Annotated in this window: 14 protein-coding genes and 1 pseudogene (1 of these 15 running past the window's edge); 8 read left to right on the forward strand and 7 right to left on the reverse strand. The window is 71.4% G+C overall.

Annotated elements, in window-relative coordinates:
* Positions 1 to 313: hypothetical protein (locus ACFVYR_RS01070; protein WP_389611058.1), on the forward strand; the 313-nt coding region annotated here is incomplete at its 5' end.
* A 9-nt stretch (positions 314 to 322) separates the two neighbouring features.
* Here ACFVYR_RS01070 and ACFVYR_RS01075 read toward each other — a convergent pair.
* A complete protein-coding gene (locus ACFVYR_RS01075; protein ID WP_384247286.1) occupies positions 323 to 1,696 on the reverse strand; it encodes a phenylacetate--CoA ligase family protein in 1,374 nt (457 codons plus the stop codon).
* A gap of 951 nt (positions 1,697 to 2,647) precedes the next feature.
* Between ACFVYR_RS01075 and ACFVYR_RS01080 the strand changes: the two genes are divergently transcribed.
* Both ACFVYR_RS01080 and ACFVYR_RS01085 read left to right on the forward strand, forming a co-directional pair.
* Positions 2,648 to 3,427 (forward strand): thioesterase II family protein, encoded by a 780-nt coding sequence (locus tag ACFVYR_RS01080; protein ID WP_384247288.1) that lies wholly within the window; start codon positions 2,648 to 2,650, stop codon positions 3,425 to 3,427.
* Entirely contained in the window at positions 3,424 to 4,221 is a 798-nt protein-coding gene (locus ACFVYR_RS01085) for a BTAD domain-containing putative transcriptional regulator (protein WP_384247291.1), read from the forward strand. The genes ACFVYR_RS01080 and ACFVYR_RS01085 overlap by 4 nt, the downstream gene beginning before the upstream one ends.
* Positions 4,222 to 4,257: 36 nt before the next feature.
* Here ACFVYR_RS01085 and ACFVYR_RS01090 read toward each other — a convergent pair whose 3' ends face one another.
* Complete coding sequence (locus tag ACFVYR_RS01090; RefSeq protein WP_384247294.1) at positions 4,258 to 5,508, reverse strand: cytochrome P450; 1,251 nt, start codon at positions 5,506 to 5,508, stop codon at positions 4,258 to 4,260.
* Positions 5,509 to 5,891: 383 nt separating this feature from the next.
* On the opposite strand from ACFVYR_RS01090, the gene ACFVYR_RS01095 reads away from it, so the two are divergent.
* The 5 genes and pseudogenes from ACFVYR_RS01095 (at position 5,892) to ACFVYR_RS01115 (ending at position 24,346) form a co-directional block, all read left to right on the forward strand.
* Entirely contained in the window at positions 5,892 to 10,856 is a 4,965-nt protein-coding gene (locus tag ACFVYR_RS01095) for a type I polyketide synthase (protein ID WP_384247297.1), read from the forward strand.
* Positions 10,857 to 10,977: 121 nt separating this feature from the next.
* Positions 10,978 to 22,008: pseudogene (locus ACFVYR_RS01100) on the forward strand (type I polyketide synthase); the annotation flags it as partial.
* Positions 22,005 to 22,439 carry a nuclear transport factor 2 family protein gene (locus tag ACFVYR_RS01105; protein WP_384247300.1) on the forward strand — a complete coding sequence of 145 codons (435 nt, stop codon included), beginning with the start codon at positions 22,005 to 22,007 and terminating at the stop codon, positions 22,437 to 22,439. The pseudogene ACFVYR_RS01100 and the gene ACFVYR_RS01105, both read left to right, overlap by 4 nt.
* A gap of 36 nt (positions 22,440 to 22,475) precedes the next feature.
* Positions 22,476 to 22,889, forward strand: coding sequence for a nuclear transport factor 2 family protein (locus ACFVYR_RS01110; protein WP_384247303.1), 414 nt, complete (start codon positions 22,476 to 22,478; stop codon positions 22,887 to 22,889).
* On the forward strand, positions 22,886 to 24,346 hold the full coding sequence (locus tag ACFVYR_RS01115) for an NAD(P)/FAD-dependent oxidoreductase (RefSeq protein ID WP_384247306.1): 1,461 nt from the start codon (positions 22,886 to 22,888) through the stop codon (positions 24,344 to 24,346). The genes ACFVYR_RS01110 and ACFVYR_RS01115 overlap by 4 nt, the downstream gene beginning before the upstream one ends.
* Positions 24,347 to 24,602: 256 nt before the next feature.
* Here ACFVYR_RS01115 and ACFVYR_RS01120 read toward each other — a convergent pair whose 3' ends face one another.
* The 5 genes from ACFVYR_RS01120 to ACFVYR_RS01140 form a co-directional block, all read right to left on the reverse strand.
* Positions 24,603 to 24,854, reverse strand: a complete 252-nt coding sequence (locus tag ACFVYR_RS01120) for a DUF3253 domain-containing protein (protein ID WP_384247978.1) — start codon at positions 24,852 to 24,854, stop codon at positions 24,603 to 24,605.
* Positions 24,855 to 24,977: 123 nt separating this feature from the next.
* Positions 24,978 to 27,899 carry an AAA family ATPase gene (locus ACFVYR_RS01125; RefSeq protein WP_384247309.1) on the reverse strand — a complete coding sequence of 974 codons (2,922 nt, stop codon included), beginning with the start codon at positions 27,897 to 27,899 and terminating at the stop codon, positions 24,978 to 24,980.
* Positions 27,896 to 33,013: a beta-ketoacyl synthase N-terminal-like domain-containing protein gene (locus tag ACFVYR_RS01130; RefSeq protein ID WP_384247979.1), complete on the reverse strand. Its 5,118-nt coding sequence runs from the start codon at positions 33,011 to 33,013 to the stop codon at positions 27,896 to 27,898. Before ACFVYR_RS01130 ends, ACFVYR_RS01125 begins: the two co-directional genes overlap by 4 nt.
* A 77-nt stretch (positions 33,014 to 33,090) precedes the next feature.
* A complete protein-coding gene (locus ACFVYR_RS01135; RefSeq protein WP_389611063.1) occupies positions 33,091 to 45,462 on the reverse strand; it encodes an SDR family NAD(P)-dependent oxidoreductase in 12,372 nt (4,123 codons plus the stop codon).
* 49 nt (positions 45,463 to 45,511) lie between these two features.
* Positions 45,512 to 57,671: the 3' portion of an SDR family NAD(P)-dependent oxidoreductase gene (locus tag ACFVYR_RS01140; RefSeq protein WP_384247311.1), read on the reverse strand. The gene runs 38 nt beyond the window's last position; the window shows 12,160 of its 12,198 coding nt (coding positions 39-12,198); the start codon falls outside the window, past its right edge; the stop codon is at positions 45,512 to 45,514.

Genomic DNA, 57,671 nt, shown 5'->3' on the forward strand with positions numbered 1-57,671 from the left:
CCCGCCCCCTTCGCGGCGGGGCGCCCCCGGTTTGGGGGTACTGCACAGCGGCCGGGGGCGACCGGGGCCCACCAATATCGCCTTGGTCGACTACCTGTACTCCAACGACCTGGTCGACGACGCGATCGAGCACCCGGGCCCCGCCGACTCCGGCCGGATCGACCGGGCGCACTGCGCCGAGCCGATCATGCCGCTCAACAGTGCGGAAGCCGTCAACGCCCTGCCGGGTCTGCTCAATTACCCGGTCGAGCTGCTGATCCACAGCCAGCCATGGGCCGACGCGGAGCCGCCGTTGCGCGACTACGCCCGCTGACGCGGCCGGTCAGGCGGTGTACGGGATGATCGTCCGGTACTTGCCGCCGTCGCCCTGCCGCGGCGGCTCCTCGCCCCGTTCCACGGTGACGTTGTCGAGTTTGTTGTCGGCGAGCAGGCGGGTCAGCCCGTCGTGAGCGTTCCGCCACACGCGTTCGTCGTCGGCTCCGGGGGCCCGGACCAGGCGTACCCGCAGGGTCGAGGGCTGTGTCTGCTCGATCTGGAAGAGTTCCACTCCGGGCATGCGGTCGAAGAGGCTGCTGAAGGCGAGCGGGGCGAGCCGGACGTCGTCGCCGCGGCCCGAGGGGAACGTGAGGATGTCACCGGCCCGGCCCTGGACCCGGATCGCGGGTGACGAGGCGCCGCACGGGCAGGGGTCGGGCCGGAGCATGACGCTGTCGCCGAGGTCGTAGCGGAGGAACGGCTGTACGCGGTTGGCGAGGTTGCTGATGAGGACCGTGTGCGAGAACTCTCCCGGCGGTACGGGCTGGTGGTCGGCGTCGACGGGTTCGAGCACGGCCCAGTCGTCATTGACGTGGTACCAGCCCTCGACGCAGCCGTGGCTGAGGTACGTGCACTCCGTCGCGCTGTACATCGTGCGCACCTTGGCGCCGAAGGCCTTCGCGATGCGGTCGGTGTCGCTCTCGCTCATCGTCTCGCCCGCGGGCTCGATCAGCACCGGGTCGATGTGCAGGCGGCCCGCCTCCTGTTCGGCGGTGAGCAGCATGATCGTGCTGGTGTAGCCGATGACGAACGCCGGTCGGTAGTCGTTGAGCTCGGCCACCAGCTTCGACATCGGCTCATGCACGGAGAGCGCGCGGAGCAGCTTGCTGCGCCCGCCGCCCTCCATCGCCATCCGGGAGTATCCGGCGAAGCCGACGTAATGGCCGTCGGTGGCGACGAGTTGGGCGAAACGGCCGCCGTGGGCGAGGGCGCGGGCGATGCCGAGGGGGCCGAGCCAGGAAGCGAGCACCCGGGACGAGACGGCGGACGACACGGTCATGTACCGGTCGTCGAGGACGAACAGGCCGCGCCTGCCGCTGGTGCCCGATGTGATGGCCACGAGGTAGCGGCCGAGGAAGCGGCGTCCGATCAGGTCGGGATCGTCGGTGAACGCGCGCACCTTCTCGAAGGTGATGTCCCGGTCCGTCGCCCAGTCGTCGAAGTGGTCCATCAGCCGCTTCTTGTCGGTGACCGGCAACAGCGTGGGGTCGTCGACCCGTTCGGGCAGACCGCGGTAGAGATCCTGGTAGTACGGCGACGCGGAGCGGGCGTAGGCGACCAGGTCCGCCAGTCGGTCGCCCCGGCGCCGCGCGACCGCGGCCGCGCCCTGCTTGCGGGCCTTGCGGTTGTCCCGCATCAGCCACGACATGCTCTCGCTCATCGTCTTGCGCTCCTTCGGGTGGCAGCCCCGGCCCGGTGGCCGGCCTGCCGGAGTTCGGCGGGGACGTACGTCTGAACGTCTACCCCGCCGCTGTCGGGGGGTGATGGGCGCCGGAGGGCCGGCCCCGGGCGGGGGCGGCCCCCGGCCTGTCCCCTGCCCGCGGCTCCCGCACGTCATCCATGGCACGACGATCGCGGATGCGCGGTCGGACAAGGCCCCTTGAACGGCGCACAGTCACCCCAAAAGGTGACAGGCCCGTCCTGGAGGCGCCCGGACCGGTCGAGTGGCCGACTGCCACTGCTTCACACGGGGCCGGATCCGGCCACTCGGCACCCCAGGCCCGCACGCACGGCCGCTCCACGACCACACGTCCGGGGCGCGTGCGCTGCGGTTTCAGGGTGGCACGGGCAAACGCCACCGTCATAATCGAGACCCGTCACGCCCCGTCGGCACCGCAAGAAAACAACCGGCCAGAATCGGCCCGCAGGGTTATCCGACCGACCTTCACACACGCAATAGAGATCATTTACTTTCGACCACCGGGGACCGTGTAAATGTCGCAGGCCAACGGCGGATACAGATCATCAAACCAGCAGGCCGTAATATTCCCGCAAAATGGGAGCGCCCGCGCGAGTGGACCGAAAGTCGAGGCCGACTCCACCGGGCCTTCAGCGCTACCGGGCGATCACGCCTCACACCCCTCGCTTCACCAGAGGCAGTGTCAAGCATTCATATGGAACTTACCTTAAACTTGCCGCTCACATTTCGTTCACGTGAGAATGCGACTCCAAAGAAAAAGGGAGTGTCTCATTCCGATCCGTTGCCATCTTACCTACGTTGCTCTTTAAACTTTGAGCTGTGCATGATCAGGAGCGGCTATGCGGTGCGGCGACACCGTAGTCAGCGTTCCTGGCGAAGGGAAAGATCTTGTCTGCCTCCTCCCCACCCGATATGTCGGACCCCTGGATACGTCGTTTCCGGCCCCGTCCGGAAGCCGGCGTTCGCCTGGTCTGCTTCCCCCACGCGGGCGGCTCGGCCACCTACTACCAGCCACTGGCGCAGTCCCCCACGCTGCTGCCCGAGGCGGAAGTCCTCGCGGTGCAGTACCCCGGCCGGCAGGACCGGCGCAGAGAGCGGCTCGTGGACGAGATCCCCGTCCTCGCCGATCTGGTCACCAAGGCGCTCCTGCCCTTCGGCGACCGGCCGTTGGCCTTCTTCGGCCACAGTATGGGCGCCGTCCTCGCCTATGAAGTCGCGCAGCGGCTGGGCGAGCGCACGGGCAACGAGCCCTGCCATCTGTTCGTGTCGGGGCGCCGTGCGCCCTCCGTCTTCCGGCCGGGGACCGTACACCTCCTCAGCGACGCCGAGTTGGCGGCCGAGCTGCGCCGCGCCGGGGGCACGGACCCGATGTTCCTGAACGACGAGGAGTTGCTCGCGGAGATCCTCCCGATCGTCCGCAACGACTACCGGGCGATCGAGCTGTACCGGTGGAGCCCCTCGCCTCCGCTGGCCTGCCCCATCACCGCGCTGATCGGCGACCGGGACGCGCAGGCCACGCGGGACGAGGCGGCGGCCTGGCGGCAGCACACGGACGGGCCCTTCGACCTGAAGGTCTTCTCCGGGGGCCACTTCTACCTCAATACGCATCAGCAAGGCGTCTCGGAGATCATCTCCAAGGCCCTGACGGACCGCGCACAACAGCCGGCGACGACAAGGGGGACGGCCCAGTGAGGTACGAGATGTTGGGCCCGCTCCGCGTCAGGAACGGAAACAAATACTCCACCATCAATGCGCAGAAGGTCGAAGTCGTCCTCACCGTCCTGCTCGTCCGCGCGGACCAGCTCGTCTCCCTGGAGCAGCTGATGCGGGAGATCTGGGGCGAGGACCTGCCCCGGCGCGCCACCGCCGGGCTCCATGTGTACATCTCCCAGCTCCGCAAGTTCCTCAAGGTGCCCGGCACGGCGGGCAATCCCGTCGAGACCCGCGCGCCGGGTTACCTGCTGCGCAAGGGCGACGACCGGATAGACGCCCAGGTCTTCCCTGAACTCGTTGACGCCGGAAGGACATTGCTCAGAGAGAAGCGGTACGACGAGGCGGCTTCGCACTTCGGCCAGGCGCTCGCGCTGTGGCGCGGTCCGGTCCTCGGCCAGGGCGGGAACGGGACCGTCGCCAACGGTCCGATCATCGACGGGTTCTCGACCTGGCTGAACGAGATCCGCCTGGAGTGTCAGGAGATGCTTGTCGAGTGCCAGCTCCAACTGGGCCGCCATCGCGAGGCGGTGGGCATGCTGTACGCCCTCACCGCGGAGAACCCGATGTGTGAGGCGTTCCACCGCCAGCTCATGCTGGCGCTCTACCGGTCCGAGCGGCAGGCGGACGCGCTGAAGGTGTACCAGTCGGTGCGCAAGACGCTCAACGATGAACTGGGGCTCGAACCGGGGCGCCCGCTGCAGGAGTTGCAGCGGGCCATACTCTCCGGCGACACACACCTGATGGCGCCGCCTCTCGCTCTGTCCGGCCGCTGACCCCGGCAGAACGAGCCCGCCTTCACGAGGCTCGGCTCAGAACGCGCAGTGCAGGTGCTTGATGCCCTCGATGAAGCTGGAGTCCAGCCTCCGGGGCTGCCCCACGGCATGGATCCGGGGCAGCGCCGCGAGGAGCTCCCGATAGAGAGCGGTGATCTCCATCCGGGCGAGGTGGGCCCCGAGACAGACGTGCGGGCCCACCGCGCCGAACGTCACATGGGTGTTCGCCGCACGCGTGATGTCGAAACGGTAGGGGTCCGGGAAGACGCTCTCGTCCCGGTTGCCGGACCAGTAGAACAGGAAGATCCGGTCGCCCCTGCGGAACCGGTGGCCGTTCATGTCGCAGTCGCGGGTGGCGACCCGGCGCATCCAGTTGATGGGCGTGGAGACCCGCAGGATCTCCTCGACCGCGCCCTTCGCGTAGGTGTCGAAGTCCGACAGCAGCAGCTGCTTCTGCTCGGGGTGCTCGGTCAGCAGCACCAGGGCGTGCGAGATGGCGTTGCGGGTGGTCTCCATCCCGGCGATGACGAGCAGGATGAAGAACGAGACCAGTTCCTGGCGGGTCAACTGCTCACCGTCCGCCTGGACCTGCACCAGTTTGGTGATCAGGTCGTCGCCCGGGGCGGCGAGCCGTTCCTCGCGCAGCCGCGCGATGTAGTCGCCGAGCTCCTTCGACGCCTCGATCACCGCCCGTTCGGAGTCCGCGCGGTCGGGAACGTAGTCCGGATCGAGCGGACCCACGATCGTGTTGGACCGCTCGAAGAGGAACTCGTGGTCCGACTCGGGAATCCCCATCATGTCGCTGAGCACCGCGATCGGCATCTCCGCGGCGACGGGCCTGATGAAGTCGCCCGGCCCGCGTGCGACGAGGTCGCCGATGACGCGCCGGGCGGTACGGGTCGCCACGGCCTCGAACTCGGGAACCATGTTGCGGCCGAAGGAGCGCGAGACGATGCGGCGCAGCCGGGAGTGCTCGGGGTTGTCCATGTTGATCATCGAGCCGTAGTACTCGTCGAGTTCGGGAGGCAGACCGATGATGGTGGTCGCGCCGTTCGACGAGAAGTCCTGCGGCCTGCGGCTGACCTCCGCGATGTCCGCGTACTTGACCAGCGCGTGGTAGCCGAACGCCCAGGGTACCCCCGGCATGTTTTGCTGGATGAACGCCGGACGCGGCAGCGCGCGCAACTCCTCGAACAGCTTCACACGTTCCGCGTGCGGCCGCGCCCAGAACGACGGGTCGACCAGGTCGGGAAGTGTGGCGGCCGGCTTGCTTTCCGTGATGGGCACGATGCCTCGCTTCGCGTGATCAGAGCAGGACCACTCGCGTGATCAGAGCAGGACCACTCGCGTGGTCGGAGCATGACGACTCGCGTGATCAGAGCAGGACCACTCGCGTGGTCAGAGCATGACGACCTGACACCGGCTCACCTTTGCAGCCACCGCTTAAGCGCCCCTAAGAAGTCCCTCAGTCCCCCGCGCAAGGCTGCCACCAGGCCCGAAGGCGTCCGGTCCCGGCGTACGGAGCCGAGTATTAGGAGGGCTTTAGCGCCGTCGACGAGTCTGCGGTCCGGCGGGGCCCCGCCTGCCCGATGCGCACGCCGATCCCGTGGCCGTCCGGTCATCGGGTCAGGGGTCCGGCCGTTCTCGCGGAGAGGAGCGGTTGTCCCGGGATGGCGCACAACGAAGAGAAGCTTCTTGAGTACCTCAAGCGGGTCACTGCGGACCTGCGTCAGACGGAACGCCGGTTGCGGGACGTCGAATCGGCGGGCCACGAGCCGATCGCCGTCATCGGCATGGCCTGCCGGCTGCCGGGCGGCGTCCGGTCCCCCGAGGAGTTCTGGGAGCTGATCTCCGCGGGCGGTGACGCCGTCGCCCCGCTCCCCGGCAACCGCGGCTGGGACCTCGACTCCCTCTACGACCCCGACCCGGAGAGCACCGGCACCAGCTACGTCCGCGAGGGCGGGTTCGTCTACGACGCCGGTGACTTCGACGCCACCTTCTTCGGCATCGGCCCGAGCGAGGCACTGGCCATGGCACCGCAGCAGCGGCTCGCCCTGGAGACGGCGTGGGAGGCCGTCGAACGCGCCGGCATCGATCCGCTCGCCCTCCGCTCCAGCGACACCGGCACCTTCATCGGCTGCGACGGCCTCGACTACGCCCTCGGCGCCTCCGAGGTCCCCGAAGGCACCGCCGGATACTTCACCATCGGCAACTCCGGCAGCGTCACCTCGGGCCGCGTCGCCTACACCCTGGGGCTCGAAGGCCAGGCCGTCACGGTCGACACCGCCTGCTCCTCCTCGCTCGTCTCCCTCCACCTCGCGGCCCAGTCCCTGCGCACCCAGGAATGCTCACTGGCGCTGGCGGGCGGTACGTACGTCATGTCGTCACCCGCCCCGCTGATCGGCTTCAGCGAGCTGCGCGGCCTGGCCCCCGACGGCCGGTGCAAACCGTTCTCGGCGGGCAGCGACGGCATGGGCATGGCCGAAGGCACCGGGGTGGTGCTCCTGGAACGCCTCTCCGACGCCCGCCGCAACGGCCACAAGGTCCTCGCCGTGATCCGTGGCTCAGCGGTCAATCAGGACGGCGCCAGCAACGGTCTGACCGCGCCCAACGGCCCCGCCCAGGAACGCGTCATCCGCGCCGCCCTCGCCAACGCCCGCCTCTCCCCCGAGGACATCGACGCCGTGGAGGCGCACGGCACCGGTACCACGCTCGGCGACCCCATCGAGGCCGGCGCCCTCATCTCCGCCTACGGGCAGGAACGGCCTGAGGACCGCCCCCTGTGGGTGGGCGCCGTGAAGTCCAACATCGGTCACACGCAGATCGCCGCGGGCGTCGCCGGCGTCATCAAGATGGTCCTGGCCCTGCGGAACGAACTGCTGCCCGCCATCCTGCACGCCGACGCCCCCTCGCCCCACGTCGAGTGGGACGGGAGCGGGCTGCGCCTGCTCACCGAGCCGGTGAAGTGGTCCCGCGGCGGGCGTCCGCGCCGGGCGGGGGTGTCCTCTTTCGGCTTCTCGGGCACGAATGCGCACCTGATCCTGGAGGAGGCGCCGGAAGAGGCGCCGGAAAAGGTGCCGCAGATGGCACCGGAGGATGCCTCTCCGGATGTGTCACAGGATGTGCCCGGTGCCGTGGTGCCGTGGGTGGTGTCCGGGCGTGGCGGGGCCGCGCTGCGGGGACAGGCGCGGCGGCTGGGTGAGTTCCTCGGGGCGTCCGCGGAGGCGGATTCGTCGGCGGCGGAGGTCGGGTGGTCGCTGGCCACGACGCGGTCGGTGTTCGAGCACCGGGCTGTGGTGGTGGGCCGGGACCGTGAGGCGTTGACGGCGGGTCTTGGGGCGCTGGCGGCGGGCGAGGCGTCGCAGGATGTGGTGTCGGGGGTTGCGAGGGATGTGGGCCCGGGGCCGGTGCTTGTCTTTCCGGGGCAGGGGTCGCAGTGGGTGGGGATGGGGGCTCGACTGCTGGATGAGTCGCCTGTGTTCGCGGCTCGAATCGCGGAGTGTGAGCGGGCGCTGTCGGCGTATGTGCACTGGTCGCTGACGGAGGTGCTGCGCGGGGACGGCAGTGAGCTGTCCCGCGTTGAGGTCGTCCAGCCGGTGTTGTGGGCGGTGATGGTGTCACTGGCCGCCGTGTGGGCCGATTGTGGGGTCGTACCGGCTGCTGTGGTGGGGCATTCGCAGGGGGAGATGGCGGCTGCGTGTGTGGCCGGTGTGCTGTCGTTGGAGGATGCGGCGCGGATCGTGGCTGTACGCAGTGAGGCGCTGCGGCAGTTGCAGGGGCACGGGGACATGGCCTCGCTGGGGGTGAGTGCGGAGGAAGCGGCTGAGCTGATCGGCGACGACCGGCCGGGTGTGTGCGTCGCCGCCGTCAATGGGCCCTCGTCTACGGTGATTTCGGGCCCGCCGGAGCATGTGGCCGCTGTCGTGGCGGATGCCGAGGCACGTGGCCTGCGCGCCCGGGTCATCGACGTCGGATACGCCTCCCACGGCCCTCAGATCGACCAGCTCCACGACCTGCTCACCGAGCGTCTCGCCGACATCCGGCCCTCCCGTACGGACGTGGCGTTCTACTCGACGGTGAGCGCGGAACGGCTTGCCGACACCACCGCCCTCGACACCGCCTACTGGGTCACCAACCTCCGCCGGCCCGTCCGCTTCGCCGACACCATCAAGGCGCTGTTGGCCGACGGCTACCGGTTGTTCATCGAAGCCAGCCCCCACCCCGTCCTCAACCTCGGCATGGAAGAGACCATCGAGAAGGCGGACGTCTCCGCCACCGTCATCCCCACCCTTCGCCGCGACCACGGTGACACCACCCAGCTCACCCGTGCCGCCGCCCACGCCTTCACCGCAGGCGCCGACATCGACTGGCGGCGCTGGTTCCCGGCCGACCCCACCCCCCGTACCGTCGACCTCCCCACCTACGCCTTCCAGCACCAGCACTACTGGCTGGACCGGGCCGCCTCGGCCGCCTCCACCGCGACAGCCGGCGGTGGGCCGGGTGCTGCCGAGTCCCAGCTGTGGCAGGCCGTCGATGATCTCGACCTCGGGCTGCTGGCCGAGACGCTGGGCTCGGAGGAGGGCAGCGAGGAAGCGGTCCGGGCGTTGGAGCCCGCGTTGCCCGTTCTTCAGGGATGGCGTCGACGGCACCGTGAGCAGGCGACCATCGACTCCTGGCGCTACCGCGTCACTTGGAAGCACCAGGCCGACGGGGACGCCCCTCAACACAACGGAGAATGGCTGCTGTTCGTCCCCAACGGCCATGCCGAGCATCCTGCCGTACGGGCCACGGCCGAGGCGCTGACCACGTACGGAGCGGCCGGCGTCCGACTGCATGCCGTCGAGATCGGCCGGGTCCGCCGCGAGGATCTGGCCGCCGTCGGCACCACCGGCCTTGCCGGGGTCGTCAATCTGCTCGCGCTGGACGAGGAGCCGCATCCCGATCACCCGGCAGTGCCCGCGGGGCTCGCCGCGACCACCGCACTTGTTCAGGCGCTCGGCGACAACGGCACGAGTGCGCCCCTGCACACGGTCACGCAGGGAGCCGTCTCCACGAGCGCCACCGATCCGCTCACCCACCCCGTGCAGGCACACGTCTGGGGGCTCGGACGCGTCGCCGCCCTCGAACACCCGCGCCTCTGGGCCGGACTCGTCGACCTCCCCGCCCACGTCGACCGCCGAACCCTCGCCCGCCTCGCCGCCGCGCTCCTCCCCCGGGAAGAGGACCAGACCGCCGTCCGCCCCACAGGAACCCACACCCGGCGCCTCACGCACGCCCCCTCGGCCCCCAGCACCCGCAAGGCCGCCCCCGCCTGGCGGCCCGAGGGCACCACGCTCATCACGGGCGGCACCGGCGGACTCGGCGCCGTCCTCGCCCGCTGGCTCGCCCACCAGGGCGCCCCCCACCTGCACCTCACCAGCCGCCGGGGACCCGACGCCCCCGGCGCCCGGGAACTCACCGCCGAGCTCACCCGTCTCGGCACCGCCGTGACCGTCACCGCCTGCGACGTGAGCGACGCCGACCAGCTCCGTCACCTCATCGATGAGATCCCCACCGAGCACCCGCTCACCGCCGTCGTCCACGCCGCGGGGATCACCGATCTGACGCCGATCGGTGATCTGACGTCCGCGCGGCTCGGCGAAGTACTCGGCTCGAAGTCCGCCGCGGCCTGGACTCTGCACGAGCTGACGCGGGAGGAACCCGGTCTATCGGCGTTCGTGATGTTCTCCTCCGGAGCCGGTGTGTGGGGCAGCGGACAGCAGGGCGCGTACGGCGCCGCCAATCACTTCCTCGACGCGCTCGCCGAACACCGCCGCTCCCAGGGCCTGCCCGCCACCTCCATCGCCTGGGGCCCCTGGGCCGAGGCCGGAATGTCGGCGGACCAGGAGTCGCTGTCGTACTTCAAGCGTTTCGGTCTGCTTCCGATCGGCCCGGATCTGTGCGTCAAGGCGCTGCATCAGGCGGTCGACGCGGGCGAGGCCACGCTGACCGTGGCGGACTTCGACTGGGCCCGGTTCACACCGACGTTCACCGCGCAGCGCCCCAGCCCCTTCCTCGACGACATTCCGGAGAACCGGCGGGAGGCCGAGCAGAGCGGGTTCGCGGCCGAGACCAGCGCCTTCCGCGCGGAGCTGGCGAAGACTCCCGCGGCACAGCGGCACGGCTTCCTGGTCCAGCACGTGCGGACGTACGCGGCCGCCACGCTCGGCCGCACGGTGGAGGACATCCCCGCCGCGAAACCGTTCCAGGAGCTGGGCTTCGACTCGCTCACCGCGGTCCAACTGCGCAACCAGCTCAACACCACGACCGGGCTCTCCCTGCCCACCACCGTGATCTTCGACCATCCGACCTCCGAGGCCCTCGCCTCGCACCTGCGCGGCCAACTCGGCGACGAGGGGGCCGCCGACGAAGGCAACGTACTCGCGGCGCTCGACAAGTGGGACGCGACGTACGGCACGGCCGAAGTCGACGAGGCGGCCCGTCGGCGCATCGTGGGGCGACTACAGGTCCTGGTCTCCAAGTGGAGTCCGGCGCAGGAAGGACCGGAGGGCGCCGACTCCACCCACGCCGACCTGGAGGCGGCGAGCGCGGACGACATCTTCGACCTCATCTCCAGCGAATTCGGGAAGTCCTGATCCCCACCGGCACCCGCCTCCGTCCCCGTCCCGTCCCCCGTCCTCTCCTCACCTCTCCCCTCCACTCATACGTCCCCATCACCACGTAGCGCCAAGGAGCCTGGGTCAGATGTCGAACGAGGAGAAGCTTCTCGATCACCTCAAGTGGGTCACCGCGGAGCTGCGCGAGGCCCGCCAGAAGCTCCGCGACAAGGAGTCGGCCGAGCCGGTCGCGATCGTGGGCATGGCCTGCCGCTATCCCGGCGGCACGCGCTCCGCCGAGGATCTGTGGCGGCTGGTGCGCGACGGGGGCGACGCGGTCTCCGCGTTCCCCGACGACCGCGGCTGGGACCTGGACTCCCTCTACCACCCGGACCCGGAGCACCCGGGCACCAGCTATGTGCGGGACGGCGCCTTCCTGTACGACGCGGGCGACTTCGACGCCGACTTCTTCGGCATCAGCCCGCGCGAGGCCGTGGCGATGGACCCGCAGCAGCGGCTGCTCCTGGAGACCGCCTGGGAGGCGATCGAACACGCGGGCCTCAACCCGCAGGCGCTGAAGGGCAGTGACACCGGCGTCTTCACCGGTGTGAGCGCCCACGACTACCTGACGCTGATCAGCCAGACGGCCAGCGAGGTCGAGGGGTACATCGGCACCGGCAACCTCGGCAGCGTGGTGTCGGGCCGCATCTCCTACACGCTGGGGCTCGAAGGCCCCGCGGTGACCGTCGACACGGCCTGCTCGTCCTCGCTGGTCGCGATCCACCTGGCGAGCCAGGCGCTGCGCCAGGGCGAGTGCTCCCTCGCGCTCGCCGGTGGCTCGACGGTCATGGCCACGCCCGGCTCGTTCACCGAGTTCTCGCGGCAGCGCGGGCTCGCACCCGACGGGCGCTGCAAGCCGTTCGCCGCCGCCGCCGACGGGACCGGCTGGGGCGAGGGCGCCGGTGTGGTGGCACTCGAACTGCTCTCCGAGGCACGGCGCCGCGGCCACAAGGTCCTCGCGGTGGTCCGGGGTTCGGCCGTCAACCAGGACGGTACGAGCAACGGCCTCGCCGCCCCCAACGGCCCCTCGCAGGAACGCGTCATCCGCGCCGCCCTCGCCAACGCCCGCCTCTCCCCCGAGGACATTGACGCCGTGGAGGCGCACGGCACCGGCACCACGCTCGGCGATCCCATCGAGGCGCAGGCCCTGCTGGCCACGTACGGCCAAGGACGGCCCGAGGGACGGCCGTTGTGGCTCGGCTCGGTCAAGTCGAACATCGGTCACACGCAGGCCGCCGCGGGCGTCGCCGGTGTGATCAAAATGGTCATGGCGCTCCGCGACGGCCTCCTCCCCGCCTCCCTCCACATCGACGCGCCCTCACCTCACGTCCAGTGGGAGCAGGGTGGCGTACGGCTGCTCTCCGAGCAGGTGGAATGGCCGGCGGAGCGCACGCGTCGGGCGGGCATCTCGGCGTTCGGCATCTCCGGGACGAATGCGCATCTGATCCTGGAGGAGGCGCCCGCTCCCGAGCCTGATCCCGGGCCCATTGCCGAGCCTGCGCCCGCGTCCCCGGGTGTGGTGGTGCCGTGGGTGGTTTCCGGGCGCACCGGTGACGCGCTGCGTGAACAGGCGCGCCGCTTGGGCGCTTTCGCTTCCGAGAACACGGATGCCTCGCCTCTGGAGATCGGCTGGTCCCTGACCACGACACGACCGCTGTTCGCGCACCGCGCCGTGGTCGTCGGACATGACCCCGCTCAGGCCGTCTCCGCTCTGGGCACGCTGGCGGCGGGTGAGGCATCCGGGGAGGTCGTGTCGGGGGTTGCGGGGGATGTGGGCCCGGGGCCGGTGTTGGTGTTTCCGGGGCAGGGGTCGCAGTGGGTGGGGATGGGGGCTCGATTGCTGGATGAGTCGTCGGTGTTCGCGGGCCGGATTGCTGAGTGTGAGCGGGCGTTGTCCGCGTACGTGGACTGGTCGCTGACGGAGGTTCTGCGCGGGGACGGCAGTGAGCTGTCCCGCGTTGAGGTGGTTCAGCCGGTGTTGTGGGCGGTGATGGTGTCGCTGGCGGCGGTGTGGGCCGATTGTGGGGTCGTACCGGCTGCTGTGGTGGGGCACTCGCAGGGGGAGATGGCCGCTGCGTGTGTGGCCGGTGCGCTGTCGTTGGAGGATGCGGCGCGAATCGTCGCCGTACGCAGTGATGCGCTGCGGCAGTTGCAGGGGCACGGGGACATGGCATCCCTCGGGGCGAGTGCGGAGGAAGCGGCTGAGCTGATCGGCGGCGACCGGCCGGGTGTGTGTATCGCCGCCGTCAACGGGCCCTCGTCCAGCGTCATTTCGGGCCCGCCCGAGCATGTGGCGGCCGTTGTTGCCGATGCCGAGGCACGTGGCCTGCGCGCCCGGGTCATCGACGTCGGGTATGCCTCCCACGGCCCTCAGATCGACCAGCTCCACGACCTGCTCACCGAGCGTCTCTCCGACATCCGGCCCTCCCGCACGGACGTGGCGTTCTACTCCACGGTGACAGCGGAACGGCTTGCCGACACCACCGCCCTCGACACGAACTACTGGGTCACCAACCTCCGCCGGCCCGTCCGCTTCGCCGACACCATCGAGACGCTGTTGGCCGACGGCTACCGGCTCTTCATCGAAGCCAGCCCCCACCCCGTCCTCAACCTCGGCATCCAGGAAACCCTCGAACAGGCCGGTATCGAAGCGCACACGATCCCCACCCTCCGCCGCGACCAGGGAGGCCGCACCCAGCTCACGCACGCGGCCGCGCAGGCGTTCACGGCGGGTGCCGACGTCGACTGGCGCCGCTGGTTCCCGGCCGACCCCGCCCCCCGTACCGTCGACCTCCCCACCTACGCATTCCAACGTCGGCACTACTGGGTGGAGCCGCCCGCGGCGGGCGTACCCACGGGCGGCGGGCATGATCCCGTCGAGGCACGGGTGTGGCAAGCGATCGAGGATCTGGACGTCGATGCCCTGGTCGGCAGCCTGGGCGTCGAAGGCCGGACGGAGGCCGTGGGGGCGCTGGAGCCCGCGTTGCCCGTCCTCTCGGCCTGGCGACGCCGTCACCGGCAGCAGACCACGGTCGACTCCTGGCGGTATCACGTCACGTGGAAGCATCAGCCCGACACCGCGGCGCCGCGGCTGGACGGCGACTGGTTGCTGCTCGTGCCTGCCGCGCACGCCGATCACCCGGCCGTCCTGGCGACGGCACAGACCTTGGCGGCGCACGGCGGCGGGGTGCGGCGGCATGTGGTGGACGCGCGCGACGTGGAACGGGCGTCGTTTGCCCAGGAGTTGGCGTCCCTCATGGAGGGAGCCGCGTACGCCGGGATCGTCAACCTGCTGCCCCTGGACGAGGAGCCGCATCCCGATCACCCGGCCGTGCCCGCCGGGCTCGCCGCGACCACCGCTCTCGTCCAGGCCCTCGGCGACAACGGCGCTGACATCGCCGTACGCACCCTCACACAGGGCGCCGTCTCCACCGGCGCCACCGACGCCCTCACCCACCCGGTCCAGGCCCAGGTCTGGGGCCTGGGGCGGGTCGCCGCCCTGGAGTATCCGCACCTGTGGGCCGGGCTCGTCGATCTGCCCGGGCGCATCGACCATCAGGCGCTCACCCGTCTCGCCACCGCCCTGGCCTCCCGGGACGAGGACCAGATCGCCGTCCGGCCGGGCGGCGTCCAGGCCCGCCGTCTCGCCCACGCACCGGCTCACACGCGCGACAGCGGTGTGCGGTGGCGGCCCGAGGGCACCACGCTCATCACGGGCGGCACCGGCGGAATCGGCGCCGTCCTCGCCCGCTGGCTCGCCCGCGAAGGCGCCCCGCACCTCCTCCTGACCAGCCGCCGCGGCCCCGACGCGCCCGGTGCCCGCGAACTGGCCGCCGAACTGACCGAGTTGGGTACGACCGTCACCGTCACCTCCTGCGACGTGGGCGACCGCGAACAGGTACGCACCCTCGTCGAGGGCGTCCCCGTAGAGCAGCCACTCACGGCCGTGATCCACGCGGCGGGCGTGCCGAACTACATCGGTCTCGGCGAAGTGACCGGCGCGGAGCTGGACGAGGTGCTGCGCCCGAAAGCCCTCGCGGCTCATCATTTGCACAAGTTGACGCGGGAGCTGGAACCGGGTCTCACGGCGTTCGTGATGTTCTCCTCCGGCGCCGGTGTGTGGGGCAGCGGACAACAGGGCGCGTACGGCGCCGCCAACCACTTCCTCGACGCTCTCGCCGAACACCGCCGCTCCCAGGGCCTGCCCGCCACCTCTATCGCCTGGGGCCCCTGGGCCGAAGCCGGAATGGCCTCCGACCAGGCCGCGTTGACGTTCTTCAGCCGCTTCGGCCTGCATCCGCTGAGTCCCGACCTGTGCGTCAAGGCGCTGCATCAGGCGCTGGACGCGGAGGAGACGACGCTGACCGTGGCGAACTTCGACTGGGCGCAGTTCACGTCGACGTTCACCGCGCAGCGGCCGAGCCCGCTCCTCGCCGACCTGCCCGAGAACCGACGGGCGAGCAGCCCGGCGGCGGACCGGGAGGACGCCTCCGGTGACGCGTCGTCGCTGCAACAGGAGCTGACCGGGGCGAAGCCCGCACAGCAGCGGCAGTTGCTGCTCCAGCACGTACGGTCGCAGGCCGCGGCCACGCTGGGGCACTCCGACGTCGACGCCGTGCCCGCGACACAGCCGTTCCAGGAGCTGGGCTTCGACTCGCTGACCGCGGTGGAGCTGCGCAACAGGCTCAACAAGAGCACCGGCCTGACCCTGGCGACCACGGTCGTCTTCGACCACCCCACCCCCGACTCCCTCACCGACGTCCTGCTGGCCGAGCTGTCCGGCGACACGGCGACCGCCGATGCCACGCGGACGGCCGCGACGACGGCCGCCGCCGACGACGAGCCGATCGCGATCGTCGGCATGGCCTGCCGCTACCCGGGCGACGTCCGGTCCGCCGAGGAGCTGTGGGACCTGGTCACGGCCGGCAAGGACGCCATGGGCGACTTCCCCGACGACCGGGGATGGGACCTCCAGGCGCTGTACAACCCCGACCCGGAGAGCCGCGGCACCAGCTATGTGCGCGAGGGCGGGTTCCTGTACGACGCGGGCGACTTCGACGCGGGCTTCTTCGGCATCAGTCCGCGCGAGGCCATCGCGATGGACCCGCAGCAGCGGCTGCTCCTGGAGACCGCCTGGGAGGCGATCGAACGCGCGGGGCTCGACCGGGAGACCCTCAAGGGCAGCAACGCCGGGGTCTTCACCGGCCTCACGATCTTCGACTACCTGGCGCTCGTCGGCGAACGCCCCACCGAGGTCGAGGGGTACATCGGCACCGGCAACCTGGGCTGTGTCGCCTCCGGCCGGGTGTCGTACGTACTCGGCCTCGAAGGCCCGGCGATGACCATCGACACCGGCTGCTCGTCGTCCTTGGTGGCGATTCACCAGGCGGCGCACGCGCTGCGGCAGGGCGAGTGCTCGCTCGCCCTCGCGGGCGGCGCGACGGTGATGGCGACGCCGGGCGCGTTCGTCGAGTTCTCCCTGCAGCGGGGACTCGCCAAGGACGGGCGGTGCAAGCCGTTCGCGGCCGCCGCCGACGGCACCGGCTGGGCGGAGGGCGTCGGCCTCGTCGTCCTCGAACGGCTCTCCGAGGCGCGCCGCAACGGCCACAACGTCCTCGCCGTGATCCGGGGCTCCGCCATCAACCAGGACGGCACGAGCAACGGCCTCACCGCACCCAACGGACAGGCCCAGCAGCGCGTGATCCGGCAGGCCCTCGCCAACGCCCGCCTCTCCGCCGAGGACGTCGACGCCGTGGAGGCGCACGGCACCGGCACCATGCTCGGCGACCCCATCGAGGCCGGCGCGCTGGTCGCCACGTACGGCAGGGGGCGGCCCGAGGACCGCCCGCTGTGGCTCGGCTCGATCAAGTCGAACATCGGCCACGCCCAGGCGTCGGCCGGAGTCGCGGGCGTGATCAAAATGGTCATGGCCCTGCGGAACGAGCAGCTGCCCGCCTCATTGCACATCGACGCACCGACACCGCACGTGGAGTGGGCGGACAGCGGCGTACGCCTGCTGTCCGAACCCGTCGCCTGGCCGCGCGGCGAACGCCCGCGCCGCGCCGGCGTGTCCGCCTTCGGCATCTCCGGCACGAACGCCCACCTGATCCTCGAACAGGCCCCGGACACGCCGGAGCCCGTGAGCACCCCGACGGGCGAGGCGCCCTCCGAAGTGGTGCCGTGGGTGATCTCGGCCCGTGGCGAGGACGCGCTACGGGCACAGGCCGCCTCACTGCTCGACCGCGCGACGACCGACCCGCAGCTGGCGTCGCCCTTGGACGTGGGCTGGTCGCTGGTCAAGACGCGTTCGGTGTTCGAGAACCGGGCTGTGGTGGTGGGCCGGGAGCGTGCGGAGCTTGTGGCGGGGTTGCGTTCGCTGGCTGCGGGTGAGCCGTCGGCGCATGTGGTCGAAGGGGCTGTGCGGGGGGCTTCCGGTGCCGGGCCGGTGTTGGTGTTTCCGGGGCAGGGGTCGCAGTGGGTGGGGATGGGGGCTCGGCTGCTGGATGAGTCGCCGGTGTTCGCGGGTCGGATTGCTGAGTGTGAGCGGGCGTTGTCGGCGTATGTGGACTGGTCGCTGACGGAGGTGCTGCGCGGGGACGGCAGTGAGCTGTCTCGCGTTGAGGTGGTGCAGCCGGTGTTGTGGGCGGTGATGGTGTCACTGGCTGCCGTGTGGGCGGACTGTGGGGTCGTACCGGCTGCTGTGGTGGGGCATTCGCAGGGGGAGATGGCCGCCGCGTGTGTGGCCGGTGCGCTGTCGTTGGAGGATGCGGCGCGAATCGTCGCCGTACGCAGTGACGCCCTGCGGCAACTCCAGGGCCACGGGGACATGGCATCCCTGGGGGCGAGTGCCGAGCAGGTCGCTGAGTTGATCGGGGACGACCGGCCCGGCGTGTGCGTCGCCGCCGTCAACGGGCCCTCGTCCACCGTCATTTCGGGACCGCCGGAGCATGTGGCCGCTGTCGTGGCGGATGCCGAGGCACGTGGCCTGCGCGCCCGGGTCATCGACGTCGGATACGCCTCCCACGGCCCTCAGATCGACCAGCTCCACGACCTGCTCACCGAGCGTCTCGCCGACATTCGGCCCTCCCGCACGGACGTGGCGTTCTACTCGACGGTGAGCGCGGAACGGCTTGCCGACACCACCGCCCTCGACACCGCCTACTGGGTCACCAACCTCCGCCGGCCCGTCCGCTTCGCCGACACCATCGAGACGCTGTTGGCCGACGGCTACCGGCTCTTCATCGAAGCCAGCCCCCACCCCGTCCTCAACCTCGGCATGGAAGAGACCATCGAGCAGGCGGACGTCTCCGCCACCGTCATCCCCACCCTTCGCCGCGACCACGGTGACACCACCCAGCTCACCCGCGCCGCCGCCCACGCCTTCACCGCAGGCGCCCACATCGACTGGCGCCGCTGGTTCCCGGCCGTGCCGTTGCCGCGGGTGGTGGATCTGCCGACGTACGCCTTCCAGCGGGAGCGTTTCTGGCTGGAGGGGCGCAGGGGGATCGCCGGGGACCCGGCGGGGCTCGGGCTCGCCTCTGCGGGGCATCCGCTGCTCGGGGCCGCCGTGGAGCTCGCGGACGGCAGCAGTCACCTGCTGACCGGCCGGATCTCGCCGCGGGACCAGGCGTGGCTGGCGGAGCACCGGGTCATGGACACCGTGCTGCTGCCCGGCTCGGCTTTCGTGGAGCTCGCGTTGCAGGCCGCGGTGCGGGTCGGCTGCGCGGAGTTGGCGGAGCTGGCGCTGCACACTCCGCTCGCTTTCGGGGACGGGGGCGCGGGCGCCGTCGATCTGCAGGTGGCGGTCGGCTCCGCGGCCGAGGACGGCCGACGGCCCGTGACCGTCCACTCGCGGCCCTCGGGCGAGGGCGAGGGCGAGGAGGCCGCGTGGACCCGGCATGCCGCGGGTGCGGTCGCTCCCGCCGGGCCGGATTCCGAGGACGTCTCGTTCGGCGGCGCCTGGCCGCCGCCCGGCGCCACACCGGTCGGCGGGCCCGACCCGTACGACGAACTCGCCGCGCATGGCTATGAGTTCGGCCCCGGTTCGCAAGGCCTCGTGAGCGTCTGGCGGCTCGGGGAGGACATCTTCGCCGAGGTGGCGCTGCCCGAGACGGAGAGCGGCAAGGCCGACCGCTATCAGGTGCACCCGATCCTCCTCGATGCCACGCTCCACGCACTGATTCTGGACGCGGTCACGTCGTCCGCCGACACCGACCAGGTCCTGCTGCCGTTCTCCTGGAGCGGGCTGCGGGTGCATGCGCCGGGCGCGGACACACTGCGGGTACGTATCGCACGCACCGCACCCGACCGGCTGGCGTTGACCGCCGTGGACGGCGGTGGAGCACCGGCCCTGACCCTGGAGTCACTGACGGTGCGGCCGGTGGCCGCCCATCAGATCGCCGGTGCCCGTGCGGCGGACCGTGACGCGCTCTTCCGGGTCGAGTGGACGAAGGCGGCAGCGCGGGCCGGTGAGGAGGGCGGCAGCACGCGTCACGCTGTCGTCGCGCCCGCCGGGGAGCCGCTGGGGGCGGCACTGGCCGGTGTGTTGGCCGGTGTTCCTGTGCGAGGCACGTTCGCCGCCCTGCGCGCCGCGGTGGAGGCCGGGGGTGAGGCGCCCGATGTCGTACTCGCGGTGTGCGTCACACCGGATGAGCGTGCGGGCGGCGATGCGGCCGAAGGTGCGCGACGGGCCGCCGTGTCCCTTCTGTCGCTGCTCAAGGAGTGGGTCGACGATCCCGCGTTCGCGGCGAGCCGCCTCGTCGTCGTCACCCGGGGCGCGGTCGCCGCGCGGCCGGGCGAGGTCGCCGGTGATCTGCCCGCCGCTTCCCTGTGGGGCCTGGTACGCAGCGCGCAGGCGGAGAACCCTGGTCGGCTCACGTTGCTCGATCTCGACGTTCTGGAGACCTCCCTCGCGGCGGTGCCGGACACACTGGCTTCTCAGGAACCGGAGTTGGCGCTGCGTGACGGGCAGGCATACGTGCCGCGGCTCGTCCGGGACGAGGCTTCGGCGCGGCTCGCCCCGCCGGTCGGGTCGCCCACGTGGCGTCTGGCGCGGACTGAAGAGGGCGCCACCGGCGGGAAGTTCGCGCTCGTCGACGCTCCTGAAGCCGGGCGGGCGTTGGCGCCGCACGAGGTGCGGGTGACGGTGCGGGCGGCTGCCGCGCCGGGTGCGGACGTAGACGTGGACGCGGACGCGGATACGAGTACGGATACGGGTACTGATCCGCTCGGCACGGGACAGGTCTGGGCCGCCGGTGTGGTGACCGAGGTCGGCGGTGATGCCGGATCGGTGGCCGTGGGTGACCGGGTGATGGGGCTGGTCGACACGGTCGGTCCGGTGGCCGTCACCGAGGCCTCGCTGCTCACCCCCGTTCCGTCCGGGTGGAGTTGGGTGCAGGCCGCCGGGTCCGTTGGGGCCTATGTGGCCGCGTACGACGTGCCGGCGGATGTCGTCGTGCGGCGCGACGGGGAGTCGCTGCTCGTAGCGGAGAGGGGAAGTCTCGCGGTCCGCCGCCCGGGTGCCCCGGACGTCGGCCAGGTGTCCTTCCCACCTCCCGAGCCCGGCCGTGTACGGGAAATCCTCGCCGAACTGGCCCGGTTGAGCCCCGACGGGGCCCTGGAGCCGCTCGACGTCACGGCGTGGGACGTACGGCAGGCGCCCGCGGCGGAGGCCGCTCCCGCCTCGGCACGTACAACCGTATTCACGCTGCCCGTCGCCTTCGACCCCGAAGGCACCGTGCTGATCACCGGTGGCACCGGCGCCCTGGGCGCGCTGACCGCCCGCCACCTGGTGAGCCGCCACGGCGCCCGGCGGCTGCTCCTTTCCAGCAGGCGCGGAGCCGACGCGCCGGGGGCCCTGGAGCTGGCGGCCGACCTCTCCGCGCTCGGCGCGCGGGTCACCTTCGCCGCCTGCGACCCCGGCGAGCGGGACGCGGCCGCCGCTCTCCTGGAGTCGGTACCGGCGGAGCATCCGCTGACCGCCGTCTTCCACTGCGCGGGCACCGTGAGCGACGCTGTGGTGCAGAACCTCACGGCCGAGCAGGTCGAGGAGGTGATGCGGGTCAAGGCGGACGCCGCGTGGAACCTGCACGAGCTGACGCGGGACGCGGACCTGTCCGCGTTCGTCCTCTACTCCTCCGTCGCCGGGCTGCTCGGCGGCCCCGGCCAGGGCGGCTACACGGCCGCCAACGCCTTCCTCGACGCGCTCGCCCGCCACCGGTACGACAGCGGCGCCGCGGCGACCTCGCTGGCGTGGGGCTACTGGGATCTGGAGAGCGGGATGTCGGGTCGGCTGACCGACGCCGACCGGGCGCGCCACGCGCGGGCCGGCGTGGTCGGGCTCGGCGCCGACGAAGGGCTCGCCCTCCTGGACGTCGCGTGGGCGGGCGGTCTGCCGCTGTTCGCGCCGGTCCGTCTGGACCTGGCCCGGATGCGCAGGCAGGCCGAGAGCCGTCCCGCGCCCGCGCTCCTGCGAGACCTGGTGAGCAGCGGGGGCAAGGGCGAAAGCTCCGGGTCCGGGCCCGGTTCCGCGGGGGCGTCCGCGCTGCTCAGGGCGCTCGGTGGGATGTCCGACACGGAGCGGGAGGAGGCGCTGCTCGACCTGGTGCGCACGCACGTCGCGGCGGTCCTCGGGTACGAGGCGTCGACGCCCGTCAACGCCACGCAGGGGTTGCGGGAGCTCGGCTTCGACTCGCTGACCGCGGTGGAACTGCGTAACCGGCTATCGGCCGCGACCGGCCTGAAGCTGCCCGCCACGTTCGTCTTCGACCACCCGAATCCGGCGGAGCTCGCCGCGCATCTGGGGCAGGAACTCGCGCCGCGGGCCGCGGATCCGCTCGCCGACGTCCTGGCGGAGTTCGAGCGTCTGGAGAACTCCCTGCTCTCGGTCTCCTCGAAGGACGGCACGGCACGGGCCGAGCTGGCCGGGCGGCTGCGCGCCACGCTGGCCCGGCTCGACGCACCGGTGGAAGCAGCCGACGAGGCGGCGGTCGCCGCCCGCATCCAGGACGCGTCGGCGGACGAGATCTTCGCCTTCATCGACCGGGACCTCGGCAAGGGCGGCGGCGACGGCAACGGGTCGGCAGGCAACGGGCAGGCCGTGGAGGGACAGGCAGTGGAGGGACAGCGATGAACGAGTTCGCCCGCAAGAAGCGCGTCCAGGAGCACAGCCGTCGGATCAACGCCGGGGACCTGGACGCCGTCATCGAGCTGTACGCGCCCGACGCCGTCCTGGAGGACCCGGTCGGCCTGCCGCCCGTCACCGGGCACGACGCGCTGCGCGCCCACTACGAGCGGCTGCTCTCCGCGCGCATCCGCGAGGAGGCGGCCGAACCCGTCGCCGGGCAGGACGCCACGCACGCGCTGATGCAGGTCACCTCCGTCATGGACTACCTGCCCGCGGGCCCGCTCTACGCCGGGCGCGGCTGGCTCAAGCCCCCCGACGACCCGGATACGGCGCGCATCCGGCGCACGGCGATGCTCGTGATCCGCATGGACGCGGCCGGCCTCATCCGGCACCTGAAGTCCTACTGGGGCACGTCCGACCTCACGGTCATCGGCTGAACCGCCGGCCCCGTCCGAACCCTTCCTGGAGGTGCCATGCCCGACGAGGCCTCGCGAAAGAGGATGGCCGTCGACTACGCCGAGCGGATCAACGCCGGTGACATCGAAGGCGTCCTCGACCTGTTCACGGACGACATCGTCTTCGAGGATCCCGTGGGCCGGCCGCCCATGGTGGGCAAGGACGATCTGCGCAGGCACCTCGAACTGGCCGTCTCCTGCGGTACGCACGAGGTGCCCGACCCGCCGATGACGTCCATGGACGACCGTTTCGTGGTGACGCCCACCACGGTCACCGTGCGGCGGCCCCGGCCGATGACCTTCCGCATCGTCGGCATCGTCGAACTCGACGAGAACGGTCTCGGGCGCCGGGTCCAGGCGTTCTGGGGAGTGACGGACGTGACCATGGACGGCCCCGCCGACACCACCCACCCCGAAGGGATCCCCGCGTGACCACCACCCGACCCGCACACGCCGTCGTACTGGGCGCCAGCATGGCAGGGACCCTCGCCGCCCACGTCCTGGCCCGCCACGTGGACGCCGTCACCGTCATCGAACGCGACACGCTGCCCGAGGAGCCCCGGCACCGCAAGGGCGTTCCGCAGGGCCGCCACGCCCACCTGCTGTGGTCCAACGGCGCCCGCCTCATCGAGGAGATGCTGCCCGGCACCACCGACCGCCTCCTCGCGGCCGGCGCCCGCCGCCTGGGCTTCCCCGAGGACCTGGTGACCCTCACCGGGCAGGGCTGGCAACACCGCTTCCCCGCCACGCAGTTCGCACTGGTCGCCAGCCGCCCGCTGCTCGACCTGACCGTGCGCACCCAGGCCCTGGCAGCCGGCAACATCACGGTCCGGCAGCGTACCGAGGCCGTCGAGCTGGTAGGTGGCGAGCACCGCGTCACCGGTGTTCTCGTACGCGAGGTCGACGGCGGCCGGCAGGAGACGCTGGAGGCCGACCTGGTGATCGACGCCACCGGCCGCGGCTCCCGCCTCAAGCAGTGGCTCTCGGCGCTCGGCGTGCCCGCCCTGGAGGAGGACGTCGTGGACGCGGGCGTCGCCTACGCCACCCGGCTCTTCCAGGCCCCGCCCGGCGCGACGACCCGCTTCCCCGCCGTGAACATCGCCGCCGACGACAGGGTGCGCGAGCCCGGCCGCTTCGGCGTCGTCTACCCCATCGAGGGCGGCCGCTGGCTGGCGACGCTCTCCTGCACGCGCGGGGCCCAACTGCCCACCACCGAGGCCGAGTTCATACCGTTCGCGGAGAAGCTGAACCATCCGCTCATCGCCGAACTGCTCCGCGACGCCGAGCCGCTCACTCCCGTCCACGGCTCCCGCTCCGGGGCCAACCGCCGACTGTACCCGGAGCGGATGGAGCAGTGGCCCGACGGTCTGCTCGTCATCGGCGACTCGCTGACCGCCTTCAACCCGATCTACGGGCACGGCATGAGTTCGGCGGCGCGTTGCGCCGACACCATCGACCGCGAGTTCAAGCGGGGCCCTGGAGGGGGCGCGGGGACGGGGCCGGGGTCCACGCTCGCCCTGCAGAAGGCGATCGGCGCGGCGGTCGACGATCCGTGGATCCTGGCCGCCACCAAGGACATCGACTACGTCAACTGCCGCGTGGCGGCGACGGATCCTCGGCTCATCGGCGTGGACACCGAGCAGCGCCTGCGGTTCGCCGAAGCGATCACCGCGGCGTCGATCCGCTCCCCGAAGGCGTCGGAGATCGTGACGGACGTGATGAGCCTGAACGCGCCCCAGAGCGAACTCGGCTCCAACCGCTTCCTGATGGCGATGCGCGCCGACGAGCGCCTCCCCGAACTGACCGCTCCCCCGTTCCTTCCTGAGGAGTTGGACGTGGTGAACCTGGACGCCGCCACGGTTTCGGGGGTACCGGCAAGGACCGTGTGAGCGGGTGCGTCGCCGGGGCCGGGGCCGGGGCCGGGAAGTCTCAGAGCCTGTCTTTGAACCCCCGTCGTCCGCGCGAAGCGCGGGCGCAGCGGTGGATTGGGGCCTCCCCTGCTCGAGCGGAGCCGAGAGCTTGGGGAAGCGTGCGATCGGTGTGCGGAGTCCCAGGTCATGTGGCGGAGCCACCTGTCCTGGGGCTCCGTGCGCCGATCGTGCGTGCCGGGCGCCGGGGCGCAGGCGGGGGTTCAAAGACAGGCTCTCAGTGGGTGCGGCGGATACGGATGGGGCCACGAGCCGTAGCCGGGTCGACGGGGCGGCCCGCCTGGGTGATCTCCACCTCGCCGGCCGTGACCAGGCGCCGGGCTGCGCGGCGGGCCGGTTCCATGAGCGCGCGCCAGCCGTCGTCGTCTCCTTCGTACACCGCCCGCGCGGCGTCCGACGGACAGATCGTCGAGTCCGGGTCGCGGCGCTCGAGCAGGTCGAGAATGACTCGCTCCAAGCGCCGGTCCACGGCTTCGTCCGCGTGCCGGTCCACGGGCTCGTCCGCTTGCCCATTCGCGGGCCCGTTCGCGGGCCGTTCGGTGTGCGTCACCGCGCCAGTGTCGCACCCCCGAGGGCCCCACCTGCGGATTCGTCACTCCAAGGCTGCTCGCAAGTCCAACCGCTTGACGTCGAGCTTGCGGTAGACGCGGGTCAGGTGCTGCTCCACGGTGCTGATCGTGACGCACAGCCGCCGGGAGATCTCGCGGTTGGTGAGCCCGTCGGCGGCCAGCTCGGCCACCCGGCGTTCCGCGCCCGACAGTTCCGTGTCCGAGCCGACCCCTTCGGCGTCCGGGCCGTGGCTCCCGGGAGGTGCCGTGGCCTCGGTGACCGTGACCGGAGCCGGGGCGCTGCCCCAGCGCCGGGCCAGGAGCTGCGCCTTGCGGGTCAGCAGCCGGGCGCGTTCCGCCTCGCCCCGTTCGCGTACGGCGATGCTCTGGTCCGCGACGGCACGTGCCAGTTCGAAGGTGTCGCCGCTGTCGTGGAGTACCGCCACGGCCTCGTCCAGGAGCTCGGCACGTACCGGAGCGGGGGACGTGGCCGCCCGCAGGCGCAGCGTCATGCCCCGGGTGCGGCCGCCCGCCGGGGCGGGCAACGTCAGGTGGTCGTCGATGAGCTGGCGGGCCAGGAGCGATTCGCCGAGGGCCAGGTACGCTTCGGCGGCGCCGAGTCGCCACGGTTCCAGTGCGGGCAGGTCCACGCCCCAGCTGCTCATCCGCGTCCCGCAGGCGTAGAAGTCGCACAAGGCCGCGTAGTAGCAGCCGGTGGCGAGGTGGTAGCGGCCCCGCGCCGCCAGGTAGTGCAAGCCCGGCCGGGTCTGGAAAACGGCCTGCGGTACGGGCCGTTCCAGCAGAGCCGCCGCCCCGTCCACGTCACCCAGGGCCGACCTCGCGTGTACCGCTGCCGCCAGCGGGAGTCCGATCGCGGCGCCCCAGCCCTTGGTTCCGAGCAGGGCGAGGGCGGCTCCGGCGCGCTGTTCCGCCGCCGCCGGGTCGCCCTGTCGCAGATGGATCAGGGCACGCCACGCGGTGAACAGCGCCAGCCATGTGGGGCTGTTGCGCTCGGCCGCCTGGGCGAGGAGGCCGTCGCACCAGGCCGCCGCGCGGTGCGGCCGGTCGCGGTAGGTGAGGGCGGCCAGGGCGGCGGTCTGGACCGCGACCGTACGAGGCCCGAGCCGGTAACGGTTCAGGGCGCGCTCGGCGGCGTCGACGGCATCCTGTTCGCCGCCGTGCAGCAGTTCGTTCATGAGCGTGCCCGCGCCCTGCAGCTCGGGAGTGAGCGCGGGCGGGGCGGAGCGCTGCGAGGACGGGAGGCCGGAGCCGAGGCGCTTTTTGACGTGCCCGGGGTAGAGGTAGGCGCCCCATAGCCAGGGGGTGTCGAGGTCCGCAGCGTTCATCGGAGGGGGGCTGGTCGGGTTGGGGGGCGAGTTCGGGTCGGTGCCGGGGCGCGTACCCCTGCCCGTACCCGTACCCGTACCCGTACCGGTGAGCGTGCCCATGCCGGTGAGCGTGCCGATGGCGTCCAGTCCTTCCTCGACGCGCCCGTGCCACAGGAGGTGGGTGGGGAGGGACGGCGGCGGGAGTGGGAGCGGGGTGCAGGCAGGGGCGGTGTCCGGAGCGGTCGTGGTGGGGTCGGGGAGGTGCCGCAGTACTTTCGCGGGGTCCAGGCGCCACTCCGCGTCGGCGAGCGCGCCGACGATCGCGGAGCGCTGCGCCGCGCTGCGGCACAGCTGGTGGGCGGCGCGCAGGTAGCCGACGCCGGTCTCCACTTGGTCGCTCTCCAGCGCGAGTTGGGACGCTTCTTGCAGGACGGGAACCACCCAGGGGCTGTCCGAACGGTCGGCGGCCATGAGGTGGGCCGCCACCTCGGTAGCTGGTACGCCCTCCTCGTGCAGGAGATCCGCCACCCGGCCGTGCAGGGCGCCCCGCTCCTCGGGCACCATGCCGTCCAATACCGCGGCGCCGAACGCCGGGTGGCACAGGCGGCCATCGTGCAGCACTTCCGCGCTGGTCAGCTGGTGCGCGGCCCGCGCGACGGACGCCGCGTCCACGTCGAGGAGCCGCCCGACCAGCGCGGGTTCGGCAGCACGCTCGCCCAACGCCGCGACGGCCCGGGCGACGTCCGGGACCGGTGCCTCGTGCCGATGGAGGAAGCTGAGGACCGCGCGCCCGTACGCCTCCCCGGCGCCGCCCATCGTTCGGTGGTCGTCGGCCAGCGCATGGACGAGGAGCGGGTGGCCTGCGCTCATGCCGTGGACCGCGGGCGTCAGGTCCTCTGCTGTCCGTTCGTCCAGGTGCCGGGCGAGTACGGCCTCCACCCCCGCCTTCGACAGGGGTTCGAGCCGGATGCGGCGCAGGGTGGGCTCATGCAGGAACTCGCTGGTGAGCAGGGCGTTCGGCGCCTTCTGGTGGACGTACTCGGTGAACACGACATGCAGCCGCGCCGACCGCAGCCGACGGACCACGTACAGCAGGCACCGCAGCGACGCCCCGTCGCTGTGGTGCGCGTCGTCGACGGTGATCACGACGGGCCGCCGTTCGTCCAGCAGGTTCCGCAGCTCGTCGCACAGCCCGCGCAGGAGGGGCGCGGCAGGCAGTGGGGCATCGCCGGGGCCCGGGTTCGCCGCGTCCGCACGGGCGTTGGCGTTGGCGTTCGTGTTCGCGCCCGCGCCCGCGCCCGCGTTCGGCTTCGTGTTCGTGTTGACGTCGTCGAGTCGGGCCAGGGCGCGTTCGGCGCTGGCGGCGGGCAGGCCGGGGCTGTGCAGCAGCTGTTCCAGGACACCGAACGGCAGGTCGCGCTCGGCACGGCAGGCGGTGGCCGTCAGCACCAGGGCGTCGGAGCCGAGGCGCTCCGTCCACGCACGGAGAAGAGCGGTCTTCCCCGTGCCCATGGCGCCGGTGACCAGCGTCAGGCTGCCGCACGCGTCCGGCGGGCCGTCGAAGGCACGCTGCAGGGCGGCCAGTTCCCGGGAACGCTCCACGAGGCCGGTCCCGGCATCCCCCAGGGCGCCCGTCACGCCGTGCCCCACTCACGGTCGATCAGCGCGAACATGTCGTCGGCGCTCGCCGCCGCCAGGTCGTCGCTCTCGCCCTCGCCCTCGTCCCCGTCCTGCGTGTCGTCGGCTTCCCCAGTCGCCCCGGTGACGTCGGACTGCTTCCACAGCAGGGTCCGCAGGCGCCGGACCAGACCCGTGCGGCGCGGATCGTCCACCGCGAGTCCCGCGAGAGTCGCCTCCAGCTCGTCCAGGTGTCCGGCGACCGGTAGCTCACCCGCGCCGCCGTCGGGCAGGATCCTGTCCAGCAGGTGTTCGGCGAGGGCGCGAGGCGTCGGGTAGTCGTAGACCATCGTGGCGGGCAGCCGCAGCCCGGTGGCGGTACGCAGCCGGTTGCGCAGCTCCACGACCACGAGTGAGTCGAAACCCAGGTCCTTGAAGGCCTTCTCCGGTTCGACCCCCTGCCCCGGCTCGTACCGCAGGACGGCGGCCACCTGCTCACGCACCAGGTTCAGGAGTACACCGGCCCGCTCGCGCGCGGGCAGGGCGGACAGATCGCGGCGGAGCACCGCGCCGTTCTCCGCTCCCTCGGTGCTGTCCGAGGCCGCGTCGAGGATCCGCACGGCCGCGGGGACCGTGTCGAGCAGGCGGGTGGGGCGGGCGAGCGTGAACAGCGGCGCGAATCGTTCCCACTCGATATCGGCGATCAGCGTGTGCCCCTTGCCGCTGTCGAGCACGGCGTGCAGCGCGCCGAGCGCCAACTGTGGCTCCAGCGGCGGCAGTCCCTGTCGCCGGGACAGTCCCGTGGCCTCGCGCGCGGACTCTCCGTCGTCCGGCAGGTCCCAGATGCCCCAGCCCACGGACACCGTCCGGGGGCCTTCGCCGCCGTGGCGCTGCGCCAGCGCGTCGAGGTAGGCGTTGGCGGCGGCGTACGCGCCGTGCTCCCTGCTGCCGAGCGCGGCTGCCACGGAGGAGAAGTAGATGACGGTCTCCACCATGTCCTTGGCCGTGCCTGTCTCTGTGTCCGTCTCCGTGCCCGCGGGCGTGCTCGTGTCCGCTGGCGTGCCCGTGACCGCTGGTTGCGGTGCCCGGCGCGCGAGTTCGCCCAGCTCCACGGCGGCCGATGCGGCCTCGCCGAGTTCCTCGGGGGTGATCTCCGCCAGCGGTGTGAGCCGGCCGGGCAGCGAGGTGTGGATGACGGTCCGTACCGGCACGTCGTCCGGCAGCTCGGCGAGCGCCCGCGCGACCACTCCCCCACCTCGGGACGGGTCACCTTCAAGCAGAGTCAACGTGGCGCCGTACTGGGCGAGTTCAGCCGTGAGGCTGCCGCCGTCCCTTCGAGTGCCCTCGGAATCCGTGTCCAGGAGTATGACGTGTTCGGCGCCGGACGCGGCAAGCCACCGTACGACCTGATCCGCCAGATGGCCGACTCCGCCCGTGACCAGGACGGCACCGTTCGGCCGCCAGTCGCCGGAGAACTTCTCGCCGGTGGTCGCAGCGGGGACGATACGGCGACCGAGAACGCCACCGCGCCGAAGTGCGACCTGGTCCTCGCCGCTGTCGCCGCCCAGCACCGCGTACAACGCGCCCGCATCAAGCGTTTCGGGGTCCGCGGGCAGATCCAGCAGACCGCCCCACAGCTCCGGGTGCTCCAGAGCCGCGACACGGCCGAGCCCCCAGACCGGGGCCTGCGCGGGAGCGACGACCGGGTCGTTGTCGCCGCACGAGACGGCGCCGCGGGTGGCACACCACAGGGGCACGTCGAGGCCCGCGTCCAATAGTCCCTGCACCAACGTCAGGGTGTCCGTCAGGCCACGGGTCGGTTGGTCTTCCCCGGCGGCCTGGGTGTCTTCGCTGAGGCGGGCGGAAGCGTCCGAACCATCACCGAGGGCCAGCAAGGACAGCACTCCGGCGAGCGGTACGTCGTCCGGGAGTCCGGCCCGGTGCGACCGGATCAGGTCCGCGAGCTCCGCCCGCGCGGCGTCCGGGCCGACCTCCGCGACGGTGACCGGCACGCCCGTCTTCTCCAGGGCCTTGGCGCATGTCTGCGGCCAGGGCCCGGCGCCGGTCGCGGGGACGACCAGCAGCCAGGCACCGGCGCCCGACGCGCCCCGAGATCCCGGCGCAGCGGGCAGGTCTGCGCGCTGCCAGTCGACTCGGTACCGCCACCCACCGACGATCGACCGCTCACGTCGCTCGCGCCGCCACGCGGACAGCGCCGGGAACACCGTCTCCAGAGCCGACCTGTGCCCGTCGTCCTTGAGGTGCAGGGTGTCGCAGAGCGCCTGGACGTCCGCCCCTTCGACCGCCGCCCAGAACCCGGCCTCCTCCCCGTCCTCGTGGAAGGCGGATGTCGGCGCCGCGATGTCCGCAAGCCAGAAGCGCCGCCCCTGGAAGGGGTAGGTGGGCAGGTCGACGATGCGGGGCTCGGGGTCGGACGGGAAGTACGCCGACCAGTCCACGGCGATCCCCGCCGTGTGCAGCCGAGCCATGGCCTGCGCGAAGGCGACATCGTCCGGCTGGGCGGAATGGAGGGAAGCGGTGACGACCGGCTCCGGGGCGTCGTCCTCGGCTAGCTCGTCGAGGGTGTGCTGGGCGGCGGTGGTCAGCACGGGGCTCGGCCCGAGCTCCATGAATACGCTGGCCTGAGCGGCTACTTGGGCAATGGCGGGCTGGAAGAGGACGGGCTGACGCACATGGCGTGCCCAGTACTCCGGAGTGGTGATCTCCTCACCCGCTTCGCGCCCCGACACATTGCTGACCAGCGGAATCGAAGGCCGCCGGAACTCCACACCCCGCAACGCCTCGGCGAACTCCGCCAGCATCGGCTCCATCAGCACGGAATGGAATCCGTGACTGACCGAGAGAGCCTTCGTCTTACGACCCCGCTCCCGCCACCGGCCCGCGACACCCTCCACCTCATCCGACGGACCCGAAATCACCGTCGAATCAGGCGTGTTGACCGCAGCCACACTCACACGGGTGCCATCCAGACCAGCAGACAACTCCTCCCGCGTCGCCTGCACCGCACACATCGCCCCACCCCCAGGCAACGCTCCCATCAACCGCGCCCGCACCCCCACCACACGACACGCATCCGGTAGCGAGAAGACCCCCGCCACATACGCGGCCGCCACCTCCCCAACCGAATGCCCAATCACCACATCCGGCTTCACACCGACGGACTCCCACAACCGCGCCAAGCCCACCTGCAACGCAAACAACCCCGCCTGCGCCCACATCGTGTGATCCAACCGCTCCACCGGACCACGGAACACAACCTCACGCAGTGAAGCCCCCAACTCAACGTCCAACAAGGCACACACCTCGTCGAACGCCTCCGCGAACACCGGGAACCGCCCATACAACCCGGCACCCATCCCCACCAACTGACTCCCCTGACCACTGAACAGCCAGACCGTGTCCCCGTTCACACGGGCGGGTGTCCGAGCGGCCGGGCCCGGGCCGATCAGCGCCGGATGGTGCTTCCCCGCCGCCAGCGCGCGCAGCGCGGCCACCGACTCGGCCCGTTCCGCGGCCACCACCACTGCCCGATGTTCATGCAGCGCACGAGTCCTCAGAAGTGACCAACCGATGTCCGTGAGGGACGCCAACTCCTGCCCGCCGTCGGCGCGTTCGGCCAGGGAGGCAGCCTGTGCGCGCAGCGCCTCATGACCGCGGGCCGAGACCATCCACGGCACGGCGAGGGAGGTGGAGGCGCCGAGGGCTTCCGGACCACCCTGCATTCCATGCACCCCATGCATCCCATCCGAGCCGTCCTCTGCGTCCGAGGGAGTGGGGGCCTGTTCCACGATCAGGTGGGCGTTGGTGCCGCTGATGCCGAAGGAGGAAACGCCCGCCCGGCGGGGGCGGTCGCCGCGGGGCCACGGCACGGGGTCGGTGAGCAGCCGCACTCCCCCGTCCTCCCAGTCCACGTGGGGTGTGGGCCGGTCGATGTGCAGGGAGGCGGGCAGTTCGCCGTGGCGCATCGCCATCACCATCTTGATGACGCCCGCAACGCCTGCGGCGGCCTGCGTGTGCCCGATGTTCGACTTTACGGAACCCAGCCACAGCGGCCGGTCGGCCGGCCGCTCCTTCCCGTACGTCGCCAGGAGCGCGTTGCCCTCGATGGGGTCGCCGAGCGTGGTGCCGGTGCCGTGGGCCTCCACGGCGTCGACGGAGTCGGGGGTGACGCGGGCGTTGGTCAGGGCCTGGCGGATCACGCGTTCCTGGGCGACGTCGTTGGGGGCGGTCAGGCCGTTGCTCGCGCCGTCCTGGTTGACCGCTGAGCCGCGTACGACACCGAGCACTCGGTGCCCGTTGCGGCGCGCGTCGGAGAGACGTTCCAGGAGGAGCAGGCCGACGCCCTCGGAGAATCCGGTCCCGTCGGCGGCCTCGGCGAAGGGCTTGCACCGGCCGTCCGGCGCCAGGCCGCGCTGACGGGAGAACTCCACGAAGGCGGTGGGCGTGGACAGCACGGTCACGCCCCCCGCGAGAGCCAGACCGCAGTCGCCCTGCCGCAGCGCCTGGCAGGCGAGATGGATCGCCACCAGTGAGGCCGAGCACGCCGTGTCCAGCGTCACCGCCGGGCCCTGCAGACCGAAGGTGTAGGCGATGCGGCCGGATATGACGCTCGACAGGGTGCCCGTGGTCGCGTACCCCTCCACCTCCGGCGGCACCTGCTCGCCCGACATGTGGTCCTGGCTGGACACCCCCGCGTACACGCCGGTGAGCGTGTCCCTGAGCGTGGACGGATCGATCCCCGCCCGTTCGAACAGCTCCCAGGAGACTTCGAGCAGCACCCGCTGCTGCGGGTCGGCGGCGAGCGCCTCGCGCGGGTTGACGCCGAAGAAGTCGGCGTCGAAGCGCGCCGCGTCCCGCAGGAACCCGGCCTCCCGCACGTACGTCGTCCCCGGGTGGTCCGGGTCGGGGTGGTAGAGGCCGGCCAGGTCCCACCCGCGGTCGGCGGGGAACTCCGCGATGCCGTCGCCGCGCGAGGCGACCAGGTCCCACAGTTGTTCGGGGGACGTCACACCGCCGGGGTAACGGCAGGCCATCGCGACGATGGCCACCGGTTCCCGCTGCCGCTCCTCCATATCGCGCAGTCGCTGGCGGGTCTGTCCGAGATCCGCCGTCACGCGCTTCAGATAGTGGCGAAGCTTGTCCTCCGTACCCGGCATGTCCTGCGTACCCGGCATGTCTTCTCCACTCCTGATCAAGAAGGCAGTTCTCGGTCGATCAGCTCGAAGAGTTCGTCGTCCGACGCGGAATCGAGGTCCCGGTTCTCGCCGGAGTCTCCGGCCTCGCCGGGTTCGCCGTCGGCGTCTCCAGCACGGCCCGCACCGCCCGCATCGCCCCTGCCGCCTGCACCGCGCGCGGCGGTCGCTGCGTCGTCCAGGCGCCAGAGCAGGTTCTGCAGGCGTGTCACCAGGCGGTCGCGGATGTTCTCGTCGTGCGCATGACCCGTGATCACCGTCTCCAGTTTGTCCAGCTCGCCGAAGAGAGGGGCGGCCGGATCGGCCCCGGCGGGGCAGAGCTGCGTACGCAGTTCGTCGGCGATGGCCGCCGGGGTGGGGTGCCTGAAGATGAACGTGGCGGGCAGGCGCAGGCCCGTGGAGGCCGAGAGCCTGTTGCGCAGTTCGACGGCGGTGAGGGAGTCGAAGCCCAGGTCCTGGAAGGGGGCGTCGGCGCGTACGGCGTCGGGACCGGTGTGCCCGAGGACCGCTGCGGCGTGCGTCCGCACGAGGTCGAGCAGGGTGCGGTGCTGCTCGTCCGTGGTCAGCGCCGCCAGCTTGCCTGCCCAGTCGATGTCCTGCCGGACAGCGGCGGCCGTGGGCCTCGCGGAGCCTCGGGCGCCGGCGAAGGCACGCAGGATGGGGGGCAGGGAGGTGGCGGGCCGTCCCGCCAGGACGCGGGTGTCCAGGTCGGCGGCGACGAGGTGGGCGTGACCGTAGCGTCGGGCGGTGTCGAGGAGGGCCAGGCCGTGTTCGTTGGTCATGGCCTTGACGCCGATGCGGGTCATGCGGGCGATGTCGGTGGTGCTGAGGCCGCCGGTCATGCCGCGTGTCGTGCCGGTTGCCGGTGCACCGGCTGTCGTGCCGGTTGCCGTTGCACCGCCTGTCGCGCCGGTTGCCGTTGCGCCGCCTGTCGTGCCGGTCGCGGTGGTGCCTGTCGCGTCACTTTCCGTGGCTTCGGTCGTGCGGGTCGTCTCGTCGGGCGGGGTCTCCCACAGGCCCCAGCCGACCGACAGTCCCGCCAGCCCTTGCGCCCTGCGGCGCTGCATCAACGCATCGCAATACGCGTTCGCCGCCGCGTAGTTGGCCTGGCCAGGACTGCCCAGAGTGGCGGCAGCCGAGGAGAACACGACGAACAGACCCAGCCGCATCCCCCGCGTCGCCTCATCCAGATGCCGCGCCGCAGCCGCCTTCGCCGCCCACACCCGCGCCAGCCCCTGCGACGTCTGCGCCGTGACCACCGCGTCCTCCAGCACACCCGCCGCATGCACCACACCAGTCAACGGATGCGACGGATCGGTCTTGCCCACCAGCTCCGCCACCGACCCCGCATCACCCACATCAGCAGCGACAACACTCACCTCAGCGCCTAGTTCGCCAAGGCGCTGCACCAGTTCCCCGCTGCCCGGAGCATCCGCACCCCGGCGACTGGCCAGCAGCAGGTGCCGTACACCCCACTCCCGTACCAGATGCTCGGCCACCACCCGGCCCAGCACACCCGTACCACCAGTGATCAACACCGTGCCCTCGGGATCGAGGGCAGGCGGAACCTCCAGCACCAACTTCCCGGTGTGCTTGGCCTGGCTCATGAACCGGAACGCCTCCCGCGCCTCGTCCAGCGGCCAGGAACGTACCGGCAACGGTGCGAGGTCACCGGAGGCGAACCTCTCACCCAGTTCCCGCATCATGAACGCAATGCGGTCGGGCCCGGCATCGGTGACGAGGTCATAGACGGTGTACGTGACGCCCGGATGCTGCGCGGCAACCTCTTCCGCGGTACGCAGATCGGTCTTGCCCATCTCCAGGAACCGACCACCATCACCGAGCAACCGCAGGGAAGCATCGATGAACTCACCGGCGAGACTGTTGAGTACGACATCCACGCCGCGCCCACCCGTGGCCTGGCGGATCGCATCCTCAAAGGCAAGATCACGCGAAGACGCCCGATGGGCCGCATCAACCCCCATCTCCTCCAGCACCCCATGCTTGGCCGGACTCGCCGTCGCGAAGACCTCCGCACCCAGATGACGGGCGATCCGCACCGCGGCCATCCCCACACCACCCGTACCGGCATGGATCAGCACCCGCTCACCAGCCCGCACACCCGCCAGCTCCACCAACCCGTACCAAGCCGTCAGGTAGGCGACGGGCATACCGGCCGCCTCACGCATGGTCCAGCCCTGCGGGACCGGCGCGATCATCCGCGTATCCGCCACGGCCATCGGCCCGAAGGAGCCGTGGAGGACGCCCATGACGTGGTCGCCGACCGACACATGCGTGACGTCGGGGCCCACCTCCGTCACGACACCGGCGCCTTCGCCGCCCAGGCCGATCTGGCCCGGAACCATGCCGAGGCTGACGAGGACATCGCGGAAGTTGATGCCCGCGGCGTGGATGTCGAGGCGTACGCGGCCGGGACCCAGAGGTTCCAGGAGTTCTGGGTAGGCGACCGGGGTCACGCTTTCCAGCGTCTCGGCGCTTCCCTTGTCCAGACGCCAGGCACGCTCGTCAGGCACCGTGGCCAGCGCGCCGCCGGTCGCACGGACGAGCCTGGGCACAAGTATGTCGTCGACACGCAAGGCGAGTTGGGGCTCTTCGAGGCTTTCGACAGCCTGGCGCAGTACCGCCTGCGGCAGCTCGGCACCGCCGTCCGCGGCTAGGTGGTCGTCGACGTCGATGTCGATGTCGAGCAGGACGAAGCGGCCCGGGTTCTCCGACTGTGCGCTGCGGACCAAGCCCCACACCGCTGCCGCAGACGCGTCCACCTCCCCGACCCCGTCGACAGCCACGGCACCCCGCGTCACCAACAGCAGACGGGACTGCGACAGCTCCGGGTCCGCGAGGAACTCCTGTACCAAGGACAAGACCCGCTCCACGACCGGCAGGCCGTCGGCGGCCGAGGATTCGACGGGCGCGAGCACCGCCCACGGCGCCTCACCGCCACCACCACCGCCCGCCCGCACCGCTTCGCCCAGAGCAGCCAGGTCAGCCGGGGTGGCATCACTCGTCAGCGTGATCCAGCCGCCGTCGCGTCGCGCGTCCGTCTGTGACACCGGAAGCGATAGCGTTGTCCACTCCACCGCGAACAGGCCATCTTCTGAGGCCTGTTCGGCTTGGAGCCGGCTGATGTCAGCCGGTCGCAGCGTCACCGATCCCACGCTCAGGACGCTCGTCCCGGTGGCGTCGGTGACCAGTACGCGCACTTCCCGCTCGGCTTCGTCGTGCTCCCCGGGCGACAGCCGTACGCGTACGGTGTCTGCACCCGTGGCCCACAAGGCGGCCTGGTTCCAGGCGAACGGCAGCCAGATCTCGCCGCCGCCCTGCGACTGCCCGCCCCAGTCGAGCAGCAGGGCGGGGTGGAGGGCGGCGTCGAGGAGGGCGGGGTGGATGCCGTAGCCCTCGTGGGCGCCGGCGGCCTCGGGCAGCGCCAGCTCGGCCAGCAGATCCTGACCGTCCCGCCACACCGCACGCAGCCCCTGGAACGCCGGGCCGTACGCATAGCCCGCGTCGGCCACCCGCTCGTAGAAGCCAGTTACGTCGACGGGTACGGCGCCGGTCACGGGCCACGTCCCGGCCAGCCTCTCGCTCATGGCGTCGGCTGTGTCGCGGTCAGGTTCGGGGGTGAGGGTGCCGGTGGCGTGGCACACCCAGCCACCCTCGCCGTCACCGCCACCGTCACCGTCCACCACCGCCGTCGCCGTCGCCGCCGTCGTCGCGTGCAGGCCCGTATTGTCCTCAAGCCGGGTGAAGACCTGCACGCCACGACGCCCGTCACCGTCGGCCTCATCCACCACGACCTGCACCCGCAAACCCCGCCCCTCAGGCACCACCACAGGCGCCTGCAACATCAACTCCTCAACCCCCGAACAACCCACCTCATCCCCAGCCCGCAACACCCACTCCACCAACGCGGCACCCGGCACCAACACCACCCCGGCCACCACATGATCAACCAGCCACCCCACACCAGAACGCGACAACCGCCCCGTCAGCAGACACCCACCCCGATCAGCAAACTCCACCGCCGCACCCAACAACGGATGCCCCGCAGCCACCAACCCCAGCCCCACCACATCCCCACCACGACCACCGACACCACCACGCCCCGCAAGCCAGAACCGCTCCCGCTGAAACGCATACGTCGGCAAACCCACCACCCTCGGCGCCACCCCACCCGCAAACAACACCGACCAATCCACACCCACCCCCGCCACATGCAGACGAGCGAGCGCATTCACGAAGGCCTGTTCCTCGGGCTTCTCGCCGCCGAGCGAGGACACCAACACCGGCTCGCGGTCACGGTCACGCGTATCGGCAATGTCGTCCAGGGTGTGCTGGGCAGCGGTCGTCAGCACTGGAGCAGGCCCCAGCTCGACGAACACGCCTGCACGCTCCGCCACTTGGGCAATGGCGGGCTGGAAGAGGACGGGCTGACGCACATGGCGTGCCCAGTACTCCGGAGTCGTGATCTCCTCACCCGCTTCACGCCCCGACACATTGCTGACCAGCGGAATCGAAGGCCGCCGGAACTCCACACCCCGCAACGCCTCGGTGAACTCCGCCAGCATGGGCTCCATCAGCACGGAATGGAATCCGTGACTGACGGACAAGGCCTTCGTCTTACGGCCCCGCTCCCGCCACCGACCCGCGACACCCTCCACCTCATCCGACGGACCCGAAACCACCGTCGAATCCGGCGTGTTGACCGCAGCCACACTCACACGGGTGCCATCCAGCCCAGCAGCCAACTCCTCCCGCGTCGCCTGCACCGCACACATCGCCCCACCCCCAGGCAACGCCCCCATCAACCGCGCCCGCACCCCCACCACACGACACGCATCCGGTAGCGAGAAGACCCCCGCCACATACGCAGCCGCCACCTCCCCAACCGAATGCCCAATCACCACATCCGGGCGCACCCCCACCGACTCCCACAACCGCGCCAAACCCACCTGCAACGCAAACAACCCCGCCTGCGCCCACATCGTGTGACCCAACCGCTCCACCGGACCACAGAACACAACCTCACGCAGCGACGACCCCAACTCGACGTCAAGCAGCCCACACACCTCGTCGAACGCCTCCGCGAACACCGGGAACCGCCCATACAACCCGGCACCCATCCCCACCAACTGACTCCCCTGACCACTGAACAGCCAGACCGTGTCCCCACTCAGGGCCGCCGCGTCCTCGCAGGCCTCCGTCAGGGCCGCGTGAGCGTCACCGGAGGCCAACGCGGCCAGACCTGCGAGCAGTTCACCCCGCTCGCTGCCTGTCACCACAGCGCGGTGCTCGAACAGGGAACGCGAGTGCAGCAGTGACCAGCCGATGTCCCGTACTGAACCCATGGCCGAGTCGGCCGTCACCGCTTCGCTCAGGCGGCGTGCCTGTTCCCGCAGGGCCTGTGGGCTGCGCGCCGACACCACCCACGGCACCAGACCACCACTCTCCGACACCACCGCGGCCTCAAGCTCAACCACCGGCTCCGGAACCTGCTCCAGGATCAAATGCGCATTCGTACCCGACGCACCGAACGACGACACCCCCGCACGCCGCGGACGCCCACCCACCTCCGGCCACACCACCGACTCCGACGCCAACCGCACCCCACCCGCATCCCAATCCACATGCGGCGACGGCTCATCCACATGCAAACTCGCCGGCACCACCCCATGACGCATCGCCATCACCATCTTGATGACACCCGCCACACCAGCAGCCGCCTGCGTATGACCAATATTCGACTTCACCGAACCCAGCCACACCGGACGCTCCCCCGGCCGGTCCTGACCGTACGTCGCCAACAACGCCTGCGCCTCGATCGGATCACCCAACGTCGTCCCCGTACCGTGACCCTCCACCACATCCACATCAGCAGCCACCAGCCCACCACTGGCCAACGCCTGCCGAATCACCCGCTCCTGCGACGGACCATTCGGCGCCGTCAAACCATTACTCGCACCGTCCTGATTGACGGCGGATCCGCGGACGAGACCGAGGACTTGGTGGCCGTTGCGGCGCGCGTCGGACAGCCGCTCCAGAAGGAGTACACCGACGCCTTCGCCCCAACCCGTGCCGTCGGCCGCGGCGGCGAACGGCTTGCAGCGGCCGTCGGGAGCCAGGCCGCGCTGGCGCGAGAAGCCGGTGAAAACCTCTGGGGTGGCCATGACCGTCACGCCGCCCGCGAGGGCGAGGGTGCATTCACCCTGGCGCAGTGCCTGTGCCGCGAGGTGGATGGAGACGAGGGACGAGGAGCACGCCGTGTCGACCGTCACCGCCGGGCCTTCGAGGCCCAGGGTGTAGGAGACTCGACCGGACACGACGCTGCCGGAACCGGCCAGCATGGAGTAGCCCTCCAGCTGGGCGTCCTGGGCCAGGCCCGCCGCGTAGTCGTGGTACATCACGCCGACGTACGTGCCGGTCAGGCTGCCCTTGAGCGTCGTCGGATCGATACCCGCACGCTCAAACACCTCCCACGACGCCTCCAGCAGCAAACGCTGCTGCGGATCCATCGCCAACGCCTCACGCCGATTGATCCCGAAGAACGCGGCATCGAAATCCCCCGCGTCCGGCAGGAAGGCGCCCTCGTCGGCGTAGCTGGTGCCGGGGTGGTCCGGGTCGGGGTGGAAGAGGCGCTCCAGGTCCCAGCCGCGGCCGGTCGGGAACGCGCCGACCGTGTCCACGCCCGCGGCCACCAGGTCCCACAGCCCTTCGGGGGACGTCACTCCGCCCGGGTACTTGCAGGCCATCGCGACGATCGCCACCGGGTCGTCCGTGGTGGCCGCGGTGAGCGCGGCGGGGGTGGCGGGCGGGGCGGGGGCTGTGGACCGGCCGCCCAGACGGGTGCACAGGTAGGCGGTGAGGGCGTCGGGGGTGGGGTGGTCGAAGGCCATCGTGGCGGGCAGGCGCAGGCCGCTGGCCGTCGAGAGGCGGTTGCGCAGCTGCACCGCCGTGAGCGAGTCGAAGCCCAGGTCCTTGAAGTTCGCCTCGGTGCGTACGTCGGTCGGCGAACGGTGGCCGAGCACCGCGGCCACGCACTCGCATACGACGTCACCGATGACGGCGCGGCGTCCGGCCTCGTCCAGGCCCGCGAGCCGGGTCTCCAGCGCGGCCTTGTCGACAGTGGCGTCGGCTGCCGCCCTGCGGCGGGTCCGGCCTGCCAGGTTGCGCAGCATCGGGGGTACGTCTCCGCTGGTGAGGCCGCGTACGTCGATGCCTGCCGCGACGACCGGCGAGGTGTGGGCGGCGGTGTTTCGTGCCGCGTCGAGGAGGGCGAGGCCCTGCTCGTCCAGCAACGGCTTCACGCCGCCCGCGCGCAACCGCGCCAGATCGGCATCGTCCAGGTGCCGGGTCATGGCGCTGCCGCGCGCCCACAGGCCCCAGGCGATCGAGAGACCGGGCAGGCCGGCGGCGCGACGGCGGGCCACGAGGGCGTCGACGAACGCGTTGGCTGCCGCATATCCGGCCTGGCCCGCGTTGCCGAGAACACCGGCGGCGGAGGAGAACATCATGAAGAGGCTGAGCGGCAGCTCCGCGGTGGCGGCGTCCAGGTTGGCGGCGACGGAGGCCTTGGCGGCCCACACCTTGGCCAGCTGGTCGGCGGTCTGCGCGGTGACCACGGCGTCGTCCAGGACACCTGCGGCGTGGACCACCCCGGTCAGCGGATGCGCCGGGTCGACCGAGGCGACGAGGTCGGCTGCGGTCCGCGCGTCCGTGAGGTCGGCGGCGACGATCCGCACCCCGGCGCCGAGGCCGGTCAGCCGGTCGGCCAGCTCGCGGGCGCCCGGCGCGTCGGGGCCCTGCCGACTGACGAGCAGCAGATGCCGCACCGACCAAGTGCGGACCAGGTGCTCGGCGACGAGCCCGCCCATCATGCCGGTGCCGCCCGCGATGAGAACGGTGCCGTCGGGGTTCCCGGGGTTGCCGGGGTTGCCGGGGTTGCCGGGGTTGCCGGGGTTGCCGGGGTTGCCGGGAGGCGTCCGCGGGAGGGTGGTGGCGCGGGTCAGACGGGGGGCCTTCGGCTGTCCCGCGCGTACGGCGAGTTGCGGCTCCCCGGTGGCGAGTGCCCTCGTGACGGCCGCTCGGTCCGTGCCTGGCTCGGTGTCCAACAGGACGAAGCGGCCGGGGTGTTCGGCCTGTGCGCTGCGTATGAGGCCCCATACGGCTGCGGCGGGCACGTCGAGTGGGTCGCTGCCGTCGCCGTCGGCCGGTACCACCACCGCATGCCGCGTGAGCAGTACGAGCCGGGCCTCGGCCAGACGCGGTTCGGCGAGCCAGCCTCGTACCAGGTTCAGGGTGTTCTCGGCGACCGCCCGGCCACGGGAGTCGACCGTTGCGTCGGCTGCCTCGTCGGTTGCGGCCGCTGTTGCGACTGCGGCCATGTCGACGAGGACGGTCCCGGGGGTCTGCGTCCCCTTGTCGAGCGCGGCCGACAGACTCCGCAGATCCGGGTGGCGGGGGGCTTCCTCACCGGCCCAGTCAGGTGCGTCCGGACCGATCACCAGCCACTCGTCGCCGCCGTCCTCCTCCTCTGTCGTCGTCGGGGACGCGGAGGCCCACTCCACGGTGAACAATCCTTGAGGGCCGGTAGTCGCCCCGCCCCTCCCGCCCGTCGAGCGCAACAGTTCCGGGTCGGCGGGGCGCAGGGCCAGGGAGTCCACGCTCAGGACGGGCGCTCCGGTGGCGTCGGCGATCGTCACGCGCAGGACCGATCCGCCCTCCGCCTGCTCCTCCCCGTACGCGGACGGGCGAGCCAGACGCACGCGCACGGTGGCGGCACCGGTGGCCCGCAGGGTCACACCGTTCCACGCGAATGGCAGACGGAGCTCTCCCGCGTCACTCGCGTCACTCACGTCATCCGTGTCCCCCGCGTCACCGGACAGGTTCTGGTCCAGCAGCAACGCCGGGTGCAGGGCGGTGTCCAGCAGTACGGGGTGAATACCGAAGCCGTCGTCAGCGCCTGCCTGTTCGGGCAGCTCCACCTCCGCCAGCAGATCGTGCCCGTGCCGCCACACGGCGCGCAGGCCTTGGAACGAGGGGCCGTACTCATAACCCGCCGACGCCGCCCGCTCGTAGAGATCACCGATCTCCACCGGTTCGGCGCCGCTCGGCGGCCACTGCCCGCCGAGCCCGTCCGGCTCGTCACCGGCCCCGGACTCAGGGCTCAGCGTTCCGGTCGCATGGCACGTCCAGCCCTCCTCCTGGCCCGGTTCGTCATCGGAGTCGACGCGAGAGAAGACACGCACGTCGCGCCTGCCGCCCGGCTCGTCGGCCGCGCCGACGACCACCTGCACCTGGATGCCGCCGGAGTCCGGCAACACCAGCGGCGCTTGCAGCGTCAGTTCCTCCAGGGCGTCGCAGCCCGCCTCGTCGGCCGCCTGCAACGCCCATTCGACCAGTGCGGCACCGGGAACGAGCGTGGTGCCCGCCACCACGTGGTCGGCGATCCAGCCACCACGACCACCGCCGTTGCCCGCGAGCCGCCCGGTGAGCACAAGCGCGCCGTCGGCCAGCCCGAGCACCGCTGGCAGCAACGCGTGCTCCAGCCTCCGCAGCCCCGCGGACCGCACGTCACCGACGCCGTCCACGGGCAGCCAGTAGCTTCGTCGTTGGAAGGCGTAGGTGGGGAGGTCGACGGTACGGGGGGTGGGGTCGGCCGGGAACCAGCGCGTCCAGTCGATGTCGGCGCCTGCGGTGAAGGCGTGGGCGGCGGCACGGGTGAGCTGGGTGGTGTCACCATGGTCGCGGCGGAGGGTGGGGACGACGGTGGCGGAGACGTCCGCCTGCTCGATGGTCTCCTCCATACCGAGGTTGAGGACGGGGTGGGGGCTGGCCTCGATGAACAACCGGTAGCCGTCGGCCAACAGCGCCTCGATGGTGTCGGCGAAGCGGACGGGCCGGCGGAGGTTGGTGACCCAGTAGGCGGTGTCGAGGGCAGTGGTGTCGGCAAGCCGTTCCGCGCTCACCGTCGAGTAGAACGCCACGTCCGTACGGGAGGGCCGAATGTCGGAGAGACGCTCGGTGAGCAGGTCGTGGAGCTGGTCGATCTGGGGACCGTGGGAGGCGTAACCGACGTCGATGACCCGGGCGCGCAGGCCACGCGCCTCGGCATCCGCCACGACAGCGGCCACATGCTCGGGCGGGCCCGAAATAACGGTGGACGAGGGACCGTTGACGGCGGCGACACACACGCCGGGCCGGTCGTCGCCGATCAGCTCAGCCGCTTGCTCCGCGCTCACCCCGAGGGAGGCCATGTCGCCGTGACCCTGCAACTGCCTCAGCGCATCACTGCGTACGGCGACGATTCGCGCCGCATCCTCCAACGACAGCGCACCGGCCACACATGCGGCGGCCATCTCGCCCTGCGAGTGACCGATCACAGCAGCGGGCTTGATGCCGCAGTCCGCCCACACCGCGGCCAGCGACACCATCACCGCCCACAACACCGGCTGCACCACCTCAACCCGGGACAGCTCACTGCCATCCCCCCGCAGCACCTCCGTCAACGACCAGTCCACGTACGCGGACAACGCCCGCTCACACTCCGCCATCCGCCCCGCGAACACCGGCGACTCATCCAGCAGCCGAGCCCCCATCCCCACCCACTGCGACCCCTGCCCCGGAAACACCAACACCGGCCCCGGACCCACATCACCCACAACCCCCGACACCACATCCTGCGACGCCTCACCCGCCGCCAGCACCCCAAGACCCGCCGTCAACGCCTCCCGACCCCGGCCCACCACCACAGCCCGGTGCTCAAGACTGGAGCGGCTGGTGGTCAGCGACCAGCCGATCTCGGTCGCCGACGCATCTACGTCACCGGCAGCGAACGTGCTCAGCCGTCGCGCCTGCGCCCGCAGCGCGGCCTCGCCACGCCCGGACACCACCCACGGCACCACCGCTACCCCTGCCCCTGCCCCTGCCCCTGCCCCTGCCCCTGCCCCTGCCCCCGGCGATCCTTCCGGAACGTCTTCCGGAGCTTCCTCCAAGATCACGTGCGCGTTCGTGCCGGAGATGCCGAAGGAGGAGATACCCGCGCGGCGCGGACGTTCGCCGCGCGACCACGGGACCGGGTCGGTCAGGAGGCGTACGCCTCCGCCTTCCCACTGGACGTGCGGGGTCGGCTCGTCGACGTTCAGGGTGGCGGGCAGCAGGTCGTTCTGCAGGGCCATCACCATTTTGATGACGCCCGCGACGCCTGCGGCGGCCTGCGTGTGGCCGATGTTCGACTTGACCGAGCCGAGCCACAGCGGCCGGTCGTCCTCGCGCTCCTTCCCGTACGTCGCGATGAGCGCCTCGGCCTCGATGGGGTCACCGAGCTTGGTACCGGTGCCATGCGCCTCGACCACGTCGATCTCCGACGTGGAGAGGTGGGCGCCGGCGAGGGCCTGCCGGATGACGCGGCGCTGCGAGGGGCCGTTCGGTGCGGTGAAGCCGTTGCTGGCGCCGTCCTGGTTGATGGCGGAACCGCGCAGCACGGCGAGGACCTTGTGGCCCTTGCGGCGCGCCTCGGAGAGGCGTTCCAGGACGACGAGTCCGGCGCCCTCGCCCCAGCCCGTGCCGTCGGCCGCGGCGGCGAACGGCTTGCAGCGGCCGTCGGGGGCCAGGCCGCGTTGGCGCGAGAAGCCGGTGAAGACCTCGGGCGTGGACATGACGGTGACGCCACCCGCGAGGGCGAGCTCGCACTCACCCTGCCGCAGGGCCGTGGCCGCCAGATGCATCGCCACCAGCGACGAGGAGCACGCGGTCTCGACGGTCACCGCCGGACCCTCCAGACCCAGCGTGAAGGAGACCCGGCCCGACAGGACGCTGGGCGCTGTGCCCGCGTACCCCTCGGTGGCCCTGCCGCCTGCGTCGCCCTGGGTCTGATTGCCGGTGGTCGCGGCGCCGACGTAGACGCCGGTGGGGCTTCCCTTGAGCGAGGCGGGGTCGATGCCGGAGCGTTCGAGGGCCTCCCAGGACGTTTCCAGGAGTAGCCGCAGTTGGGGGCTGCTGGCCAGTGCCTCGCGCGGGCTGAAGCCGAAGAAGTCGGAGTCGAACTGGTCGGGGGTGCCGATGAAGCCGCCCTCGCGGACGTAGCAGGTCCCGGGGTTGTCGGGGTCCGGGTGGTAGATGCCCTCCAGGTCCCAGCCACGGTCGGTGGGGAACGGTTCAATGGCGTCGTCGCCGGCGGCGACCAGCTCCCACAGGCCCTCGGGCGTCTCGATGCCGCCGGGGAAGCGGCAGGCCATGCCGACGACGGCCACGGGCTCCTGGCGGCGGTCCTCCACCTCGCGCAGACGCTGCCGGGTGTCATGCAGCTCGGCGGCGACCCGCTTGAGGTAGTCGACCAGTTGCTCTTCACTCGCCATGAGAGTTCACCCAGCCTTCAGCGTGGTTGTCGCGCCGTGCACGGTCGTTTCACACACCCAGTTCTTTGTCGATGAAGTCGAGGACCTGGTCGGTCGTGGCGACCTGGAGCTGCTCCTTCGTGCTCCCGGAGGCCGGCGCCGCTCCGGCCGCCTTCCACTTCGCCAGGAGCGATTCCAGCCGGGTCGTGACCGCGTCGGTATCGACGTGCTCGACGTGCTCGACGAGGGCGGTGGACAGGGCGCTCTCGAGTTTCGCCAGCTCCCGCAGGACCGGATCGGTGGCTTGGTCGGTGGCTTCCCTGCCGACGGGGGTGGCGCCGTCGGGGGCGAGTTGCGCGCCGAGGTGTTCGGCCAGGATGTCCGCGTCCGGGTGGTCGAAGACGAGGCCGGCGGGCAGGCGGAGGCCGGTGGCCGCGGACAGCCTGTTGCGCAGTTCGACTGCGGTGAGCGAGTCGAATCCGAGTTCCTTGAAGGTGCTGCCCGTCGCGAGGGCATCGGTGTGGTGACCGAGGACGATCGCCGCCTGTTCCCTGATGAGCCTCACCAACGTGTGGTGCCGGTCGGACGGCGGCAGGGCGGCCAGTCGGCCCGCCAGATCGGCGGACTGCCCGGCTGCCGTGGCGGTCGGCCTGGTCGTCGCGCTCGTGGGGCGGCCGGCGGCCAGGCTGCGCAGCAGTACGGGCCTCGTGTTCACGGGGTGCGTGGCGAGCGTGCGCAGGTCGAGGTTGAATCCGACGAGGTGGGGGCGGCCGTGAGCGCGTGCGGCGTCCAGCAGGGCCAGGCCGTGCGCGCTGCTCATTCCCTTGACGCCGATGCGGGTCATGCGGGCGATGTCGGTGGTGCTCAGGCCGCCTGTCATGCCGCGCGTCGTGCCGGTTGCCGTTGCACCGGCTGTCGTGTCGGTGGCGGTGGTGCCTGTCGCGTCGGTCGTCTCGCCGGGGGTCTCCCACAGGCCCCAGCCGACCGACAGTCCCGCCAGCCCTTGCACCCTGCGGCGCTGCATCAACGCATCGCAATACGCGTTCGCCGCCGCATAGTTGGCCTGCCCAGGACTGCCCAGAGTGGCAGCAGCCGAGGAGAACACCACGAACAGACCCAGCCGCATCCCCCGCGTCGCCTCATCCAAATGCCGCGCCGCAGCCGCCTTCGCCGCCCACACCCGCGCCAGTCCCTCCGACGTCTGCGCCGTGACCACCGCGTCCTCCAGCACACCCGCCGCATGCACCACACCGGTCAACGGATGCGACGGATCGGTCTTGCCCACCAGCTCCGCCACCGACCCCGCATCACCCACATCAGCAGCAACAACACTCACCTCAGCGCCTAGTTCGCCAAGCCGCTGCACCAGTTCCCCGCTGCCCGGAGCATCCGCACCCCGCCGACTGGCCAACAGCAGGTGCCGCACACCCCACTCCCGTACCAGATGCTCGGCCACCACCCGGCCCAGCGCACCCGTACCACCGGTGATCAACACCGTGCCCTCGGGATCAAGGGCAGGCGGAACCTCCAGCACCAACTTCCCGGTGTGCTTGGCCTGACTCATGAACCGGAACGCCTCCCGCGCCTCGTCCAGCGGCCAGGAACGTACCGGCAACGGCTTAAGCCGTTCTGAGGTGAACAACCCGCCGAGCTGATCGAGCATGTGAGCGATACGGTCCGGCCCGGCGTCGTTCACCAAGTCGTACGCGGTGTACGTGACGCCCGGGTGCTGCGCGGCAACCTCTTCCGCGGTACGCAGATCGGTCTTGCCCATCTCCAGGAACCGACCACCATCACCGAGCAACCGCAGGGAAGCATCGATGAACACACCGGCGAGACTGTTCAGTACGACATCCACACCCTCCCCACCCGTGGCTTCCCGGATCGCATCCTCAAAGGCAAGATCACGCGAAGACGCCCGATGGGCCGCATCAACCCCCATCTCCTCCAGCACCCCATGCTTGGCCGGACTCGCCGTCGCGAAGACCTCCGCACCCAGATGACGGGCAACCTGCACCGCGGCCATCCCCACACCACCCGTACCGGCATGGATCAACACCCGCTCACCAGCCCGCACACCAGCCAGCTCCACCAACCCGTACCAAGCCGTCAGGAACGCCGCCGGAATTCCAGCCGCCTCACGCATGGCCCAGCCCTGCGGGACCGGCGCCACCATCTGGGCCTCGGCGATCACCACGGAGCCGAAGGCACCCTCGAAGACGCCCATCACGTGGTCGCCGACCGACACACGCGTGACGTCGGGGCCCACCTCCGTCACGACACCGGCACCTTCGCCGCCCATGGCGCCGTACGCGGGGACCATCCCCAGGGCGACGAGAACGTCACGGAAATTGAGGCCGGCCGCATGCACGGACACCCGTACCTGTCCTGGCCTCAAAGGCTCGAGGACCTCCGGGCAGGCGACCACCGCCAGGTCGTCCAACGAGCCGCCGTTCTCCAACCGCAGGCGCCAAGCCGCTTCGCCGGGCGGCGCGACGAGTTCGGTCGAACGTCGGGCCTGGGCCAGACGGGGGACGTACAGCTGCCCGGCGCGCAGAGCGAGTTGAGGCTCGTCAAACTCCTCCACTGCCTGGCGCAGCGCATCCTGCGGCAGGTCACCACCATCCTCAGCGGCGCCCCTCTCCACATCGAGGAGGACGAATCGTCCCGGGTTCTCCGACTGCGCGCTGCGGACCAGACCCCACACCGCTGCCGCAGACGCGTCCACCTCCCCGACCCCGTCGACAGCCACGGCACCCCGCGTCACCAACAGCAGACGGGACTCCGACAGATCCGGAGCCGCCAGGAACTCCTGCACGAGTGCCAACACCCGATCCACCACCGGCAGACCAGCGCCACCACCAACAGACGCGTCGACCGGGGCGAGTACTGCCCACGGCACTTCGCTGCCCACCGGCACCACATCGGCCAGACCGACATCGTCCGTCAGCCCGCCCCATCGACCACCGCCCTCAGCAACACCAGCCGCCCTCTCGCCCTGCGAGTCCGACAGTGGTGCCCAGTCCACGGTGAACAGGCCGCGTACGGACTGCTGTTGCGCGGCAGCGAGCCGGCCGGGCTTGACGGGGCGCGTCCGCAGGGAGTCGATGCTCAGGACGAGACCTCCGGTCTCGTCGGCAACCGTCACGCTCAGGCCTTGGTCAAGACTCTCGCCGAGCGGGCGGAGGCGTACGCGGACAGTCGTGGCCCCCACCGCCCGCAGCGACACCCCGGCCCATCCGAACGGCACGTAGACCTGGCCGTCGTCCCCGGCTCCATCCTGGAAGCGGGCGGCGAGGAGTGGGTGGAGGGCGGCGTCGAGGAGGGCGGGGTGGATGCCGTAGCCGTCGTGGGCACCGGCGGCCTCGGGCAGCGACACCTCGGCCAGCAGATCCTGACCGTCCCGCCACACCGCACGCAGCCCCTGGAACGCCGGGCCGTACCCGTACCCGTACCCGGCCTCCGCAGCCTGCGCGTAGAAGTCTTCGACGGCCACGGGCTCGGCGTCGGCAGGCGGCCACACGCCAGTCAAACCAGGCTCAAGGGCGGCTGGTTCGGGGGTGAGGGTGCCGGTGGCGTGGCACACCCAGCCACCCTCGCCGTCACCGCCACCGTCCACCACCGCCGTCGCCGCCGTCACGGCCGCGCCCAGGCCCGTATCGCCCTCAAGCCGGGTGAAGACCTGCACACCACGACGCCCGTCACCGTCGGCCTCATCCACCACGACCTGCACCCGCAAACCACGCCCCTCAGGCACCACCACAGGCGCCTGCAACATCAACTCCTCAACCCCCGAACAACCCACCTCATCCCCAGCCCGCAACACCCACTCCACCAACGCAGCACCCGGCACCAACACCACCCCGGCCACCACATGATCAACCAGCCACCCCACACCAGAACGCGACAACCGCCCCGTCAGCAGACACCCACCCCGGTCAGCAAACTCCACCGCCGCACCCAACAACGGATGCCCCGCAGCCACCAACCCCAGCCCCACCACATCCCCACCACGACCACCGACACCACCACGCCCCGCAAGCCAGAACCGCTCCCGCTGAAACGCATACGTCGGCAAACCCACCACCCTCGGCGCCACCCCACCCGCAAACAACACCGACCAATCCACACCCACCCCCGCCACATGCAGACGGGCGAGCGCATTCACGAAGGCCTGTTCCTCGGGCTTCTCGCCGCCGAGCGAGGACACCAAAACCGGCTCGCGGTCACGGTCACGCGTATCGGCAACGTCGTCCAGGGTGTGCTGGGCAGCGGTCGTCAGCACTGGAGCAGGCCCCAGCTCGACGAACACGCCCGCACGCTCCGCCACCTGGGCAATGGCGGGCTGGAAGAGGACAGGCTGACGCACATGCCGTGCCCAGTACTCCGGAGTCGTGATCTCCTCACCGGCCCGCTCACCGGACACATTGCTGATCAGCGGAATCGAAGGCCGCCGGAACTCCACACCCCGCAACGCCTCGGCGAACTCCGCCAGCATCGGCTCCATCAGCACGGAATGGAATCCGTGACTGACCGAGAGAGCCTTCGTCTTACGGCCCCGCTCCCGCCACCGGCCCGCGACACCCTCCACCTCGTCCGACGGACCCGAAATCACCGTCGAATCGGGCGTGTTGACCGCCGCCACACTCACACGGGTGCCATCCAGCTCGGCAGCCAACTCCTCCCGCGTCGCCTGCACCGCACACATCGCCCCACCCTCAGGCAACGCCCCCATCAACCGCGCCCGCACCCCCACCACACGACACGCATCCGGTAGCGAGAAGACCCCCGCCACATACGCAGCCGCCACCTCCCCAACCGAATGCCCAATCACCACATCCGGCTTCACACCGACGGACTCCCACAACCTGGCCAGCCCCACCTGCAACGCAAACAACCCCGCCTGCGCCCACATCGTGTGATCCAACCGCTCCACCGGACCACAGAACACAACCTCACGCAGTGAAGCCCCCAACTCATCGTCCAACAAGGCACACACCTCGTCGAACGCCTCCGCGAACACCGGGAACCGCTCATACAACCCGGCACCCATCCCCACCAACTGACTCCCCTGACCACTGAACAGCCAGACCAAGTCATCACCCGTACGTCCCTGCGTAGCGGTCGGCCCGACCAGCGCCGGATGTGGGTCTCCGGCTGCCAACGCCTCCAAAGCGGCGCGCAGTTCATGTCGCTCCGTGCCCGCCACAACAGCACGGTGCTCATGCAGCGCGCGCGTCTTCAGCAGCGACCAACCCACGTCGGCCAACGTCGCACTCGCCGTCTCGTCGGCGAACTCGCTCAGGCGGCGTGCCTGTTCTCGCAGGGCCTGTGGGCTGCGCGCCGACACCACCCACGGCACCAGACCACCGCTCTCCGACACCACCGCGGCCTCAAGCTCAACCACCGGCTCCGGAACCTGCTCCAAGATCAAATGCGCATTTGTACCCGACGCACCGAACGACGACACCCCCGCACGCCGCGGACGCCCACCCACCTCCGGCCACACCACCGACTCCGACGCCAGCCGCACCCCACCCGCATCCCAATCCACATGCGGCGACGGCTCATCCACATGCAAACTCGCCGGCACCACCCCATGACGCATCGCCATCACCATCTTGATGACACCCGCCACACCAGCAGCCGCCTGCGTATGACCAATATTCGACTTCACCGAACCCAGCCACACCGGACGACCCTCCGGCCGGTCCTGACCGTACGTCGCCAACAACGCCTGCGCCTCGATCGGATCACCCAACGTCGTCCCCGTACCGTGACCCTCCACCACATCCACATCAGCAGCCACCAGCCCACCACTGGCCAACGCCCGCCGAATCACCCGCTCCTGCGACGGACCATTCGGCGCCGTCAAACCATTACTCGCACCGTCCTGATTCACCGCCGAACCCCGCACCACCGCCAGGACTTGGTGGCCGTTGCGGCGCGCGTCCGAGAGCCGTTCGAGGAGGAGTACTCCGACTCCCTCGGAGAAGCCGACTCCGTCGGCGGCGGCCGCGTACGGCTTGCAGCGGCCGTCGGGGGACAGACCGCGCTGGCGCGAGAAGCCCGCGAACATGTCCGGGTCGGCCACGACGGAGACACCGCCCGCGAGGGCCAGGTCGCATTCGCCCTGGCGCAGCGCCTGCGCCGCCAGGTGGATGGAGACGAGGGACGAGGAGCACGCCGTGTCGACCGTCACCGCCGGGCCTTCCAAGCCGAAGGTGTAGGCGACCCGGCCGGACACCATGCTGCCGGTGCTCGCCAGGTAGGCGTAGCCCTCCAGTTGGGGGTCGGCCTCGGGGAAGGACTTGGCGTAGTCGTGGTTCATCAGACCGACGTATGTGCCGGTCAGGCTGCCCTTGAGCGTCGTCGGATCGATACCCGCACGCTCGAACACCTCCCACGACGCCTCCAGCAGCAAACGCTGCTGCGGATCCATCGCCAACGCCTCACGCCGATTGATCCCGAAGAACGCGGCGTCAAAATCCCCCGCGTCCGGCAGGAAACCGCCCTGGTCGGCGTAGCTGGTGCCGGGGTGGTCCGGGTCGGGGTGGAAGAACCGTTCCAGGTCCCAGCCGCGGTCGGTGGGGAAGGCGCCCATCGCGTCCGTGCGGGCGTCGAGCAGGCGCCACAGGTCCTCGGCGGAGGTGACGCCGCCGGGGAATCGGCAGGTCATGGCGACGATCGCGATCGGGTCGTCCGTGTCCGCCGTCGCCCGGCGTGCGCGTGGGACGACGGGGGCGGACGCCGATGCGGGTGCGGAGGCCGAGGCGCCTGCCAGGCGGTGCGCCAGGTGGGCGGCGAGGGCCTGGGGGGTGGGGTGGTCGAAGACTAGTGTGGCGGGGAGCCGTTCGCCGCAGGCGGCCGACAGCCGGTTGCGCAGTTCGACTGCCGTCAGCGAGTCGAAGCCCAGGTCCTTGAAGGCGACGTCGACCTTCACCTGGGCCGCCGACCCGTGGCCGAGCACGGCCGCGACGTACTCGCGTACGACATCGGTGAGGAGTTGCAGGCGGCCCTCCGCGTCGAGGCCCGCCAGGCGCCCCGCGAGGGCCCCGTCGGCGAGGCCCTCCGAGGCCACGCGCCGCCGGGTGCCGATGGCGGTGTCGGTGAGGGTGCGCAGGAGCGGGGAGAGGCCGTCGGTCACGGCGCGCGGGTCGAGGTCGGCCGCGACCACGTACGCGCGGTCGTGGGCCAGGGCGGCGTCGAACAACGCCAGGCCGCCTTCGTCGGTGAGCGCGGCAAAACCGGTGCGCTTCATGCGTGCCAGGTCCGTCCGGCTCAGCTCGCCCGTCATGCCGCTGGTCGCCTGCCACAGGCCCCAGGCGATGGAGAGGCCCGCGAGGCCCTGGGCCCTGCGGTGCTGGACGAGGGCGTCGCAGTACGCGTTGGCGGCGGCGTAGTTGGCCTGTCCGGGACTGCCGAGCGAGGCCGCCGCCGAGGAGAACACCACGAACAGGGCGAGGGGCGTCTCGCGTGTCGCCTCGTGCAGATGGCGCGCGGCGGTCGCCTTCGCTGCCCACACCCGCGCGAGGCTCTCGGGGGTCTGGGCAGTGACCACGGCGTCGTCCAGGACACCGGCGGCGTGGACCACCCCGGTCAGCGGGTGTGCCGGGTCGACGGACGCGACCAGCTGGGCGACCGACTCCACGTCGCTGACGTCGGCCGTCGCGATGGTCGCGGTGGCGCCCAACTCGGCCAGCTGCGCCACGAGTTCCGCGCTCCCGGGTGCCACGTCGCCCCGTCGGCTCGCGAGGAGCAGGTGGCGAGCCCCGCACTTGCGTACGAGGTGTTCGGCGACCAGTCGGCCCAGTACTCCGGTGCCGCCGGTGATGAGGATCGTCCCCCGCGGGTCGATGTCCGCCGGCCCGCCGGACGTGCCGGAGCCGTTGGACGCGCCAGGCTCGGCGGCTGGTGTCATTCGGGGTTCGGCTCGGATGAGCCGCGGGACTCGTACCTCACCCTCGTGCACGGCGAGTTGGGGCTCGTCCAGGCGCGCCGCCGCCATGGCCGCGGCGAGCGTGTCGTCCGGGCCCAGGTCGACCAGCGTGAAGCGGTCGGGGTGCTCGGACTGGGCACTGCGGACCAGGCCCCACGTCGCCGCGGCCGCCACGTCCACATCCACGTCCACATCCGCCCCACCATCGCCGTCCGTGCCGTCGCCCCCGCCGTCACCCTCGAAGGCCACCGCGCCCCGTGTCACCAGCACGAGGCGGGAGTCGGTGAGAGGTGCGGCGAGCCACGTCTGGACCAGGTCGAGGACTCGGGTGGCGAGGGCCAGGCCGTCGTCGCCGGAGTCGGGCGTGACGGGGGCGGCCACCAGCGACGGCACCGGAGCGCCGGCTTCGACGGACGCCAGCAGGGCGGGCAGGCTCGCGACGTCCTCGCCGAGGGTCACCCAGTCGGTGTTCTCGGGCGCGGTGTCAGGGGCGTTCTCGGGGGCGTTGCCAGTGACGCCACCGGCTGGGACGTTGCCAGTGACGCCACCGGCTGCTGCCGCGACCGGCGTCCACTCCAGGTCGAACAGTCCGTGCCGGTCACGAGCCCCCGCCGCGGCGAGGCGGCCGGTGTCCGTGGGGCGGGAACGCAGATCCCGCACCGTGAGCACCGGTGCGCCCACGGCGTCGGCCACGGTGATCCGCAGGCCTTGGTCGATCCGGTCGCCGAGCAGGGTGAGCCGCACCCGGACCGTGGTGGCCCGTACAGCGTGCAGGGCCACGTCGTTCCAGGCGAACGGCAGCCAGACGTGTCCGGCTTCGGCGGCGGGGAGCAGCAGGGCCGCGGGCTGCAGAACCGCGTCGAAGAGAGCCGGGTGGATGCCGAAGCCGTCCGGTTCGCCGGCCTCCTTGGGCAGCGCCACCTCGGCCAGGACGTCGTTGCCGTGCCGCCACAGGGCGCGCACGCCCCGGAACGCGGGCCCGTAGCCGTATCCGGTCCGGTCGGCCCGCGCGTAGAGGTCGTCGGGGTCGGCCGGTTCGGCGCCGGCGGGGGGCCAGGGGCCGTCCAGGGCCTCGGCCGCGGCCTCCGCCGGCTCGGGGCCGAGCACGCCGGTGGCGTGGCAGGTCCAAGGGTGCGACGACGCGAAGGCGTCGTCGTCATCGGGGCGGGAGAACACGTGGACGTCGCGGCGGCCGTGGGCGTCGGCCGCGTCCACGACGACCTGGATCCGCAGGCCCCCGGAGTCGGGCAGGACGAGCGGCGTCTGCAGCGTCAGTTCCTCCAGGGCGGGGCAGCCCGCCTCGTCGGCGGCGCGCAGCACCCACTCCACCTGTGCGGCGCCGGGGACCAGTGGCTGACCCGCCACGGCGTGGTCGTCCAGCCAGGACGCCGACTGCCGGGAGAGACGGCCGCTCAGCAGGTGTACGTCACCGCCGGCGAGGCCGACGGAGGCGCCGAGGAGCGGGTGTCCCGACGCGGCGAGGCCGAGCCCGGTGGGGTCGCCCGCCTTTCCGGCGGCGGGGGCGATCCAGAAGTCCTGACGCTGGAAGGCGTAGGTGGGCAGGTCGACGGTACGAGGAGCGGGGTCGGCCGGGAACCAGCGGCGCCAGTCGACGTCGGCGCCCGCCGTGAACGCCTGGGCGGCGGCGCGGGCGAGCTGGGTGGCGTCGCCGTGATCGCGCCGGAGCGTGGGGACAACGGTGGCGGAGACGTCCGCCCGTTCGATGAGCGCCTCCGTCGCCAGGTTGAGGACGGGGTGCGGGCTGACCTCGATGAACAGGCGGTACCCATCCGCAAGCAGCGCGTCGACCGTGTCGGCGAAACGTACCGTTCGACGCACGTTCCGCACCCAGTACGCGGAGTCCAGCGCGGTGGTGTCGGGGAGGTGTCCGCCGGTGACGGTCGAGTAGAAGGCGATGTCGGTGGGGGTGGGGTCGATGCCGGCGAGGCCCTCGGTGAGCTGGTCCATGATCGCGTCCAGCTGCGGTCCGTGCCCTGCGACGTCGGAGGCGACGGCGCGGGCGCGCAGGCCACGTTCCTTGGCGTCGGCGACGACGGCCTCGATACCCTCGGGCGGGCCCGAAATAACCGTGGACGAGGGGCCGTTGACGGCGGCGACGACGACGCCCGGGTGGCCGTCGATCAGTTCGGCGGCCTGCTCCTGGCTCATGCCGAGGGACGCCATGCCGCCGTGTCCGGACAGCTGTCGCAGCAGGATGCTGCGGACCGCGACGATACGCGCGGCCTCCTCCAGGGAGATCGCGCCGACGACGCATGCGGCGGCTATCTCGCCCTGTGAGTGGCCGACGACCGCGGCGGGCTCGATGCCCTGGTCGGCCCAGACGGCGGCGAGCGCGACCATGACGGCCCACAGCACCGGCTGGATGACGTCGATCCGGGACAGTTCCGTGCCGTCCGCGCGCAGCACGTCGGTCAGGGACCAGTCGACGTACGCGGAGAGTGCCTGCTCGCACTCGGCGATACGGGACGCGAACACGGGTGACTGGTCGAGCAGTTGGACTCCCATGCCCACCCACTGGCCGCCCTGTCCCGGGAACACGAGGACAGGTCCCGGGCCCTTCGCGCCCGCCGTGCCCGACACCACGTCCGGTGACACCTCGCCCGCCGCCAGCGACCGTAGGCCGGCGAGGAGTTCCGTGCGGTCCGCGCCGATGACGACGGCCCGGTTCTCGAACACCGATCGTGTGGTGGTGAGGGACCAGCCCACTTCGACGGGCGATGCCGATCGCAGGTCCGTCTCCACGTGCTCGGCCAGCCGGGCGGCCTGTGCCCGCAGCGCGTCCTCGCCGCGCGCAGAGACCACCCAGGGCACCACCGTGTCGGCCACCGGTCCAGCGGTCGTGGGCGTGGGCCGCTCGGTGGCCCCCTGGGGCGTCGTCCCCTGAGCCTCACCGGGCTCCGTAGGTTCCTTGAGCTCCGTGGGCGCCTCGGGCGCCTCCTCCAGGATGACGTGGGCGTTCGTCCCCGACATGCCGAAGGCGGACACGCCCGCGCGGCGCGGGCGTTCGCCGCGCGGCCACGGCACCGGTTCGCTCAGGAGCCTGACGGAGCCCGCGGACCAGTCGACGTGCGGGGTGGGCTCGTCGACGTACAACGTGGCGGGCAGCAGTTCGCGCCGCAGCGCCATCACCATCTTGATGACGCCCGCGACGCCCGCGGCGCCCTGCGGGTGACCGATGTTCGACTTGACCGAGCCGAGCCAGAGCGGCCGGTCCTCGTCCCGGTCGCGGCCGTAGGTGGCGAGCAGGGCGCCGGCCTCGATGGGGTCGCCGAGCCTGGTGCCGGTGCCGTGCGCCTCGACCGCGTCGACCTCGGCGGCGCCCAGGCCCGCGTTGGCGAGGGCGGCCCGGATGACGCGTTCCTGCGAGGGGCCGTTGGGCGCGGTGAGTCCGTTGCTCGCGCCGTCCTGGTTGACGGCCGAGCCACGTATCACGGCCAGGACCTCGTGGCCGTTGCGGCGCGCGTCGGAGAGCCGCTCCAGCAGGAGCAGACCTGCGCCCTCGGAGAAGCCCGTACCGTCGGCCGAGGCCGCGAACGCCTTGGAACGGCCGTCGGGCGACAGCGCGCCCTGCCGCGAGAACTCGGTGAACGCGCCGGGCGTCGACATCACGGTCACGCCACCGGCCAGCGCCAACTCGCACTCGCCCATGCGCAGCGCCTGGGCCGCCAGGTGCATCGCGACCAGCGACGAGGAGCACGCCGTGTCGACACTCACCGACGGGCCCTCCAGGCCGAGGGTGAAGGAGATGCGGCCGGAGAGGACGCTGAGCGCGTTGCCGGTCAGCAGATGGCCCTCCACCGTCCGGTCGGGCTGCGCGCCGCCGAAGCCGAGCACTCCGGCCCCTACGTAGACGCCGGTGGCGGTGAGCTTCAGGTCCGCCGGGTCGATGCCGGCCCGTTCGAGGAGCTGCCAGGCGGTCTCCATCAGCACCCGCTGCTGCGGGTCCATGGCCAGCGCCTCGCGCGGGCTGATCCCGAAGAAGGAGGCGTCGAAGGCGGGGGCGTCGTGCAGGAACCCGCCGCGCCGCACGTAGCTGGTGCCGGGGTGGTCGGGGTCCGGGTGGTAGAGACCCTCCAGGTCCCAGCCCCGGTTGGCGGGGAAGTCGCCGATGGCGTCGCCGCCCTCGGCCACCAGGTCCCACAGGGCCTCGGGCGTACGGGTGTCGCCGGGGAAGCGGCACGCCATGGAGACGATGGCGATCGGCTCCTGGGAACGCTCCTCCACCTCGCGCAGGCGCTGACGGGCCTGGCCCAGGTCCACGGTGACCCGC

It is taken from the genome of Streptomyces sp. NPDC058284 (assembly GCF_042881135.1).
In the GTDB taxonomy this organism is placed as follows: domain Bacteria; phylum Actinomycetota; class Actinomycetes; order Streptomycetales; family Streptomycetaceae; genus Streptomyces.

Coding starts and splice junctions, on each gene's coding strand:
- ACFVYR_RS01075 (WP_384247286.1), bottom strand. CDS start 1,696: ATGAGCGAGAGCATGTCGTGGCTGATGCGGGACAACCGCAAGGCCCGC.
- ACFVYR_RS01080 (WP_384247288.1), top strand. CDS start 2,648: ATGTCGGACCCCTGGATACGTCGTTTCCGGCCCCGTCCGGAAGCCGGC.
- ACFVYR_RS01095 (WP_384247297.1), top strand. CDS start 5,892: ATGGCGCACAACGAAGAGAAGCTTCTTGAGTACCTCAAGCGGGTCACT.
- ACFVYR_RS01105 (WP_384247300.1), top strand. CDS start 22,005: ATGAACGAGTTCGCCCGCAAGAAGCGCGTCCAGGAGCACAGCCGTCGG.
- ACFVYR_RS01110 (WP_384247303.1), top strand. CDS start 22,476: ATGCCCGACGAGGCCTCGCGAAAGAGGATGGCCGTCGACTACGCCGAG.
- ACFVYR_RS01135 (WP_389611063.1), bottom strand. CDS start 45,462: ATGGCGAGTGAAGAGCAACTGGTCGACTACCTCAAGCGGGTCGCCGCC.